Source organism: Rhizobium sp. 2YAF20 (assembly GCF_052114685.1).
Taxonomy (GTDB): Bacteria; Pseudomonadota; Alphaproteobacteria; order Rhizobiales; family Rhizobiaceae; genus Rhizobium.
Window position 1 is genome coordinate 224327 of sequence record NZ_JBFRFF010000004.1, and the last position, 56166, is coordinate 280492.

Consider the following 56166-nt stretch of genomic DNA (forward strand, 5'->3'; position numbering starts at 1 on the left):
TGATGCAGCGCCTTCCGACGATGCACCGGCGACGCCTGCTCCGGCACCGGCCGCGCCGAAGACGAACAATTGACGCTGTGTTTACATGCTTGACCCGCGGAGACGGAATAGCCATCTGAGCGGGACCAGACACAATAATCCGGCCAGGCATTTTGCCCGGCCGGATTATCGGCTATTTTGATATCCAGCCGCGACGCTGCCCGAACCGAACCCCAGTGAGAGCAAAGGCCTGCCGCCATGAACCAGTCCCAGTCTTTTTCCACCGAGGATGATATTGACGGCGATACGCTGCACGAAGAGTGCGGCGTGTTCGGCATCTTGGGCCATTCGGATGCGGCGACGCTCACCGCGCTCGGGTTGCATGCCCTGCAGCACCGTGGACAGGAGGCGGCGGGCATCGTCTCCTTCGATGGCCAGCGCTTCCACTCGGAACGGCGCATGGGCCTCGTCGGCGACCATTACACTGACCCCGCCACTCTTGCCCGGCTTCCCGGCGACCGCTCCATCGGCCATGTCCGTTATTCGACGACCGGTGAGACCATCCTTCGCAACGTGCAGCCTCTGTTTGCCGAACTCGAAGTCGGCGGCATCGCAATCGCCCATAACGGCAATTTCACCAACGGCCTGACGATGCGCCGCATGCTGATCGCCGATGGCGCCATCTGTCAGTCGACTTCGGATACGGAAGTCGTCCTTCATCTCATCGCGCGCTCCAAGCATCCCTCCTCCTCCGACCGCTTCATCGACGCGATCCGCCAGATGGAAGGCGGATACTCGATGCTGGCTATGACCCGCACCAAGCTGATTGCCGCGCGCGACCCGATCGGTATCCGGCCGCTGGTAATGGGCGAGCTCGACGGCAAGCCGATCTTCTGCTCGGAAACCTGCGCGCTTGACATCATCGGCGCGAAATTCGTGCGCGACGTGGAAAACGGCGAAGTCATCATCTGCGAAATCCAGCAGGATGGGTCGATCACCATCGACAGTCGCAAGGCGGATATGCCAAAGCCCGAGCGGCTCTGCCTTTTCGAATATGTCTATTTCGCGCGCCCGGATTCGGTCGTCGGCGGCCGCAACGTCTATGTCGCCCGCCGCAACATGGGCATTAACCTCGCCAAGGAAGCGCCAGTCGAGGCCGACCTCGTTGTGCCGGTTCCGGACGGCGGCACGCCGGCGGCGATCGGCTATGCCCAGGCAAGCGGAATCCCGTTCGAACTCGGCATCATACGCAACCATTACGTCGGCCGCACATTCATCGAGCCGACGCAGTCGATCCGCGCCTTCGGCGTCAAGCTGAAGCACTCGGCCAACCGCGCCATTCTCGAAGGCAAGCGCGTCGTGCTCGTCGACGATTCGATCGTGCGCGGCACGACCTCGGTCAAGATCGTGCAGATGATCCGCGAGGCGGGCGCCAGCGAAGTTCACATCCGCGTCGCCAGCCCGATGATCTACCATCCGGATTTCTACGGCATCGATACGCCTGATGCCGACAAGCTGCTTGCCAACCAGTATGAGAGCCTTCAAGCGATGTGCGACTTCATCGGGGCCGATTCGCTCGAATTCCTGTCGATCAACGGGCTTTATCGCGCCGTTGGCGGCGGCCCTCGCGATGATGCCAATCCGCAATTTACAGATCACTATTTCACCGGCGATTACCCGACACGGCTGCTCGACCGCGAAAGCACCAACAACGTCCGCAAGCTGTCGATGCTTGCCAGCAATGGCTGACCTTCGCCAGTTGATGCCGTTACCACTTCGCTGATATGAGGGCGTCTCTTCGCCCCCATTTTTCTTCAAGACACCCCACTTTTCTTCAAGACCACGGAATACCGCATCATGAGCGTCAACTTGAAAGACAGGATCGCGCTGGTTACCGGCGCATCGCGCGGGATCGGCTATTTCACTGCGTTGGAGCTTGCCAAGGCCGGCGCCCATGTCATTGCCTGCGCCCGGACGGTCGGCGGGCTCGAGGATCTCGACGACGCTATCAAGGCGGTCGGCGGCACTGCGACGCTCGTGCCCTTCGATCTTTCAGACATGGACGCGATCGATCGGCTTGGCGGCTCGATTTTCGAGCGCTGGGGCAAGCTCGACATCCTCGTCGCCAATGCCGGCGTGCTCGGCACCATCTCGCCGATTGGGCATGTCGAGGCCAAGGTGTTCGAAAAGGTGATGACCATCAACGTCACCGCCACCTGGCGACTGATCCGCTCGGTCGAACCGCTGCTGATGCGCTCCGACGCTGGCCGGGCGGTCATCCTATCGTCCGCTGCCGCTCACAAATGTCGGCCCTTCTGGGGCCCCTATTCCGCCTCGAAGGCCGCTGTGGAAGCGCTTGTCCGCACCTGGGCCGGCGAGACGCAACGCACGGCGCTGCGCGTCACCAGCGTCGATCCGGGTGCCACGCGTACCGCCATGCGGGCGCTTGCCATGCCGGGCGAGGACCCCGAAACGCTGCCACACCCGCGCGAGGTAGCCGAGGCGATCATGCCGCTAATGGGGCCGGAGTGGACGGAGACGGGGAAGTTGTTTGTCGTTCGCGAGAATGCGTTGAAGGATTATCGGTTGCCGGAATGAGGTTCTGGGGCTGATCATCGGCGGTGCCCGAGACGCCGCCTCTGTCGGCCGGGCCGACATCTCCCCCACAGTTGGGCAGAATAATATGCCGCGACCACCCGCATGCCCTCAAGATGGTGAGGTTTTCTTACTGGCAACGCCGGCGTGGCATCCTCTTAAATCTCTACACCCGTGGAGGCGATATCAGCGAAGCTGACAGAGGGGGCGGCTCAGCGAGAACCTCATTTGTCTGACCCATCCCCTACTTGACCAACCCCGACAACCGCGTCATAAAACGCGCCATGAAAACGGTTACCTGCATTATCTGCCGGAAGATTATTCGCTAGCGCTGCGCTGGCTTGGCCGTTTTCGTCTCCTTGAAAGAACCTAGAGCAGACAAACGTCCGGGCAGCCGGTGTCGTCATTTATGGGTTTTTGGGAGACTGGGAATGGGCACGACGCTCAAGCTATACAATACGCTGACGCGCGAGAAGAGCGAGTTCAAGCCGATCGATGCGAACAATGTTCGCATGTATGTCTGCGGCCCGACCGTCTACGACTTCGCCCATATCGGCAATGCCAGACCAGTCATCGTCTTCGACGTGCTCTTTCGGCTGCTGCGCCATGTCTATGGTGAGGCGCATGTCACCTATGTGCGCAATATCACCGACGTCGACGACAAGATCAACGCGCGGGCGCTGCGCGACTTTCCCGGCCTGGCGCTGAACGAAGCGATCCGGGCCGTCACCGAGAAGACCGAGAAACAATTCATTGCCGACGCGAAGGCGCTCGGTTGCCTGGAACCAAGCGAACAGCCGCGCGCGACGGACAATATTGCTGAGATGATCGAGATCATCGAGAGGCTGATCGCCAAGGGGCACGCCTATGTGGCCAGCGGCGAAGTGCTATTTGACACCAAATCCATGGCCGATTACGGGCAGCTGTCGAAGCGCAACCTCGATGAGCAGCAAGCCGGCGCCCGCGTCGCTGTCGACGCCCACAAGAAAAGCCCCAGCGATTTCGTCCTGTGGAAGCTCTCCGACGAGAACGAGCCCGGCTGGGAAAGCCCCTGGGGCCGCGGCCGTCCGGGCTGGCACATCGAATGCTCGGCTATGAGCCGGCGCTACCTTGGCGATGTCTTCGATATTCACGGCGGCGGGCTGGACCTCATCTTCCCGCACCACGAAAACGAGATTGCCCAATCGCGCTGCGCCCACGGCACCGACGTCATGGCCAATCTCTGGATGCACAACGGCTTCCTGCAGGTCGAAGGCCGCAAGATGTCGAAATCCGAAGGCAACTTCGTCACCATCGACGAGTTGCTGAACACGGAAAAATTCGGCGGCCGGACTTGGCCGGGCGAAGTGTTGCGGCTTGCGATGCTGATGACGCACTATCGCGAACCGATCGATTTCTCGATAAAGCGGCTGGAAGAGGCTGAGCGGCTGCTTGCAAAGTGGCCGGCGGCCGAGGCGGGCAAGGCTGCGGTCGACGAGGCGGTACTGGCAGCACTTGCCGACGACCTCAACACCGTCGGCGCAGTGCAGGCCGTACATGCGCTGGCGCAAGCTGCAAATGCGGATGCTTCCCTCCTGCCCCGCTTTGCAGCCAGCGCCGCACTTCTCGGCGTACTGCCGAAAAAGGCCGAAGTGGATGACGCTGTCGTGTTGGCAGTCGATGCGCTGGTGGCAATGCGGCTTGAAATGTTGAAGGCGAGGAACTTTGCCGAGGCGGATAAGATCAGGGATGATTTGTCGGCCAAGGGCGTGCAGTTGAAGGACGGGAAGGATGCGGTGACGGGGGAAAGGCTGACGACTTGGGAGGTTCGGCGATGAGTTGGGATACCCCCCTATGTCACTTCGTGACATCTCCCCCCTTGGGGGGGAGATCGGGGACCCGTGGCGATTGCAGTCGCAAAACCATGCATCGCGCTCGCCTCAACACTAGATTTTGTAGGATTGAACAGGCGAGCCGCATCCTCCAATCTCACCCCTTGGGGGAGAGATATCACCAAGTGACAGAGGGGGGTGACGTGCCGCATACTCCAATGTCGCCAAGAAATCGAGCCAATCCCCGCGGCATGCGAAGCACCCTGACGGATGCAGAACTGAAGCTCTGGAATGAATTGCGGTCGCACCGGTTGATGGGGCTTGGCTTTAGACGACAGATGCCAATTGCCGGCTACATCGTCGATTTTGCGTGCCCAACCCACCGGTTAATTGTTGAAGTCGACGGATCGCAGCACGGCAACGACCACCGTCTTGACTACGACAGGGCTCGCACGAACCGACTCGAGCAGGACGGGTGGATCGCGCTGCGCTTCTGGAACGATGACGTCCTAAGCGATATCGTCGCCGTCTGCGATCACATTCTCAGATTGATTGGAAAGAGCCACCCATGACCCTCTCCACCCACACCGGTGGCTGTCAATGTGGTGCGATCCGCTTTCGCGCCATTGGCGAACTAAAGGATGCCTCGATCTGTCACTGTCGCATGTGCCAGAAGGCGTTCGGGGCCTATTATGCGCCGCTGGTCTCCGTCCGTGACGCAGAATTCGAGTGGACGCGGGGCAGGCTGAAAAAGTTTCGGTCCTCGAATTTCGTCGAGCGTGGGTTTTGCGGCGATTGCGGTACGCCGCTGACGTTCGAGGCGCCCGATGGACTGGCGATTGCGGCTGGCGCTTTCGACGATCCTTCGCTGCTGCCTCCGATCGTCCAGTTCGGCACCGAGGCGAAGATCGGCTTTGTCGACACGCTGCACACGCTGCCCGGCGAGCGCACCGAAGACGATGTCGAAAACGCCCCCTATCTGCTGGAGATAGTCTCCTACCAGCATCCAGACCACGATACCGAGACTTGGCCACCAAAGGACCTATCGCAATGACCGAGGTTTTTCGCACACTTTATCCCGAAATCGAGCCCTATGCGTCAGGCCACCTCGACGTCGGCGACGGCCATACGATCTATTGGGAACGGGTCGGCACGCCTGGTGGCAAGCCCGCGGTCTTTCTGCATGGCGGACCCGGTGGCACCATTTCGCCAAACCATCGCCGGCTGTTTGATCCGGCACTCTACGACGTCATGCTGTTCGACCAGCGCGGTTGCGGCAAGTCGACGCCGAATGCGGAACTCGGAGCCAACACCACCTGGCATCTGGTCGCCGATATCGAAAGGCTGCGCGAGATGGCCGGAGCCAAGACCTGGCTGGTATTTGGCGGCTCCTGGGGCTCGACGTTGGCGCTTGCCTATTCGGAAAAGCACCCCGAGCGGGTCTCCGCGCTTATCGTGCGCGGCATCTACACGCTGACCAAAGCCGAGCTCGACTGGTACTATCAGTTCGGCGTCTCGGAAATGTTCCCGGACAAATGGGAGCGCTTCATCGCGCCGATCCCGACCGAAGAGCGCCACGAGATGATGCTTGCCTATAACAGGCGGCTGACGCACGAGGACAAGCCTATCCGCCTTGCCGCAGCCAAGGCGTGGTCGACATGGGAAGGCCAGACGATCACCCTGTTGCCGGAACCCTCCACCAGCGACCATTTCGAGGAAGACGAGTTTGCGCACGCATTTGCGCGGATCGAGAACCACTTCTTTGTCAATGCCGGCTGGCTGGAGGAAGGCCAGTTGATCAGGGATGCCTTCAAGCTCAAGGACATTCCCGGCGTCATCGTCCAGGGGCGTTACGACATGCCCTGCCCTGCCAAATATGCCTGGGCGCTGCACAAGGCCTGGCCGAAGGCGGACTTTCATCTCATCGAAGGCGCTGGCCATGCCTATTCGGAGCCCGGCATTCTCGATCAGTTGATCAGGGCGACGGACAGGTTTGCCGGGAAGACGGCTTAAGGACGAAAGCAGCAATGCCTTTGGCGCTCCCCCCTCTTTCACTGCGTGACATCTCCCCCACAAGGGGGGAGATGTTTCTTTCCCCTTGATGGCTTTCGCCAATTCGGGGCCAGTTTCGACGCCAGAGGGAAACGTCCTCCCAATCTCCCCCCATATAGGGGAGATGTCGACAAGGTCGACAAAGGGGGCGCGGCGCGGCATAGACGATATCACCGAACGGAATACACAATGACACGCGAAAAGATCTACCTCTTCGACACGACATTGCGCGACGGGCAGCAGACGCCCGGGATCGATTTTTCCGTCGAGGACAAAATTGCGATTGCGGCGATGCTGGATGAATTCGGCCTTGACTATGTGGAGGGCGGATATCCCGGCGCCAATCCCACCGATACGGCCTTTTTCAGCGAGAAGCGGACGCAGTCGTCAGTCTTCGTCGCCTTTGGCATGACCAAGCGGGCCGGCGTTTCGGCTTCAAACGATCCGGGGTTGGCAACGCTGCTGCAGGCCAAAAGCGACGCCATCTGTTTCGTGGCGAAAAGCTGGGATTACCATGTTCGCGTAGCACTCGGCTGTTCGAACGAGGAAAACCTCGAATGCATTGCCGAAAGCGTCAAGGCGGCGGTTGCCGCCGGTAAGGAAGCGCTGGTCGATTGCGAGCATTTCTTCGACGGCTACAAGGCAAACCCCGCCTATGCCATCGCCTGCGCCAAGACTGCCTATGAGGCTGGTGCGCGCTGGGTTGTGCTCTGCGATACCAATGGCGGCACGCAGCCGCCGGAGATCCGCGCCATCGTCGAAGCGGTGATTGCCGACGGCGTTCCCGGCACGGCTCTCGGTATCCATGCCCATAACGACACCGGGCAGGCCGTGGCGAACTCGCTGGCAGCGGTCGAGGCCGGCGTGCGGCAAATCCAGGGCACGCTCAACGGCATCGGCGAGCGTTGCGGCAATGCCAACCTGGTGACCCTCATCCCCACGCTTGCATTGAAGAACGCCTATAACGTCCGCTTCGAAACGGCGATCGATGCCGAGCGGCTGGAAGGGCTGACCGGGCTTTCGCATGCGTTCGACGAATTGTTGAACCGCTCGCCGGACCAGCAGGCGCCTTACGTCGGCGCCTCCGCCTTCGCAACCAAGGCCGGCATCCACGCATCGGCGCTGCTGAAGGACCCGCGAACCTATGAACATGTGCCGCCGGAAACGGTCGGTAATTTTCGCAAGGTGATGGTGTCCGACCAGGGCGGAAAGGCAAACTTTATCAACGTATTGAAGCGGCGCGGCATTGAGGTCGCCAAGGACGATCCGAAGCTCGACATGCTGATCTCGATCGTCAAGGAGCGCGAGGCGTCCGGCTATGCCTATGAGGGTGCGGATGCCAGCTTCGAGCTTCTCGCCCGCCGAACACTCGGCACCATCCCCGAATTTTTTTCCATCGACGGCTTCCGAGTCATGGTCGAGCGGCGGTTCGATTCGCACGGACGGGTGAAGATCGTATCGGAGGCGGTGGTGAAAATGATCATCGACGGCCACACGGTCATGTCGGTGGCGGAAGGCGACGGTCCGGTCAACGCGCTCGATCTGGCGCTGCGCAAGGACTTCGGCAAATACCAGGAAGAAATCGCCGATCTCGTACTAGCGGACTTCAAGGTGCGTATCCTCAATGGTGGAACGGAAGCGATCACGCGCGTGCTGGTCGAATCAAACGACAGCCACGGCGTGCGCTGGTGGACCGTCGGCGTCTCGGAAAACATTATCGATGCCTCCTTCCAGGCATTGATGGATTCGATCGTCTACAAGCTGATGAAGAACAGGCAGATGGCCGGCAAGATCGCGGCGGAGTAAGACCTGGTGCCGTTTGCGTTCAAGAAAACGAATTGAGCCTTCAAGGAAATGAATTGGCCCATCAGAATTCTATAATGTAAGCCCGTCGCAACAAATAAAATGACGGGACCTAGAACATGGCGGTCGACGCCTCCGCAACCGGCACTGTAAACAAGGATGGCGCACGTGGTTTTGTCTTCGCCCTGACGGCCTACCTGATGTGGGGGATACTGCCGTTCTACATGAAGGCGCTTGGACACATCCCGTCGATGGAGGTGATCGCCCATCGTATCATCTGGTCGGTTCCCGTCGCCGGCGTCGTCCTGTTGCTGCTTGGCCGCATGGGAGATGTGAAGGCGGCGCTCAAGGCGCCCAGGATCGTCGCCATGGCCTGCGTCACGGCAACGCTGGTCACCATCAACTGGGGCACCTATGTCTGGGCGATCGGCAACGGGCATTCGCTGGATGCAGCGCTCGGCTATTTCATCAATCCGCTTTTCAGCATCGCGCTCGGCTCGCTGCTCCTGAAGGAAAAGCTGATGCCTGTGCAGGTCGTGGCCATCGCGCTTGCCGCGATCGCCGTCGCAGTTCTTGCCTTCGATGCCGGTGGCCTGCCCTGGGTGGCGATTGCGCTGACCGTGTCCTGGGGCTTCTACGGTTTTCTGCGCAAGACGCTGCCGGTCGGGGCCAACCAAGGGTTCTTTGTCGAGGTGTTGCTGCTTTGCCTGCCCGCATTGCTCTATATCGTCTATCTCGAGACGGCTGGCCAAGGCCATCTCTACCGCAGCGGCCTCTATGATACGACGCTGTTGATCGGTTGCGGATTGGTGACAGCACTGCCGCTGATGATCTTTGCAAACGGCGTCAAGCTGCTCAGTCTCTCCACCATCGGCATTATGCAATATATCGTGCCGACGATGATCTTCATCATCGCGGTCTTCGTTTTCAAGGAACCTCTGGGAATGGCGCGAATGATCGCCTTCCCGCTGATCTGGGCGGGCCTCGTTCTTTACAGCTGGTCACTGTTGCGGCAGGCACGAGCCCGGTAGGCCTCGCAGGCAGGGTTAACAAAACCTTGTCAGAGCTTGGCGATGACCGCGTCTTCGCCGGCGCGGCTTCCTCGGATTTGCGCGGCCTCCCTCACGATCGCAGGGATAATATCGACTACCCTGTCGATGACCTGCGGTTGGACGCGGTGTGCGGTATGAACGAAACCCTCTGCCGTCATATGGCGGATCAGCTGCATCATCGGGTCCCAGAATCCGTTGATATTGGCAAAGATCATCGGTTTTTCGTGCTGCCCGAGCTGCGCCCAGGTCATAATCTCGACGATCTCCTCAAGCGTGCCGATACCGCCCGGCAACGCCACGAATGCGTCCGCGCGCTCATACATCATATGTTTGCGCGTGTGCATGTCAGGGGTTATGATCAACTCGTCCAATTGTGCGAGTGAATGACGGGTAGCCTCCATGTCGACCAGGAACTCCGGGATGATGCCGGTGACCTGACCGCCATTCGAAAGGACGCCGCTCGCCACAGCGCCCATGATGCCCTTGGTGCCGCCGCCGTAGACCAGCCGCAAGCCACTATCGGCGATTGCCTTGCCGAGCTCACGGCCTGCAGCAATGTAGGATGGGTCGCGTCCCGGGCGAGAGCCGCAATAAACACAGATGGATCGAATTGGCACAGAATCGTCAGTCATAAATGCAAACAACTATGCTGCAGATGCTCCGTCAAGAATTTTAAAGGAAAAATTGTGCTCGAGCAGGGGGAAATAGCTGAGGATGCTTGTAAAAGCAGCGGAAATCGTTAGCAATTTCAAGAGCAGCGACGACTACGCCGCCTGGAGACGAATGATGATGAAAAACCGCGCCGGCTTGCTGGCACTGTTGGTGCTTGTAGCTGCGACCCTGCTGATGGTGTTCTTTGTACTGCCGCGCATCGGCAATGACAAAAAGCCGATCGGCGACGCCATCAATCAAGCCAGCTCCGCGGTCAAAAACACCATTGCCGATGGCACCCAGAAAGTCCCTGACGTCACGCCGAAGACCGGAGAGGCCACGCAAAACAGTGCGTCAGCCAACACCGAAACGGCACGCAAGCTCGGCGGCCTGACAAGCACCGCCACGGCAACGCTCACTCAACTTAAGGCGCTCTTTGTCGAAGGCAAGGGCCCGACCGCCGATGTTTTCAGCGCGGCCAAGACAAAAGCGGTCGCAGCACTCCAGGCCGTCGTCGATTTCGCCATGCCGCAAGGCGCCGATCCTGCGACCACCGCCATGGTCGATACGGCGCATGACGGCGCCGGCAAGGCACTGACCATCATCCAGACGCTGCCGGAAAACATTGCCGACGCTACCGCAGCAATCGAGAAGGCCCAGGCCGCCCTGATGGGGCAACCCGGTGCTACAACCCCGACCGGCCCCGTGACGCCGGCCTTCGACGTCCTGCGCGTCGAGCCCGACGGCTCGACCGTCATTGCCGGTTCGGCGCAGCCGGGCGCAAAGCTCGAGATCATGGATGGCGACAAGGTCGTGACGACGACCGAGGTTGGCCCCAGCGGCGATTTTGCCGCCGTGCTCGACAATCCGCTGCCACCCGGCGATCACGAACTGGTCCTGAAGGCGACCGGCAAGGACGGTAAGTCGGTGGTGTCGGATGAAGTGGCGACAGTTTCCGTTCCTAAGGACGACTCGACGCAGCTTCTTGCCATGGTCTCCAAGCCCGGCAAGGCAAGCCGCATCATCACCGCGCCGACCGCAAAGCAGCCACGCGTGGCATCGGCAACCGGTGAGACCACCGCGCCTTCACCCAATGATGCCGCCGGTACGAGGACCGCAATGGCCACTTCGGCGACAAATCCGGCAACGGCTCCTGTGGCTTCGAGCGAAGAACATGCCGACATCGTGGTCAATGCCGTCGAAATCGAGAATGACCGCATCTTCGTGGCTGGTACGACGCGGCCAAGAGCCAAGGTTCGCGGCTATGCCGACGACCAGCTGATCGGCGAGATCGCCGCCGGGGCAGACGGGCATTTCGTCATCGAGGGAACGGTGCCCTTGTCGGTCGGGGACCACAAGATCCGCGTCGACGTGCTCGATGGATCCGGCAAGGCGATCATGCGGACTGCCGTCAACTTCAACCGCCCGGCCGGCAACCAGGTGACGGTGGCAGCGGCGCCGGCACCTGCGGCGGCGACAGGCGCGGCGGCGGTGATGGTGCCGCTCGACGAAGGTCAGCTCGGCAAGCTTCGCGACGACACGGCCAAGGCATTCACGCTGTTGAAGAGCCTCTTTGCCGGCGGCAAAATGCCAGGGGACGAGCAGCTCGCCGCTGCCCGCTCGGGCACGGAAATCGCGCTGAAGTCGCTCTCCGAATTCCGGCCGGCGATCGATGCCAGCGCAACCTTGAAACAGTCGGCTACCTCAGCATCGACCAGTGCTGCCAAGGCCCTTGTCTTCATTCAAGCGCTGCCGAAGGATGCGAAATCGGTCGCAGCCGCCATCGACCGCATCGAGCTGATGATCGCATCGATCATCAGGCCGGTCGCCAATGTGCCGGTCCAGGCCTCAGCGGATGCAGCATCGAGCGGTGGCGAGCCCAAGACCTTCCAGCAGGCGCCGCTTGCGGCCAATTCGAATGCGGTCATCATCCGTCATGGCGACACGCTTTGGCAGATCTCCCGCCGCACCTATGGCCTCGGCGTTCGCTACACGACGATCTATCTCGCCAATGAAGACAAGATCAACAATCCCGACCACATCCTGCCGGGCCAGGTTTTCGGCCTACCCAAGGATGCAGCACCGAACGCCGAGGAGCTGCACCGCAAACGCCCCTGGCAGCACACGCAGTAGGGCGATCGGGGTCGTCATCAATGTAACCTGGCTGTGCAGACGCGATCTCACTTTACCTCCCCCTCAAGGGGGTGCAGCGCAGCTGCGGGTGGGGGTGACTTTTGGATGTCACAAGAGATCACCCCACCCCGGCACTGCGTGCCGACCCTCCCAATCAACGGAGGGTGTCGGCATATGAAGAGCGACTGGAACAGGGGCTGAGATGTTGAGCCCTTTTCCTGAGGTGAAATTCGAAGAATTGCCTCAAAGGACGAGGGCGCTTGCGCCGATCTGTTTGGCCTTGCGCAGGCAGGCGGCCTCGGGACCACCCCTGGTAGTTCGAGACGGCCCGTTGGGTCTCCTTACCATGAGGGCTGGGGCATGCATCCGTCAATCAGTCTCCCACATGCAATTGCCTGCCTAGATGGGGAGAGTGTTCGATGCCACGCCGGTAGCCATCCCAACTATCTTCTTTGATCATTAAACTTTTCCCGACGCATGAAAATGGTATATGCGTGCCGACGTCGTCGTGCCGCCATCGGGCCCATTCGGGTCGCCGGACCGGCATTCAGCCGACCCCGCCATTTCAGATTTTCTGCTGGAGAAGAGCATGGCAGACCGCAAGAAGACCATATCGGCGGATTCCAGCAATCCGATGCAGACGATCATCAACCTCTGGCCCTATATGTGGCCCGCCGGTCGTTTCGATCTGAAAATGCGGGTGGTCTGGGCCTCGGTCTATCTGCTGATCTCAAAATTCGTCCTGCTTCTGGTTCCCTACTTCTTCAAGTGGTCCATCGACGCGCTGAACGGCAAGATGGACATGGCGGGCATCCTGCCGACATTCATGCTCGGGGCGATCGCGCTCGTCATTGCCACCAATGTCACGCGCCTCATCCAGCTCGGCTTCAACCAGCTCCGCGATGCGCTGTTTGCAAGCGTCGGACAGTATGCCGTGCGCCAGCTTGCCTTTCGCACCTTCGTGCATATGCATCAGCTGTCGCTGCGCTTTCACCTTGAGCGCAAGACCGGCGGCCTGTCGCGCATCATCGAGCGCGGCACCAAGGGCATCGAGACGATCGTTCGCTTTACCATCCTCAACACCATCCCGACCTTCGTCGAATTCCTGCTGACGGCGCTGATCTTCTGGCGCGGCTACGGCCTTTCCTATCTGGCGATTACCGCAGTCACGGTCTGGCTCTACATCTGGTTCACCGTCAGGGCGAGCGACTGGCGCATCTCGATCCGCCGGTCGATGAACGAGAGCGACACCGATGCCAATACCAAGGCAATCGACTCACTTCTGAATTTCGAGACGGTCAAGTATTTCGGCAACGAGGAAATGGAGGCCAAGCGCTTTGATAGCTCGATGGCGCGCTACGAGAAGGCCGCAACCGATGTCTGGACATCGCTTGGCTGGCTCAACTTCGGCCAGGGCGTCATCTTCGGTCTCGGAACCACCGTCATGCTGGTGTTTTCGGCCTATGCCGTGCTTGCGGGCAAGCAGACGGTCGGCGATTTCGTCTTCATCAATTCGATGCTGCTGCAACTTTCGGTGCCGCTCAATTTCATCGGGTTCGTCTATCGCGAAATCCGCCAGGGCCTGACCGACATCGAGGAGATGTTCGGGCTTCTGGAAGTAGAGCCCGAGGTGACCGATGCACCGGATGCACAGCCGCTGACGGTTCGCCAGGGCGCAATTTCCTTCAAGGACGTCCATTTCGCCTACGATCCAGCGCGGCCGATCCTGAAAGGCATTTCCTTTGAGGTGCCCGCCGGCAAGACGGTCGCCGTCGTAGGTCCGTCCGGCGCCGGCAAATCGACGCTGTCCCGCCTGCTCTATCGCTTCTACGACGTCCAGGACGGCGCCATCACCATCGACGGCCAGGATGTGCGATCGGTGACACAGAAGAGCCTGCGATCAGCAATCGGGATGGTGCCGCAGGACACCGTGCTCTTCAACGACACGATTGCCTACAACATTCGCTATGGCAGGCCGGACGCAAACGACGCGGCCGTCATGGCTGCTGCCGAGATCGCGCAGATCGGGCATTTCATCGACATGCTGCCCGAAGGTTTCGACACCAAGGTCGGAGAGCGTGGACTAAAACTTTCCGGCGGCGAGAAGCAGCGCGTCGCAATCGCCCGCACCGTCCTGAAGGCGCCTCCCGTGCTCATCCTCGACGAGGCGACTTCGGCGCTCGACACCACGACGGAGCGCGACATCCAGACAGCCCTCGACATCGTCTCGAAGAACCGCACAACGCTGGTCATCGCCCATCGGCTGTCGACTGTCATCGGCGCCGACGAGATCATTGTCTTGAAGAGCGGTGAGATCGCCGAGCGCGGCACCCATGCAGCGCTTCTTGAACGCAACGGCCTCTACGCATCGATGTGGAACCGCCAGCGCGAAGCAACGCAGGCGGAGGAGCATTTAAAGCAGGTTCGCGAGAGCGACGACCTGGGTGTTGTCACGCGTCTTGCGCCTGCCAGCTGACGCCGGGTGTCCCCTGATTTGCCAGGCAGTCGCACGTGGGAGGCGGGTTAGGCGGATGCACTGTCCATCCCTCATGGTGGGGAGGCCCGCAGGGCCGCCTCGAAGCACGAGGGATGGCCGCGAGGCCGATGTCTGCGCAAACCGCCGACATCGGCGCTAGCGCCCTCGTCCTTCGAGGCAATTTTTCGAATTGCACCTCAGGATGAGGGTTCAACGTCTCAGCCCCGTTTCCAGTCGCACCCATGTTCTATTGCCCTCGCTGATATCCAGGCCATCGAGCTTCCGTAATACTCCCGGTACTCTGCGGGCTGAGGCGGTCTCGGCATTGCTCCCGACGGGATTTGCCTGTAGTCAGCGTGGACGGCCAATAATGCGAGTATGCCATCCATGAGCTTGTTCAACACCATCCGCAACACGATCGTACCGGTGCACAAGGAGGGTTATCTCTTCGTCGCCGCATTCTTCGTCGCGTCGCTGGTGCTGGGATGGATATTCAAGCCGTTGTTCTGGATCGGCCTGATCCTGACGCTGTGGTGCGCCTATTTTTTCCGCGATCCGGAACGAATGACGCCGCAGGACGACGATCTGGTGATATCCCCAGCAGACGGCAAGGTATCGAGCGTTCAGATGGTGACGCCACCGGTTGAGCTCAACCTCGGCTTCGAGCCGATGCTGCGCATCTCGATCTTCATGAATGTCTTCAACTGCCACGTGAACCGTTCGCCGATGCGCGGCCGCATCACCGATATCGCCTATCGCAAGGGCAATTTCCTCAATGCCGAACTGGATAAAGCCAGCGAGGAGAACGAGCGCAACGGCCTGGTGGTCGACACGGTGCACGGCCAGATCGGCGTCGTGCAGATCGCCGGCTTCGTTGCCCGCCGCATCCTGTGCTTCGTGCAGCCGAACGAGCCTATCGAGGCAGGCGAACGCATCGGTCTCATTCGTTTCGGCTCGCGGCTGGACGTTTTCCTTCCCGCCGGCGCCGAGCCGCGGGTGACGCTTGGTCAGACAGCGGTTGCCGGTGAAACCGTCATTGCGGAATTCGGCTCCCGCAAAGGACCGACGACAAGCCGGCGCGGTTGACCAGAGCCTGGAGCGCGAGATGAAGACGCCTTTTCCCCCTTTCGAGCCCAACGGTCCGAACGACGAGGCGCGCGGCCCTCGCCTCCGTGAAATTCCGCTTCGGCTGATGGTGCCGAACCTCATCACGGTCCTTGCCATCTGCGCGGGCCTGACGGGCGTCCGGCTGGCATTCGAAGGCCGCTACGAGCTGGCCGTCGCGATGGTGTTGCTGGCTGCCTTTCTCGACGGGGTCGACGGCCGCGTAGCGCGGTTGATGAAGGCGACCTCCAAATTCGGCGCGCAGATGGATTCGCTTGCCGATATCGTTAATTTCGGCGTTGCCCCTGCCCTCGTCATCTATGTCTTCCTGCTCGATCAGGCGCGCTCGCTCGGATGGATCGCCGCGTTGATCTATACGATCGCCGCGGGACTTCGGCTTGCCCGCTTTAATGTGATGGCGGAGCGGGAGAACAAGGCTTCCTGGCAGTCCGAATATTTCGTCGGCGTGCCTGCACCCGCCGGCGCAATGCTGGTGTTGCTGCCGGTCTATATCGGCTTTCTCGGCGTCACTCCGGGACCGGCCTTTGCCTATTGGAGCTCAGGCTACACTGTCCTCATTGGCTTCCTTCTCGTCAGCCGCCTGCCGGTCTGGTCGGGCAAGACCGAGGGCAGCCGCATACGTCGCGACCTCGTGCTTCCCATCATGCTTGGCATCGTCGTCTATGTGGCGCTGCTAATGAGTTATACTTGGCAGGTCATGGTGGTGACGGTTGCAGCCTACCTGCTTTCGCTGCCACTTGGAGCCCGTTCCTGGCAACGGAAATACGGCACTTACACAATCAACGGGCCGGCCGACCCCGATGTCGATGACGCCAATGACGATATTGGCCGGCATATTTAAGAAAAAATAAATATATATATTAGATATCTCTTGATGACCGGCTTGACACCAGCCTCGCGAAATATGCTGGACGTTTACAAAAGCTGATTGGAAAGCGCCTTGGATTTGTCGTGATTTGCAACAAAAAAGCGAATCATAACAACGCACCCGGGAAGGAGAACACAATGACTTCAAACAAGGACAACACGGAGCAGCCGGCGCCGAAGACGGACCTCGCAGCGCTCTATCGCCCCCTCGGCCTCAAGGCCGTCACCGCCGCCTACCTCATGCTGAAAAGCAAGCCGCCGCTTACCAAGAAGATCGCCTAAAGGCCGCTCGTGAACCGGGCGAGCAGGCTGAGTGCCAGCAGGCTCATGACAATCCCGATAATGACATCCAGCACCCGCCACGCCGCGGGTCTGGCGAATACAGGCTGAAGCAGCCGCGCGCCGTATCCAAGCCCGAAAAACCATATGAATGACGCGAGCCCTGCCCCTGCTGCGTAGGCTAACCGCGCCGTCCCCTGATAGGCCGCCGACAGACTGCCGAGCAGCACGACCGTATCCAGATAGACATGTGGATTGAGAAAGGTGAAGGCAAGGCAGGTTGCCACCGCCGCCTTCAAGCTCACGCCGTTCTCGGTATCGGCCTTCAAGGCATGCGGCTGCATCGCACGGCGGAACGCCAGGAACGCGTAACTTCCGAGGAACGCCACTCCGCCGAGGGTTACCACCGTAATCAGCCTCGGCGATTGCGAGACGATCGTGCCGAGCCCGGCGACGCCCGCCGCGATCAGCACGGCATCCGACAGCGCGCAAATCAGGCACAGGATGAAGACATGGGATCGCAGCAGCCCTTGTCGCAGGATGAAAGCATTCTGCGCACCGATGGCGATGATCAGAGAGGCGCCGAGAAGGAAGCCGGAAACGGCGGCAGAGAAAAATGACATGGGAAATCCGAAAACTGGGAAGGGATTGGCGGTCAGAAAAAGCTCAACTGACCATCGTCGGGGTCCGGCTTCGCTGCAGGCTTTGGCGGACGCTCGACGGCCACGGGCTCCTGTAGATCGGCGCCCATGTTGGCAACCTTGTTGACGCGATCGGACACCGCAATCATTTCAAGGAAATCCTCTGCGGCCGGCGCGAGCAGATCAGTCACGTCACGCGGTTCCTGTGTCTTGCAATCGAGCCAGCGCGCAAAATCCTCCGGCTTGATGATCACGGGCATGCGCTCGTGGATCGCAGACATCGCCCGGTTTGCCTTGGTCGTCATGATTGCAGCAGTGTCGACCTCGGAACCATCGGCGGACGACCAGGTCTCCATCAGCCCGGCAAAGGCCAGGATGCCGCCGCCCCGCGGCCGCACCCAATAGGCCTGCGGTTTCTCGCTGGTTTCCTTGGCCGGCCGGTGCCATTCATAGAAACCGGAGGCCGGAACAAGGACGCGGCGGTGGCGCATGGCGGCCCGGAACGACGCCTTGCCGATGGCCGTTTCGGCGCGCGCGTTGATCAGCAGCGGAAACTCCTTCGGGTCCTTGACCCAGCCTGGCGTGAACCCCCAGCGTACCAGAAGGGCGCCACGATCGGGAAGATTGCTGCCCCTGTCCTGACCTTCTCCGGCGATGACCACGAGGATGGGTTGCGTCGGCGCAATATTATAGCGCGCGGGAAAATCTTCGAGCTCGAGCAGCCCAAGCAATTCCCGCACCTCTTCCGGGGTGGCCGTCAAGGCAATTCGTCCGCACATCCGGCTTGTCTGGCATCACGAAATGGCGCGGTCAAGGATCGGGTTCAAGGATAAGACATGGCGGCCAATCTGCAGCCATGCAATTATGAGCGGACGCAAAAGAATCTCGGTTCGGCACAATGACAATGCTCCCCCGTCTTGCCTCCTCGGCAATCCTTGAACGCGACGGCCAGTTTCTCCTGGTGCTGCGGCGCAACCCACCATCGGCTGACATGTATGCCTTTCCGGGAGGGCGAGCCGAGGAAGGTGAGACGCCGGAGGAAACCGCGATCCGGGAATTCGCCGAGGAGACCGGCATCAGCGCGCGCAATGCGCAGCTGTTTGCTACCTATGACCTGCCGACCCACGCCAAGGACGGGACGGTTCACAGTCACTTCTTCCTATCGGTCTTCACTGTTGAAGCAGACGAGGATACGGTCGCGGTGGCAGCCGACGACGCGGCCGATATCGGCTGGTATACAGCTGGGGAAATCCGCGAACTTCCGGTTCCCCCGAGCGTAATTGACTGCATCGAGCGTCTTAGCAAAGGCGAATAAACAGGTGAAAACATTGAGCAGGCCTTGATACCGTCATGCTCTGGGTATCAAATAATCACATGATTCTTCGCCGTTCCGTTGTCGTTCTGGTGCTTGCCTGCGCGTTTCCCGGGCTATCGGCCCTCGGCCAGCCTGCGGCGAACACGACGGCGCCAGCTACTGAGGCGACGGAGCGGCCGGCGCCATATGACGACGATCTGACGCGGCTTTCGGTGATCCTTGGCTCGGTGCAATATCTGCGCAGTCTATGCAATACGACCAAGGAAGACGACTGGCGCCTCGGTATGCAACAGTTGCTCGACGCGGAGACGAAGAGCGAACCAAAACGGCGCGAAAGACTGACTGCCGCCTTCAACCGTGGCTATAGATCGTTCGCTTCCGTCTACACCGATTGCACATCTCAGGCGATCGTGGCAGAAGAGCGCTACCGTAACGAAGGTGCAACACTCGCTACAGAAATAACCGCACGCTTTGGAAATTGACTATTTATTAACCTCTTTCGACGGCGAGCCGTGTCGTTTTAGGAAAAGGCTGTTAAAGTTGTTAACCGAGCGGTAAGGACATGGACGTTTCGAGGAAAGAAGCAATGCAAACAAGCCTCAACGACATTGACGACATGATCGTCCACGAAAAGATGCAAGCCGCCCTGGAATACCAGAACGAAGCCTGGGCGGACGGCATGGCTGACGGGATAGAACCCGAGATCATCGCAGACGCCGCCATTGCGCATGCGATTCGGGAAACCATCCGCATCATTGGAGAACACGGCGCCGAAGCCTTGCTCGAATCACTGCGCGATCGCATGCTGGCAGGCGAATTCTCTCCGAACCGCGCCCTGCAGTAATAGCAACAGCAAGAGACCTTTGATGCGCACCGCCTTGGGCAATGACCGGCGACCTTCCGTTGCCTCGCTCCTTACCGCAACAATGCTCGCCGGCGCTGTTTTCCTGCCCTTGCCTGCTTCTGCATTTTCGCAGTTGAACGGCCCGGTCTTGCAAAAGCCCGCACCCGCTGCCAGGGAGAAGCCGGTGCAGCAGGCGCTCGAAGCACCATCCAAGACCATTCCCATGCCCGACCCGCTGGTAAACGACAAAGCCGGCCAGGGGTCATCGAGCGGTAGCGGGGCCGACAGTTCTGCAGCCAACGCAAAATCCGTCGAGGTCATCTACGATATCAATAAGGCCCCGGAGCCGGTACGCAAGCTGCGCGAAATGATCGTCGAAGCGGCGGCATCCGGCGATCTGGAGCGCCTTCGTCCGTTGATGAATGTCGGCGGCGGGCTCAAGCAGACGCAGGTTACGGCGGATGATCCCGGCGAAGACCCGATCAAATCGCTGCACGATCTTTCTGGCGATGCCGATGGCATCGAGGTTCTTTCCATCCTCCTCGACATCATGTCGACGGGTTTTGCCCATGTCGGCGCAGGAACCCCCGACGAGATGTATGTCTGGCCCTATTTTGCCGAGAAGGACATCAAGACGCTGACGGCGCCCGAGAAGGTCGATCTGATGCGAATCGTCACTGCGGGCGACTATTCTGACATGCTGGAATTTGGCGGTTACAATTTCTACCGCGTCGGCATCACGCCTGACGGAAAATGGAAATTCTTCTCCGCCGGTGAGTGATAGCAACCTTTGCGTCGCCGGCCTCAAGCGTTGAACCTTGCGGTTCGCCGCTCCAGAGCTTACCTCTATGGGACAGGCCAACGTGACGGGATTCCCATGCCAGCCGTATATCTGAAAGACCGTTCCCTGATCAGAGTAGCCGGCGCCGATGCCGAGCCTTTCCTTCAGAATTTGATTACCACGGACCTTGCTGCCCTTGCTGAAAACGAGGCGCGTCCCGGCGCACTGCTGACGCCGCAGGGCAAGATATTGCTCGACTTCATGGTCTGGCGGGACGGCGCCGATCTGGTTCTCGAAACCGACAGCGACCAGCGCGATAGCCTGTTGAAGCGTCTGATGATGTACCGGCTGCGTGCTGCCATCGACCTCAAGGCGGAAGACGTCGAAGGGGTTACCGTGTCCTGGAATGTCGCTCGGATCGGCGACCGGAAGGATGCAGGTTTCGCCAAGGCCGGGGTAGACCTGTCTCGCAGTCCGGGAAACCATGGCGGCGACGATCCTGCGCTTTACGATGAGCTGCGGATCGCCAACGGCATTGCAATATCGGGCAAGGATTTCGCCCTGCTGGATGCATTCCCGCACGATGTGCTGATGGACTTCAATGGCGGCCTGTCCTTCCGCAAGGGCTGCTATGTCGGCCAGGAGGTGGTTTCGCGGATGCAGCACCGCGGCACGGCGCGTCGCCGGGTCGTGACCGTTTCCGGCGACGGCGCCCTGCCGGCAACGGGCACCGAGATCACCTCAGGCGGTAAGCCGCTTGGCACGCTTGGCACGGTGTCGGGCAAACGTGGCCTCGCCATTGTCCGCACCGACCGGGCCGGCGAAGCCATGGCTAGCGCGACGCCGATCCTTGCCGGCGAGATCGAAATATCTCTGTCGCTGCCCGCATGGTCGGGCCTCTCTTTCCCAACCGGCGTCGACGAGGCGTCCGCGTGACATCGACGAGCGCACCGCGGGCTTGGCAGCGGATGCTTTCCGGTCGCCGACTGGATTTGCTCGACCCCTCGCCCCTCGACGTGGAAATCGCCGATATCGCCCACGGCCTTGCGCGCGTCGCCCGCTGGAACGGCCAGACGTCGGGCGATCACGCCTTCTCCGTCGCCCAGCATTGTCTCGTCGTCGAGGATATCTTTGGGCGTATCGCGTCGGCGACGACGGACGAATTGCTGGTTGCCTTGCTGCATGACGCGCCGGAATATGTCATTGGCGATATGATCTCGCCGTTCAAATCGGTGGTCGGCGGCGGCTACAAGACGGTCGAAAAGCGTCTGGAAGGCGCCATACACATCCGTTTCGGGCTGCCTGCCCATCCGCAGCGCGCGCTCAAAGACCGGATTAAGAAGGCCGACACGATCGCCGCCTATTTCGAGGCAACCTCGCTTGCCGGCTTCAAGCCGACCGAGGCACAGAAATTCTTCGGGCAGCCGCGTGGTATCGTCAAGGATACGCTGCTGCTCAAGCCCCTGCCGGCGATCGAGGCTCAACGCCTTTTCCTCGAGCGTTTCGAGATCATTGAACGGGATCGGCGAGCGCAAAACAGGACCGAAAAGCCGTGAGCGCGATCGTGGTCGCTCCCCTCGCCCGTATTGCCGAAATGGCGGTGCGGCATCGATCTCGCGAGATGATCAGCCTGATTGCCAAGGAGCAGGCGTTTCACCGGCCCGCCGTGATCTCGGCCGAGCGGCATTTGCTGCTTGGGATGAACGACATCACCTTTGCCGGCACCGGCGGACTGGTTGCGCCGCAGGAGGCGCATGTCCAGGCCATTATCGATTTTGCCATAACATGGGATCGCAGTGCGCCGCTGTTGATCCACTGCTGGATGGGCGTCTCGCGCTCCCCCGCCGCGGCGTTGATTGCAGCCCTCGCCGTCTATCCGGAAGAGGACGACGTGCTGCTCGTCCGCCGCCTGCGATCCGCCTCCCCACACGCCACGCCGAATGCGCGGCTGATCCAGATCGGCGACCAGATGCTAGGGCGAGATGGTCGACTGATGGAGGCCATCCGTGCTATTGGCCGTGGCGCCGATGCCGACGGCAATGCGCCATTCGTGCTGACACTTGACGAGCCTGTCTCGTAGGTGCGCGGACATTTCCGGATTTCGAATGGCAATTCATTCGTTGACGCGCCCGGCATATGCTCCATCTAGGGCATCACGAGCAAGAGGGACACTCGGATATATTCATGGAACAGCAAGCAACAAGCGTCATCGTCGCCACGCAGACGGCACTTAGCCAGGCAAGCGCATTGGCGGTGCAATATTCCTTCTCCATCCTCGGTGCGGTCATATTGATGATACTCGGATGGACGCTGGCGGGGCTTGTCAGCCGCTGGGCCTATGAAGGCATTTCCCGCGTCAAGGGCATCGACGAGACGCTGGCCCGGTTCTTCACCAACGTCCTGCGCTATGCGCTGCTGATCCTGGTATTCGTCACCGTGCTTGGCCAGTTCGGCGTGCAGACGGCGTCGATCATCGCCACTCTCGGCGCTGCCGGCCTCGCCGTCGGTCTCGCACTTCAGGGCACTTTGCAGAACATCGCGGCCGGGATCATGCTGCTTGTCCTGCGCCCCTTCCGCGTCGGCGAATATATCGAGACGGGAAGCATCACCGGGATGGTGACCGAGATCGGCCTTTTCGCGACCGAGATGAAAACCGGCGACGGTCTATACCGGCTGGCTCCGAATTCAACTTTGTGGAACACGCCGATCACGAACTACAGCCGCGAACCGCTTCGCAAGTTCGATGTGACGTTCGGAGTTGCCGCGACGCAAGACCTGGAGCTGGTCTTGAACACGCTTCTTGACGTTGCCAAGTTCGAGCCGCGTGTCGAAAAGCAACCCGAGCCGCAGGTCTTCGTCAACAGCCTTGGCGGCACGATCACCATCACGCTGCAATATTGGGCGAAGACTGCGCAATGGGCGACGACCAGCCGCGACATGCTTCGGCGAACGAAGAAAACCTTCGACGAAAAGGGCATCACGATCGTCTGATCGACCAAATGAAAACGGCTCGCCTGTGGGCGAGCCGCGTCAACACATTTTCAAGACCGGATGCCGCTCAGGCGACATTGTCCAATTCATACTGGCCATAAGTTCCACGATATGCGTCGATCGTCTGCTGATCGGCGATGGTCGTAGCTGCACTTGAACTCATCCCTGCCTGCATCAGCGAAAGCTTGGTGTAATCTGTTTGCGCCGAACTCGGCAGCTGCATGAGCTTGGCAGCAAGGCTGCTCAGCGGACCACCGACGGTGCTGTCATTAGCGGGATCGGCGTCGAGAAGTCCTGGGGATTGCCCCGCAGCGCGTTCGTCGCTGCTGAGCATGCCGTCACCGTTCTGGTCGAGACGCGAAAGCGTCCCTCGGTACGGATACGAACTAGTTGCTATGGAAGAAACATGGGACATACAAACCTCCTATCGGAAGAGGGTCGCCTCATGCGACCTCGTTTGTACGCAATACATTCGGGTTGATCTACACGCGCTGATAGCTCGATTTGTGAGTCGCGTCAAAGAGTTTGTTAATGGCTGTTAACCTTAGTTGAAAATGTATGAATACATCTGCGTCCGCGCTGCTTGGCCGAGAGGCCGGATGCGGCCGCACTGGGGCTTGATTTCGGAGCGTTTCCTGCCACTCGCGATTGTGCCGAATCTCCAGACGGGATACGAAGCACAGGATGATCTGGCGCGAGGATAGCAGGTGAATATGGATACTGCAGCGGGCGCGTTTGCTCCATTTGAAGCGCTGGCCAGGCAGCTTTTGCCCCATGCCACCGAGGGCGACGACGGCTCGCATGACGTGGCCCATATCCTGCGCGTCTTCAAGAACGCCATGGGCATCCAGGCTCACGAAGGCGGCGACGCCCAGGTGCTGGCGGCATCGGTGTTGTTGCATGATTGCGTCTCGGTCGAGAAGAATTCACCGATGCGCACCCAGGCCTCGGCGCTGGCTGCGGCCAAGGCCTACGAAATCCTGAAGAACCTGGACTGGGCGGAGGGCGACATCGCCGCCGTCGCCCACGCCATCATCACGCACAGTTTCTCGGCCAACATCGCGCCGGAAACGCTGGAGGCGAAGATACTGCAGGATGCCGACCGTCTCGATGCCATCGGCATGGTCGGCGCGGCGCGTTGCTTCTACGTCGCCGGACGCCTGGGCTCGGGACTTTACGATCCGCTCGATCCGCTGGCTGTCGACCGCCCGCTCGACGACAAGCGTTTCGCCATTGACCATTTCGAGACGAAGCTGTTCAACCTGACGGACGGATTCCAGACGGTCACGGGACGCGCGCTCGCAAGCGAACGTCATCTGCGGCTGAAGTCGTTCCTGGACATGTTCATCGACGAAATCTGAGGGGTGCCATGCGCATCAGCGACCTTTTCATCTATCCGCTCAAAAGCGCGCGCGGGATCGCCATACCATCGGCCGCTGTCGATGCCTTTGGCCTTATCGGCGATCGCCGCATGATGATCACCGATCCAGCCGGGCATGGGATCACACAACGGGAACTCCAGGAACTGGCGCAGATCGATGTCGAGCCGGGACCGACCTCCACCCGCCTCAAGATGCAGGGAAAAGCCGATATCCTGGTGCCGACACCGCAGCCAGAGCGGCGCATGGAGGTGGATATATGGAGATCGGTCATCAGCGCCGCAGTTGCCGAGGATGGGGCAAACCGGCAGCTTTCGGAGTGGCTTGGGCGTGAGGTCAAGCTGGTCTTTTTCGACGGGCTGGCCAGGCGCGTCGCGAACCCGGAATGGGCAAGCGGCGACACGCCGGTGACTTTCTCCGACGGTTACCAGATCCTGGTAACGACCTCGGGTTCGCTAAAGGCGCTGAATGCCGACCTTGCCAAACACGGCGAGGGATCGGTCGGGATGGAGCGCTTTCGACCCAATATCGTCATCGACTGTGACGAGGAATGGCCGGAAGATCGCTGGGCTGCGATCGAGATCGCCGGCATCAGGCTCGATTTCGTCAAGCCCTGCGCCCGCTGCATCATGACGACGCAGGACCAGACGACAGGGTCGCGCCACGTGCCAAACCCTATGCCGGCGATGGGCCGGATTCGCATGTCCGCCGACCGCCGCGTGCCCGGCCCGCTATTCGGATGGAATGCAGTGCCGCGCGGCGCGGGCACGGTTGCCATTGGCGATGAGGTCACAGTTGCCAAAGCACGGCCGGAAGGCTGGGCGTTCAAGGCACGACGGGCGTAATACAACAGCGCCGGGTCAGGCTGATTTGGGCTCTGGCACCGGGCGATCCGACAATGCCGTCGCATTCAAAGCCTTCAGAGCCGCCTGCACAAATCCGTCGCGCGTCGATCCGGCGTCGAGGCCGCGCGGCTCGTAGACATGGCGGTGCAGGAAGAAGCCGGTAAGTCGGAAGGCGGCGGCAAGGCTATCGCAATCGGCAGCCGTGGCATTGTTCGCAGCAAGGAAAGCCGGCAGCGCCAGCATCTTGTCGGCCCATGGCTCGCCGGCGCTTCGCGAGACGGCGCGGCCGGATTTCGGCGAGACATAGGCGAGATCGTCGCGCGCGCCGGTCGCGGCGCATTCGACAAGGTCGAGGCCGAAGCCCAGATCATTGAGCACCGCAAGCTCGAAGCGAACGAAGAGCTCTCCGGCATCGGCGGGGTCATGGAGATTTTCGAGGATGACGTCGAGCGCGTCGTAGAGATGCGGATGGGGATCGCGCTCGGGCAAGAGCCGCAGCAGCGCACCCATTGCCTGGACGCCATAGACCGCGGTTGCCGTTTCCATCAGCCGCGCCGCTCTCAAGCGGACCGGCTCGATGCGGAATTCGCCGAGATGCTCGTCAAGCCGCGCCCGCCACGTCGCCTCGATTTGATTGCCCGCCTGCAGGACCGGCTGCATGGTCCGCGACCGGCCGCCGCGCACGAGACCCAGATGCCGGCCGCGATCACGCGTCATCACCTCGACAATGACGCTTGTCTCGCCGTGACGCTTCACACCCAGAATGATGGCCTGATCCTGCCACTGCATAAGCGGCTTGTCCTATGCGCTTTTTCGAGTCGACTTTAAAAGAAATCGAACGTCCTGTCATGGCCGGATCGGTGAAGGATCAGATCGCTTGGGGAAACAGCTTTTCAAGAAAATGGCGCATGGCCTTTTCGTCGAAAGGCTTCACCAGGAGGGGCATGCCCTGCATATCGGCGGGAAAATCCAGCGTGTCCGAATAGCCGCTAACAAAACCGAAGGGAATACCGCGGTCGATCAGCGATCGTGCGAAGCCGAAACTCATCGCTTCCCCCAGATTAACGTCGAGCAGCGCGAAATCATACATGCTCACACTGACGGCCTCGATCGCCTGCTCCAGGTTGGACGTGATTTCAATCGTCTCCACGCCGATCTCGCGGAGAACCTCCTCAGCCTCCATGGCGATAATGAGGCTGTCTTCGAGAATAAGAGCCCGTCGCGCGATCATGGCGTCGCCGTTCCCACATGGCGGCGCTTGCAAGAGCCGCCTGGTCGAAATTCCCACATCTATACCTCCGGCACCCCGCATGGCCCGTCCTGTCTGGAACACACTCGTAAATCCGTTTTGCCCGCCGCTTTCCCGCAAACAGTTAATGAAATCCAAAACTGGTCGAAAAATGACGCTTTCGACAATCTATGCTGTCTGTAGCCCCAGCGCATTTAAAAAAGACATGTAAGTAAATGCAACTTTAGATGAATGGCCTTTTGCCCTCGCCTAGCCCCTCCCACTCCGCCAGACCGGCCAGCGCCTGGCCGTCCAGCACATCGCAACCACGCTCCTGCCACCGGATAAAACCTCGTGACGCGAGCTTTTTCAACGTCTTGTTGGTGTGAACGATGGAGAGACCCAGCGTATCGGCAATATGCTGCTGGGTGATCGGCAAGAAACTACGCCCGTTGAAGAGCTTTAACGCAGAAGCACGCTGGTACAAATAGGCAAGCAGATAGGCCGCTCTTTCGAGAGCCGATCGACGACCTATGCTCAATAGATGCTCGTCGAGAATACGTTCCTCGCGCGCTGCGATCCAGGTCAGATCGAAGGCAAGAGAGGCATGCTTGTTGTAGAGCGTCATCAGCTTGTTGCGCTCGAAAACGCAAAGGGTGATCGGCGAAAGCGCCTCGACCGAGTGTTGCATCTCGCCCATGACGGTGCCTTGGAGGCCGATCAGATCGCCGGGTAAGACATAGTTCAATATTTGCCGGCGCCCATCCTCGAGCATCTTGTAGCGGAAACCCCAACCGGTCAGGACCGTGAAAAGATGTGCGCTGTGAGAACCTTCAACAAGGATGGTCGAACCTGCGTCGATAGCAAGTTCGCCGGTCTTGAAGACCTCGACGAACTCGAGCTCGTCCGCAGCGAATTCACGGAAATGCGGCAGTCCGCGTAACGGGCATTTCTTGCAAGGGGTTTTTGCTTCGTGAGTTGCTCTTGTGGTTGCCATTCGTGATCTTGCGGCTCGAGGCGGGGAACAGCGACTTGTCCCTGGCCACCGTCACTGCATCAACGCATGACCTTAGGCTCTGTTCCATAGACTTTTGATTTTTATGGACAAACGCCCGACAGCGGCGCTGTGTCAGCCCTTCGGAAAGTCGAGACCCATCTCACGGAAGCGCGCCGGGTCATCGCCCCAGTTCTCGCGAACCTTGACGAACAGGAACAGATGCACCGGCTGATCGAGGATTTCGGAAAGCTCCTTGCGCGACGCCGTCGAGATTGCCTTGATCGTCTCGCCGCCCTTACCGAGAGCGATCTTCTTCTGGCTATCGCGCTCGACATAGATCACCTGCTCTATGCGAACCGAGCCGTCCTTGCGCTCTTCCCATTTTTCCGTTTCGACATGCGAGGAATAGGGGAGCTCCTGATGTAGGCGCAGAAACAGCTTTTCACGGGTGATCTCGGCAGCAAGCTGGCGGATCGGCAGGTCGGAGATCTGGTCTTCCGGATAATACCAGGGCCCTTCCGGCAGGGTCTTTGCCAGATAATCCATGACGTCGTCGCAGCCCGAACCGTTTTCCGCCGAGATCATGAAGGTCTTGGCGAAGTTGATCTTTTCGTTGGCGACGCGCGCGAGTTCAAAAAGGTCCTCGCGCTTTACCTGGTCGATCTTGTTGAGCACGAGGATCTTCGGCTGGAAGACTTCCTTTAGACCCTCGAGGATGGCATCGCCATCGCCCCTGAGGCCACGCTCGCTGTCGATCAGAAGCATGATCAGATCGGCATCCTTGGCACCGCCCCAGGCAGACGTCACCATGGCGCGGTCAAGTCTTCTGCGCGGCTTGAAGATGCCCGGCGTGTCCATGAAGACGATCTGCGCATTGTCGTGGATTGCAATGCCGCGCACCACGGCGCGCGTCGTCTGCACCTTGTGGCTGACGATCGACACCTTGGCGCCGACGAAGCGGTTGACAAGCGTAGACTTGCCGGCATTCGTTGGCCCTATCAGCGCAACAAAGCCCGAATGGGTCGGACGAGTATCGATTTCGGGGGCGCCGTCGCCGGCAGCCATGTCTTCAGTTTCGGTCATATTTTCCGTCATTTCCCGGCAGAAGGTGTCTGCCAAATGCCTTCGCGCTCCAGGATCTTCGTGGCAGCCACCTGTTCGGCCGCACGTTTGGAGCGTTCTGTTCCAGTTTCAGGCGCAGTTCCGGCAACTTCCACCGTCACCGTAAAGCGGGGATCGTGATCCGGTCCGCTGCGGTCTTCAACCCTATAGATGGGTGTAACACCAAACTTGGCGTGTGCCCATTCCTGCAATTCCGTCTTGGCGTCCCGCCTTGCCCCGTCAGGGCGAATGGCACGGCCTTCCCAGTAGCGCAGAATGAACTTGCGGGCAACTTCGAGCCCGCCATCGAGATAAAGTGCTGCAATCAGGCTTTCGACGACATCGGCGCGAACGTTCAGCATTCGCTTTCCGGTCAGTTTCTTCACATCGGCGCCAGTGCGGATGAAGAGGTGCAACTGCATCTCGTCGGCGACAAGCGCGCAGGTCTCGGCGCTGACCAGCTGGTTCAGGCGAACAGATAGCTCGCCTTCCGCCGCATTTCCGAACGTGCGAAACAGCAATTCTGCAATGCACAGACCAAGAACACGATCACCAAGAAATTCGAGGCGCTCGTAGTTGCCGCCCTTCTGGCTTCTGGCGCTGGCATGTGTCAGCGCCCAATCCAGGCGCTCTTTCTCTTCGAATTCGTAGCCGATGGCTGCTTGAAGCTTGGCACGATCCGCCGATGAGAGCGTCTGCGCTTTGCTCATTCGACAACCTTGAAAATGCGGTCCCAACGCATGTTCGTCGGCCATTTCCAGATCTCGCGGAACGAGGTGTCGTTACCGAGCGAGAAGAAGATGACGCTGGCGCGGCCGACAAGGTTCTCGGCGGGCACATATCCGACGTCGAAGCGGCTATCCAGCGAGTTGTCGCGGTTGTCGCCCATCATGAAATAATGGCCTTCGGGCACGATGAATTCGCGCGTGTTGTCACCGCGCGAAACCGGAGACTGGTCAAGCGTATCGTAGGTCTTGCCGTTATCCAGCACTTCCTTATAGACCGGAACATCGTCGCCCGGATCGAGCTTGTAATCCGAGGTGAACGAACCGTCCGGCTGACGCGGAACCGCCTTGCCATTGATGTAGAGTATGCCTTCCTTCACCTGGATGTGGTCGCCAGGAAGACCGACGAGACGCTTGATGTAGTCAACATCGGGATTGGGCGGGAAGCGGAAGACGACGACATCGCCACGCTTGGGCTCACTTGCGAAAATACGGCCGCTGAAGATGTCGGGTGAAAAGGGCATCGAATATTTCGAATAGCCGTAGGCGAATTTGTTGACGAAGATATAGTCGCCGACGAGGAGTGTCGGCATCATCGAGCCTGACGGGATGGTGAACGGCTGAAACAACACCGTACGGATGATCATCGCGAGCAACAGCGCCTGAATGATAACCTTGATATTTTCCCAAAGGGCGCTCTGCTGTTTTTCTGCTTTCTCGGACACGCAGTCTTATTCCTTTTTCGCACCCCACCGGCGCAGTGTGTTTTAAGGGACTCTCTATCCGCTTCATATCACGGCGGCAATGAGGCGAACATTAAAAGCAGGTAACCCCCGCCATTTCAGGCTTGATGCGGAAGCGCCTCGATAATCACGAAGGCTTGAGCAAGCGGGAAATCGTCGGTTATCGTCAAATGGATGGCAGCATGATGGCCTTCCGGCAACATTGAAGCCAGTCTTTTTGCCGCTCCGCCCGTCAGTTGCATGGTGGGTTTGCCGCTCGGGAGATTGACGACGCCCATGTCGCGCCAGAATACGCCCTGGGCAAGACCGGTGCCGAGCGCCTTGGAACAGGCTTCCTTGGCAGCGAAACGCTTGGCATAGGATGCCGCCTTGTTGCGCCTGCCCTCGGACTTGGCCCGCTCGATATCGGTAAAGCAGCGGTGGGTGAAGCGCTCTGCGAACCGCTCGATCGATTTCTCGACGCGCCGGATATCGATCAGGTCGCTACCGATGCCGATAATCATGAAACTCCCCCGCCGAATTCCGCATATGACCCATCGCGATCAGACACTCGGCACGTTTTCAGCGGCAAGCGTCAGGCGCTCCCGCGCGCGGTCCAGCAGCTTGGCTCTGCGACGAGCCTGAAAACCGCGAACGCCATAATAGGTGATGCCATAGACGATCAAGCCGGAGATGATGGCAGGCGGCACGGCGCCGATCAGCATCGGCTTCAAGATAGGATCCCAGAGTTGGCTGAGGTCCAACTTCTTGAACAAGGCCGGCAGATCGATGCCGTTGCTGTGCTCATGGCCGTCCATGCCAAGGACAAGACGGCCAATCTCCCAGGTGATCGCCCAGATGAACGGATAGGTCAGTGGATTACCGGCGGCAAGGCAGCCAAGCGCCGCGGCGACTAGATTGCCGCCGACGACATAGGCAAGCACGAATGCCATTATTATATGGACACCGATGAACGGCGTCCAGGACACCAGGATGCCGGCCGTAAAGCCCGCGGCGATCGCATGGGGGGAAGCGGTCAGACGCACGATGCGCTTCTGAAAATAGCGCAGCGGTCGCAATGGACCCTTGCGCGGCCAGAGGGCCTCCCGCAATTTCTCACTCAGTGTTGGTGGTTTTCGGCGGCGAAACAACATGCCGCATATCTAGTGCAAGGGGTGCCGCCATGACAAGGGCACCGACGCATATGATATTAGAATAGCAAACTTGCGAGGCCATTCTCTTCAGGGGCGCCGCAAATCTCGCGCCCCCTCTCCTATTTACAGTATCGTCTTGTAATTAAAGCTGGCGGAACAGGCCGCGATCAACCTGGCGCTGGCGATATTCAAGATCAAAACGGTCATTCGAGCCGTTCAGGTATGCCATTTCGCGCTCTTCAATGCTGCGGGGACGCAGCGAATTAGCGAACTTCTTGATAGGTCCAAACATCGTCTTACCTCATCTTGGTTTCATCTTTTCGATGACCACAACATAGGCGTTGCAAGGGTCGATTACCACCGCTTTAAAACGAGTGCAGTCCTGCGCACGGCGCATAGCTATGTCATAGGACGGTCAAAAATGATTATAAAACGGTCACAAATTATGCAGTCGGTCAAAACTGCGGCGCAGGATTTAATTATTCGTAAAGCCGCTTCACCGTTGCGATGCAATCGAGCTCCTTCAGTTGCACCAGCATCTGGTTAAGCTGCCTCAGATCCCACACCTCGACATCGAGCGCCATTTCCGTAAAATCCGCCGCGACGCGCACCGTGTTGAGGATGCGGATGTTCACGTCGATATCGGCAACCGTCTGCGAAACCTTGGCAAGCGTTCCCGGCTCATTCAAGGCATTGATCAGGATGCGGGCCATGAAACGCGACTTGTTGGCCTCGTCGAGATCCCAGCGGACGTCGATCCAGCGTTCCGGCTGATCATCGAAGCGCTGCAGCACGGGCGACTGTATCGGATATATGGTCATGCCCTTGCCTTTTTCCATGATGCCGACGATGCGATCGCCGGGAACGGCGCCGGTCGGGGCAAAATGAACCTCGACGTCTGCCGCCAGGCCGCGAATGGGAAGGGCCTCCAGGCCATCGCCTCCGACGCTGGCGAGATCGGCCGTGTTCTTACCGGGGATCTTGAAGATCATGCCGGAAGCGCTACGAACATTAAACCAGCCTTCGTCGCCGGCAGGCTTCACAGTGACGCGTTCATCCTGATGATCGGGGTAGACAGCGCGCAAGACATCGAGCGAGGACATCTCACCGCGGCCGACTGCCGCAATCGCATCCTCGACGTCCTTCTGGCCGAGACGATGCAGCGCGGGCTTCAACGATTCCCTCGAAAAGATCTTGCCGGCGCGCTCGAAGGTGCGCTCCAGAATGCGGTGGCCGAGGCCGGCATATTGCTTGCGGATCGCCATGCGGGTGGCCCGGCGAATTGCGGCGCGCGCCTTGCCGGTGACGACGATCTCTTCCCAGGCAGCCGGCGGAACCTGCACGCCGGAGCGGATAATCTCGACTTCGTCGCCGTTGGCGAGGCGCGTGACGAGCGGCATGATGCGGCCGTTGATCTTGGCGCCGACTGTCGTGTCGCCGATATTGGTGTGCACCGCATAGGCAAAGTCGATCGGGGTGGCGCCACGTGGCAGGGCGATCAGCTTTCCCTTCGGCGTGAAGCAGAAAACCTGGTCCTGGAACAGCTCAAGCTTGGTGTGTTCGAGGAATTCTTCCGGGCTATCGCCTTCGGCAAGCGCCTCGATCGTGTGGCGCAGCCAGGAATAGGCGTTGCTCTCGCGCGAAAGCAGCGCGCCCTCGATATTGGTCGGATCCTTGTAGAGCGCGTGAGCGGCGATGCCATATTCGGCGATCTCGTGCATGCGCATGGTGCGGATCTGCAATTCGATACGCTGGCTCGACGGTCCGACAATGGTGGTGTGCAATGAACGGTAGTCGTTTTGCTTCGGTGTCGAGATATAGTCCTTGAACCGGCCGGGAACGACGCGCCAGCGCGTATGGACGATCCCCAGCGCCCGGTAACAGGCGGGAATGTCCTCGACGAGGATGCGGAAACCGTAAACGTCGGAAAGCTGCTCGAAGGACAGGGATTTCGACTGCATCTTGCGAAAGACCGAATAGGGCTTCTTCTGCCGGCCCTTGGCCACCGCATTCGACAGGCCGTTGGCGACCAGAAGGTCGCGCAGCTCGGTTTCGATCTTCTTTACCAGGCCTTCGTTGCGCCGCGACAGCTCTTCCAGGCGCTTGGTGACCGTATCATGCGCTTCGGGATTGATGTGGCGGAAGGAAAGCTCCTCCAGCTCTTCGCGCATATCCTGCATGCCCATGCGGCCGGCGAGCGGCGCATAGATATCCATGGTCTCCTCTGAGATGCGGGCCCGCTTCTCCTGCGACATATGCTCGAGAGTGCGCATATTATGCAGACGATCGGCGAGCTTCACCAGGAGGACGCGCACGTCATCGGAGATGGCAAGCAGGAGCTTACGCAGGTTTTCCGCCTGCTTGGCCTTCTTGGTAACCAGATCGAGTTTCTTGATTTTTGTCAGGCCCTCGACGAGCCGGCCGATATCCTCGCCGAACAGCTCATCAATCTCGGCGCGCGTCGCGGTCGTATCCTCGATCGTGTCGTGCAGCAGCGCAACGGCGATCGTCGATTCGTCGAGATGCATGTCGGTAAGGATTGCAGCGACTTCGAGGGGATGGGAAATATAGGGGTCGCCGCTGGCGCGCTTCTGCTGTCCATGCTTCTGCATCGCATAGACATAGGCTTTGTTCAGGAGGGCTTCATTGGCGTCGGGCTTGTATTTCTGAACGCGCTCAACGAGCTCGTATTGCCGCATCATCCAAAGCTACTCCGATAAAACAAAAGCGCGCCAATCGGGTGACTGGCGCACACATGGTTCATCATCATATCGCTCTGCGACAGAGCATCAAGCGCAGGATCAGTAATCGTCGCTTTTTTCTGGCGGAACAAGACCTTCGATGCCCGCAAGAAGCTCTTCTTCCGACATCTGGTCGAAGGTGACGGCTTCCGGCTGGTCGTCTTCCTGCTCGTTGTCGGACGATGCGGAGGAGCCGGCGCTCGCAAGGCTTGCCGGATCAGGCTCCGGCTCGTCAACTTCGACGTGCTTCTGCAGCGAGTGGATGAGGTCTTCCTTGAGGTCGTCGGGAGACAGGGTCTCGTCGGCAATTTCGCGAAGCGCTACAACCGGATTCTTGTCGTTGTCGCGATCGATCGTGATTGCAGCGCCCTGCGAAACAAGCCGAGCACGATGGCTCGCGAGGAGCACGAGCTCGAACCTGTTTTCTACCTTATCGATGCAATCTTCTACTGTGACACGGGCCATTGCCTGTCCTTTACGGGTCGTGATGTCGTCGACATGTCGTGGAGTTAGGATGCCCGATACAATCAAACGAAGGCAAATTCAAGTTTTTCCTGACGGTACCGTACCAATCCTTGTTTTGCGCTCCAGATTTCGTTAGACAAATTGCTAATTCTACCTATGGTTGCTTGGAATATTTTAAAGGGTGCCCTAAATCTTCTGTATATGAATAATTCATAAAATAAATGAATTGTTCGCCCAAGTTGATGCAAGAGATTGTTTTGATTGCAGTTTGGCGAAATTATTACGTTTAGATAACAATGGATAAACAGACGATGTTTGACCCGCGCGAAAAAATTGCACTGTTCATCGACGGCGCCAATCTGTACGCCGCTTCCAAGAGCCTCGGCTTTGACATCGATTACCGCAAGCTTCTGAAAGCCTTCCAGAAGCGGGGCTACTTGCTGCGCGCCTATTATTACACGGCGCTCATCGAGGATCAGGAATATTCGTCCATCCGCCCGCTGATCGACTGGCTTGATTACAACGGCTACAAGGTCGTGACCAAGCCGGCAAAGGAATTCACGGATTCTATGGGACGCCGCAAGATCAAAGGCAATATGGACATCGAGCTTGCCATCGATGCCATGGAGCAGTCCGAAACGGTGGATCATCTGGTGATCTTTTCCGGTGACGGCGATTTTACGACGCTTGTCGAGGCTCTGCAGCGGCGCGGCCGAAAGGTTTCCGTGATTTCCACCATGGCAACCCAGCCGCCGATGATCGCCGACGATCTGCGTCGTCAGGCCGACCACTTCATCGACCTTATTACACTGAAGGCGGAGATTGGCCGAGATCCTTCGGAGCGTCCACAACGACAGATTGAACCGGCCGCATCGGGCGACGTCGAGGACTGAGGTTTCGGCGTTCGCCGGGTTTGTTCAAAGTCCCCTGGACAAGGTGTTCAGCCCATCGCTTCGAAGCTGGTTGGCGCGGCACCGTTCGATAGGACACGGCGACCCATTTCCTCGAATTGTGCCTGGCCCTCGATGACGGTCAGGAAATGGTTACCGGCCAAGGCGCCCATCTTGCTTGCAAATGACGAGCTGCCATAGGCGAACAGCAATTCCGTTTCGCAATTGCCGCCGGGATAAAGCAGGGCATCGCCACGCGACGGGTGGCTGGTTTGATTTTCAAAACCTACGCCGAACTCGAAATCGCCAAGCGGCACCCATACCGCCGCGCCGCTCCAGCGCGAATGGATGGCCTTGTTGCGAAACGGCAGCCTTGAAGATGTTGCAGGTGAGCGGGGCCTTTTCCAACTCAAGCCGCGCAACGAAATTGAGATCGCCGATCGATATCCTCTGCCGTTCTACTAGCCGTGATCCTTGAGAACCCGGCTCTTCTGCCGGTTCCAATCGCGCTCCTTCTCCGACTGGCGCTTGTCGTGGAGCTTCTTGCCCTTGGCAAGCGCCAGCTCCAGCTTGGCCCTGCCCTGGTCATTGAAATAGATCTTCAGCGGGATGAGCGTCATGCCCTCGCGGTTGATGCCCACGCGCAAACGGCCGATCTCGCGGGCGGACAGCAGCAGCTTGCGCCGGCGGCGCGGCTCGTGATTGAAGCGATTGGCTTGCAAATATTCTGGCAGGTAGGAGTTGATCAGCCAGATCTCGCCGCCTTCATCCGATGCGTAGGATTCGGCGATATTGGCCTTGCCTTCGCGCAACGCCTTGACCTCGGTGCCCATCAACATGAGCCCGGCTTCATAGGTGTCCATGATCTCGTAATTGTAGCGGGCCTTGCGGTTCTCCGCGACAATCTTCTTCACGACGCGTTGGCTGCCTTTGGGTGCCATGTCTTCTTGTCCGTCCTTCAAATTCAGCCGCGTCTTCTGCGACACGAAATCGCAAAGCTGCTGATCGTCCAGAGCATTAGATAGGGGAGTGTGACGGCCTTGTGAAGGCGGCTGGCGTGGAGAGGCGCAATTAGGTCGCCTCGCCCCGCCGATCCGTCAGTTTAAAAGACCGGCATGGCGCATGGCGCTGTCGATGGCGGCTTCCGTGCCCGGCTCAAGCGTCGGCAACAATGGCGAGCGCACGTTCCGGCTCATGCGGCCAAGCCTGGCCAAGCCGTATTTCGCGCCACACAACCCCGGCTCGATGAAGATCGCCCTGTGCAGCGGCATCAGGCGATCCTGATAATCCAAAGCCTTGGCATAATCGCCGGCGAGCGTCGCCGCCTGCAGCTCGGCGCAGAGGCGCGGCGCCACATTCGCCGTGACCGAAATGCAGCCGACGCCGCCATGGGCGTTAAAGCCGAGGGCAGTTGCGTCCTCGCCGGACAACTGCCTGAAATCGTTGCCGCACGTGATGCGCTGCTCGGAAACACGCTCGATCTTGCCCGTCGCATCCTTGACGCCGACAATATTGCCATAGGCCTTGGCAAGCGCGCCCATCGTTTCGGGCGTCATATCGACGACCGAACGGCCGGGAATGTTATAGATGTAGATCGGCAGCTTCACCGCCTCGGCGATCGCCGCGAAATGGGCGTAGAGGCCCTTCTGCGTCGGCTTGTTGTAATAGGGGGTGACGACGAGAACGGCGTCCGCTCCGACCTTTTCGGCATGCGAAGCCAGCTCGATCGCTTCCCTGGTGTTATTGGAGCCGGCGCCGGCCATGACGGGAACCCGCTTGCGCGCCACCTCAATGCAGAGTTCGACGACCCGTTTGTGCTCCTCATGCGAAAGTGTCGGCGATTCACCCGTGGTGCCAACGGGAACGAGCCCGCTGCTGCCTTCCGTGATCTGCCATTCGACGTGGGAAGCGAAAGATTGCTCGTCAACCTTGCCCGCATCGGTGAAGGGCGTGACGAGAGCGGGAATGGATCCCCTGAACATGCAAGACTCCTCGAGGCCTGGCATTCACGCTTCAGCCGCATTCCATGGTTATGAATCCGGGCACCATAAAGCGGCCTCTTGACTGCGACAAGCACGCTTTGCATGGTTCTGGGCAAAATCCGATATCATAATTGATCGAAATTTCGTGACTGCGCTAAGGTTTCGTTAAGGAGCCTCTCGGCAAATGGAGGGGGTTAGCAGTTTCCGCGTGAGCACCCGAATGAAAAAAGCTGGTTTGTTCCTTTCTGTCGTCGGCCTGAGCGCTGCGTGGGGCAGCCTTGCGGCGGAATTTCCCGCCACGGGTAACCCGGCTGCGGCCCGCAGATCAGTGACAGACGTCGCGATGACCATACCAGATCCACTGGTGACGGGGTCGATCCCGCGAAGCTCCTCGATTGCACCTATCAGCGGCGACCTCAAGGCCGGCCTCGACGCACTGTCCGACAAGAAACCGCAACAGGCGCTTGGCATTCGCAACGGTATGACCTCCGGTTCACTCGACCGGCACATCCTCACCTGGGCGATCGTCACATCAGGCCTGCCAGGCGTGCCGTCCGCCGAGATTGCCGCAGCGCCGCGCGAACTGGCCGGCTGGCCGGGCCTTGGCGGGCTTCGTTCCAATTCGGAACGGGCACTCTTTAACGAAAACCCGCCGGCCGACGAGGTCATTGCGGCGTTCGGCAGCACGCAGCCGGAAACGGCACAGGGCGCCGTCGTCCTTGCCCGCGCGCTCGTCTCGCGCGGCCAGCCGGCACAGGCGGCAAAGCTCATTCGCAAAGTCTGGCGAACAGAAGGCCTCGACAAGCCGTTCGAGGACAAGGTTCTCGCGGAATTCTCCGGATTGCTTGGCCCCGCCGACCACAAGGCGCGGATGGATTATCTGCTCTATCGCGACCGGACGGCCCAGGCCAAGCGCTTCGCCGACCTTGGCAAGGCTCAGTCGCTTTATACCGCTTGGGCAGCGGTCAGCAACAAGTCGGCCAATGCGGGCGCGCTGCTGAGTTCCATCGACGCCAAGTGGAAGAGCGACCCGGCCTATCTTTTCATGCGGATCGAATATTTGCGCCGCCAGGACAAGTATGACGAGGCGGCAGCTCTGTTCGCGCAGATGCCGCGCGACCGTGCAGCCCTTGTCGATCCGGGCCAGTGGTGGAACGAGCAACGTATCGTCAGCCGTGGCCTCGCCGACGAGGGCAACTTCAAAGCCGCTTACCGTCTTGCCGCGAGCAACGTCGCCGTCAGTCCACAGGATGTGGGAGAAGCAGAATTTCACGCCGGTTGGTATGCGCTTCGCGGCCTGAAGGACGGCGCGACCGCTGAGGATCACTTCCGCAAGATCCTGCAGATATCGAGCGGGCCCATCTCCGTATCGCGCGCATGGTATTGGCTTGGGCGTGCTGCCGAGGCGGGTGGCCCCGGCAAGGCTGCCGACTTTTATGCCAAGGCCGGGGCACTACCGAGCACCTTCTACGGCCAACTGGCCAATGAACGGGTCGGCCGGCGGACGCTCAACGTCACCTATCCGTCGCCGACCGCGGAAGACAGGCAGCGCTTTCAATCACGCGAGGCGGTCATGGCGATCTCCAGGCTTGAGGCGGCCGAAAACGGCTGGCGCGCCGACAGCCTTTATCGCGCGCTCGCCCAGCAGCTTCAAAGCCCCGGCGAAATTGCAATTCTGGCGGCACGGGCCGAGAAATCGGGCAATCATCAGCTTTCGCTGCAAGTGGGCAAGATCGCCTATGGGCGCGGCATCGACGTAGCGGCGCTCGCCTTCCCGATCGGTGTCATTCCGGACAATGCCAATATCGCCGGATCGGGCAAGGCACTGGCCTATGCGATCGCCCGCCAGGAAAGCGCGTTCAACCCGCAGGCCGTTTCGGCCGCCAACGCCCGCGGCCTTCTCCAGCTTTTGCCGAAAACCGCAAAGGCCGTCGCCATCCGCCACGGCATCGCCTATTCCAAGGACCGCCTGACGGACGACGCCGGCTACAATGCGACGCTCGGGGCTCACTATCTCGGCGAGCAAATCGATACCTTCGGCGGCTCCTACATCCTGACCTTCGTTGCCTACAATGCCGGGCCGAACAAGGTGCCGGAGTGGATCGATCGCTATGGCGATCCGCGCGGCAAGTCGATTGACGAAGTCGTCGACTGGATTGAGCGCATCCCCTTCCCCGAAACGCGGAATTATGTCCAGCGCGTCATGGAAAACTACCAAGTCTACAAGGCACGACTCGGTCAGAAAACCGACATCGAACAGGACCTGATCCACGGCCGGGGCTGACCACTACTCCTAACGGGTTAGATTGTCGAAACTGCCAAAAGGCGTTACATCCTCGCCGGGGTAACAACGACCGAGGGCAGCGTCGATGGCCACCGACTACGAGAGCGGTTTTCTTGCAAGGATTTTCGAGGCATCGGACGGGCTGAAGCTCTATGCTCGCGACTACGGCCACGACAATCCACTGACTGCAGATCGACCGACTGTGTTCTGCCTGCCCGGCCTGACGCGTAATTCGCGTGACTTCCATCAACTGGCTCTCATCCTTGCAGGCGACACCATTGCTCCTCGCCGCGTCATTACACTCGATGCGCGCGGGCGTGGGCTCTCCGGCTGGGACGAAGACAAAAGCCGCTATAGTCTCAGCGTCGAGGCAGCAGACGTCTTGTCGGCCTGCGCGATCTTCGACGTGCCGCAGGCGGTGTTCATCGGAACCTCGCGCGGCGGGTTGATCCTCCACCGGCTCGCGGTGGAACGGCCGGACATTTTAAAGTCGGTTATTCTCAACGATATCGGCCCCGCTCTTGAAGTAGAGGGTCTGGCCGAGATCCGCGACTATCTCAACCGCGACCGAAAGCCTGCCGACTGGGATGACGCGGTTGCAATCCTGAGAGAAAACCACGGCCACAGCTTCCCGCTACTCAGCGATGAGGATTGGGCGGACATGTGTCACGCGATCTATGCCGACATCGGCGGAAAGATAACTGCGGATTTCGACCCCGCAATTGCAGGGCAAATGACAGCGCTCGATCTCACAGTGCCCCTGCCGACACTCTGGGAGCAGTTCGACGCGTTTGGAGACATTCCGCTGATGACGATCCGCGGAGAACATTCGAAGCTCCTTTCGGTGGCGACGCTTGCTGGGATGGAAAAGCGGCATCCCGATATGGTCACCAAGACCGCAATCGGCCAAGGCCACGCCCCAATCCTCCACCTCGACGATCTCCCGTTGGCGATCCAAGGTTTTCTGTCGGCGATCTGATTGCGATGTAAAGAAATGGCAACTTCCGACGTCACAACGATGCCCTTGACAGGCGTGTACTTGACGTTGGCGGTAGCTGCGAAGATCTTCGAGTCCGTGTAGGCGAGCTGCAGATTGGCATTCAGCTTGGCATCGAACGGAACGGTGAAGCCGCCCCATGCAGCCCAATCGCCCCAGCCGCAAAGATCGCCACGGCCAACCGGGCAAACGGAACGGCTCAAGTTCGTGCCAGCGCACTGGTTCGGATTCGAACCGTCGGTGTTCCAACTGTCCATCAAGAAGGCCTTGAAGACGCCGAAATCGGCGTTGTTACGAGCCTTGATGGCGCCTTCTTCGACGATCGAATCATAGCCACCAACGAGCTTGACCGACCAACTACCTGTGCGTAGCGGCGATCAAGGTGAGACCTCTCATCCAGGTCGCCGCGCCACAAACTATCGGCCTTGTAGCCGAGGCCGAGAGCGCCGTTAGGCTTATATTGATTGGCCCTTGCGGTGACCCACGATGTATTGCTTTTGCCGATGGCGTTTACTGTTGAGTTACTATCTTCCAACGACACGACGGCCGTGAAGCTGTTGCCGGCGTCGTAGTTGTAGATGAGCTGGTTGAGTTCCTAAGAACCGTCATAGATGACGTCGTCGTTCATCACACCGCCGGCATAGCGAGCGAACTGATTTTACTGCTAGTCTGCCTTACCAACGGTGGAGCCGCCACGCTGATATTTGCCCAAAGAAGCTTGGTCTTGTTGCCGGTGGAGCCGTTGCCGCCTTCCTGCCAATTCCAGCAGATGACAGTTTTGGTCTTAAGGGCGCCATATTCCGTGTCAGTTGCCGTATCCAGGTTCAAACTCGGTGCGCGAGTGCCACGGGACATCCTGCATGGGCAGGAAGGCGGCCCGCCGCAGCGACCGAAGGGCCCTGTCATCGTTGTGCATCGGAACCAAGTGCGTTGCGCGCGGATATCAGGACCCATCAAAAACGAAAAAGCCCGGCTCGAAAGCCGGGCTCACCTCATTGGCCGAAGCCAAATCAGGTTTTATTAGAAGCTGCGTTCGAAACGAAGGATACCGGCAACAGTGTCGTCGCTCGGCAGGTCGTAGTGAACGTAGGTGATTTCCGGCTCTACGAGCAGGTTCTTAACAGGGTTGAACTTCAGGTTGGTCGTAGCTTCGAAGATCTTGCTGTCAGAGTAAGCGAGCTGCAGGTTCCACTTGAGCTTGTCGTTGAACGGTACGCCAACGCCACCCCAAACTGCCCAGTCGCCCCAGCCGCACTGCGAACCATGAACAACGCCGTCAGACGTCGTGCAAGCAGACTGATCTTGGTTCGAACCAGCGTACTGGTTGAGCTTGTCGCCGTCCGTGTTCCAGCCGCCCATCAAGAAGGCAGTGAAGCCGCCGAAGTCGGCGTCGATACGAGCCTTGATAGCGCCTTCTTCGACGATCGAGTCGTAACCGCCGACGACCTTGAAGGACCAACCGCCAGCCTTGTAGCCGAGACCGGCAACAACGTTAGGAGCGTAGTGATCGCCCTTGGAAGTTTCCCAAGCGCCGTTATACGCAGATTTGTCGGCCGAAGAGTTGGTATCTTCGATCGAGATCACGCCGGTGAAGCCGGTGCCGCTATCGTAGTTGTAGGTCAACTGGTTGAGTTCGTACGGGCCGTCATAGATCACGTCATCGTTGATGACGTCGCCGGCGTAACCAACGAACTGGTTGTACTGCGAGTCCGTCTTACCAACGGTGAAACCACCGAGGCTGATGTAGGACCACAGCAGGTTGGTGTTCGTGCTGTTGCCTTCGCTCCAATCCCAACGAACGATCGTCTCGGTCTTCAGGGCACCGTATTCGGTGTCCGTTGCCGTGTCGACGTTCAATTCAGCGCGGGTGTGCCACAGAGTGCCAACGCGGCTGTCGCGGTTGTAAGCGTCATACCATTCACCTTCGGTACGAACCTTACCACCGATCTTCAGGCAGGTTTCCGTGCCGGGGATGTAGAAGTAGCCGGCGCCGTATGCATCGCAGATACGTACGTATTCAAGTGGTTCCGGTTCAGCAGCAACAATAGCGTCAGCCGCGTGAGCACCGGATACTGCTGCGAGGGCAGCAGCGGAGCCGAGAAGTAGGCTCTTGATGTTCATATTGACCTCCAGTTCAAAGTTTCAATCGGGTCTGAGATTTTTTACCCTAAGGCATTCCCTGCCCCAGACCCATGTTTCAAGAAGTGGACGACACGCCCTCGCTTCCGAAGTTGAAAATACAAGACGCGGGCCGTCACGCAATCGACATCCGCTCGAACTGGCTAATTATGGAGGCTCTTATATAAGCGTTGTTGCTTAAAGGTCACAAAGCCGAGACGGCCAGCCTTATTTCTTTATACTTTATTAAGAAAAGCTTTATTCTGTGGGGGTTTAGGCCCCTCCTGGAAGGGCGGCCGCCTGTGGAAAACCACGGATTTCCCGGGCTGATTCCGGGCAAAATCGCCGAATAGGGCGTGACGGGAAGGAATGACCCTCGATGTATTGGGGTGGGGGCTGGCAGGCAAAACGCACGACGGTGGTGCCGTTTTCGCGATTCGTAAGGCAGCGATTCCCCAGTTCGTTGATTCGTCGTCGAAATTCTTTTCCCGGTCGTCGGCGATCGCTGGTGCGGGAAGACAACCTGGGCGAAAGCTGATCGCCGGATCCCGATTGGTCAATTACCCCAATAGGCGTAGCCGGCGGACGGATCAGGAAAGTCGGAATGAATTGCCGGCGCAAAGTAATACCGTGTGGCCGAATCCGTCGACGGGAATGCGCCTTTCAAACCGATTTGATCGGAGGGCGTCCGTGGACTTGCGCAGTCAACCCGGCGGCTTGCGCAGCGGGGGTACAGACGCGTAGGGGTTGGCAGCATCGTAGGCGCCATTCGGCTCTCCAGAGCCTGGCGACAATACATTCTTAATCAGCACTCCCTTTTGGCCGAAAAGATAGCCAATGCCGGCACAGAGATGCGCTATCGACTCATAGTCGAAATTCTTGAACTGGTCCTGCGCCAAGAATGACGCGTCATCCCATGCCTTGCCGCTCAGCGAATAATAGCCGGAGCTTTTCAGGTAGGACGATGCAGCTTTTTGGTTGACGAGCGAGCCCTCGCAATAGTGGCTCAACGCCAAGGAGAGCATCACGTTGCGGAGCACGTCGGCGGAAGGATTGCCAAGAGAGCCGGAATATTTCTTCAGATCATAGTTGGTGGCTGGATCGTTGGTCATCGACTTCCGCCACACTGCAGGAAATTTCTCATCTGCGTGAGCGGCGGCTGGCACGGTCAGAGCAAACGCGACAGCGAACAATCCGCCGACACCGAGAGAAGAGACGCAACGAAAACGCGTGAAGATATTGCAGTTCATATTCGTGCTTTCGCTAAATTTGTTAAGGTAAATGTCCCGTTTAAGTAGATTGAGTCGGGAGACATTCTCAACTGGTTTCTGCTTTGCGCACACGGATGCGGGTCAGCCCGAAGATCAGATAAGGTGTCGGAAACGTTCCGTATCTAAGCGGTGTTTTGGGACAGGGTCTTTCAAAACACAAAGTGGGAAATTAGCGGAAAACCGAAGGGCCGGTGTCTGATACCACACTCAAAGTGGCCACATAGGCCGAGCGAATGGCGGAGAGGAAGGGATTCGAACCCTCGATACGCTTTTGACGTATACTCCCTTAGCAGGGGAGCGCCTTCGGCCACTCGGCCACCTCTCCGAGGCCGTGACTATTTCGCCAAACCCATAAAGGCAAGGTTTTTTTTCCAAGTGACGGATAAAAACTGTGCAGCTCGTCAGTAGCCGCCTATCGAGGGCGTGTCGCCGGCGTCGGCGTCCGGCTTATATTTTAGACGGAGCTGCCGCAGCGCCGCCGAAAACTCGGACACATCGGCGCCGACCGCGACGAAGGTGGCACCGAGGTCGAGGTAGTGGCGGTTCAGGCTCTCATGCGATGTCAGGATGCCGGCCGGCTTGCCCGACTTGAGGATCGTCGCAATCCCCTTCTCGATTGCCGCCTGGACTTCGGGCGCTTCGATATGGCCCGGGAAGCCCATGTCAGCCGCCAGATCCGAAGGGCCGATGAAGACACCGTCGATGCCGTCGACCCTGGCGATGCGTTCAAGATCGGCCATGGCAGCGCGGGTCTCGGCCTGCACCAGCACACAGATGTCCTTGCTTGCATTGGCGACATAGTCGGGGATCGTGCTGAAACGGGACGCGCGCGCAATGCCCGAGCCCATGCCGCGGACGCCATGCGGCGGATAGCGCACCGCCCGCACCAGCATCTCGGCCTGTTCAACGCTGTCGACCATGGGGATCAGCAACGTGCGCGCGCCGATGTCGAGCGCCTGCTTGATCATCCACGTCTCGCCAACCGGCAAACGCACGACGGGCTCTGAAGGCGAGCCCTGCAGCGCCTGCAGCTGGGCGAGAATGCTGCGCAGGTCGTTCGGCCCATGCTCGCCATCGATCACCAGCCAGTCGAAGCCGGCATGACCGGCGATTTCGGCGGCATAGGCATCTGCCATCGCCACCCATAGGCCAATTTGTGGGCGACGTTCGCTAAGGGCCGTCTTGAAGGCGTTGGGGGCTAAGGCCATGTGATCTATCCGAGCAGTTGTTTGAGGTCGGCGTCAGGGTCGGCGATGATGGCGCGATCGGGCTCGATGCCCGCTTCGAGCAGCTTCTTGCCGGTGACATAGGCGCGGGCATCGTTAATGGCATCGACGGCGATGAACTTGCCCGCCTTGAAATACCAGACCGAGACAGAGCCTTCGCGCACGCCGTGACGCAGCACGGTGTGATCATAACCGATATTGAAGCCGGCGATCTGCAGTTTGACGTCGTATTGATCCGACCAGAACCATGGCTTGGGATCATAGGGCTCGCGGCTGCCGGCAAGGATCGCAGCGACTGCTTCTGCTTGGTCGACGGCATTCTGTACCGATTCGAGACGGATGCGCCCACCCTTCCACGGCAGTTCGGCGCAATCGCCCATGGCATAAATGGCGGGGTCCGACGTCTGTGCGAACTCATCGACGACAATGCCGTTGCCGACATCGAGCCCCGCTTCCTTCGCCAGCCGGTCATGCGGCACCACGCCGATGCCGACAATGACAAAATCGATGTCGAGGGTGGTGCCGTCCGACAGCTGCGCGGCAACGACATGCCCGTTCTTGCCGATGAGGCGCTTCAGCCCGGTCTTTTCGCGGATCACGACGTCACGGTCCTGGTGGATGACGCGCATGATATCGGCCGTTTCCTTGGCGGCGACGCGCTGGAGGATGCGTTCGGCCATTTCGATGACGGTGACCTCGAGCCCGCGATGGCGGGAAACGGCCGCTGCCTCGAGACCGATATAACCGCCGCCTATAATAAGGACGCGACGGCCCGCCCGCATCTCACTTGCGAGACGGTCCGCGTCGTTCTTGTCGCGGGCGACATAGACACCTTCGAGATCGCCGCCGACTGCAGGGGGCAACCGCCGCGGGGTGGCGCCTGTTGCCAGCGCCAGCGTCGCGTATTGCAGCGCCGTGCCGTCCTGCATGACAACCTGCTTGCTGTCGCGCTTTATCTGCTCGACCCAGGTTGCCAGGCGTATCTCGACATTATTGTCGGCGTACCAATGCTCGGGTCGGAACAGCAGCCGGTCGAAAGTCATCTCGCCAAGCAGATATTTCTTGGTAAGCGGTGGACGCTGATAGGGAAGAACCTCTTCGGCACCGATGATGGTGATCGGGCGTTCGTCCTTCAGCGTCCTCAACTTTGCAGCAAGGGCGAAACCGGCCTGTCCCGCACCGACGATGACCAATCTACCCGTCACGATAATCGCTCCAATTGCCGACCGGACGTCTCCCCCCATCGGCGAGCGCCCTGTGATGTCGACGGCAGGGGTATCCCCTCGCCTCGGAGGCGTCAACCACGCCTGCCGCACAGCCGTCGATATCAAGCCCAACTAGAGCGGCGACGGTCGTCTTCCAGTTGGTCAGTCGGCGATTTCGATCCAGCGCCGCTCATGGAAAGACTGCGCCATGGCGTGGACGGATTTTTCTATTCTCAGGCCATCGCTAAAGGCGACCGTCGAGGACGGCTCGCCCGAGATCGCACGAATCAGCTCCCGGCATTCGATGATCTTCAGGTCGTTGAAGCCGAGGCCGTGGCCGGGTGCGGGAATGAAGCGGTCGTAGGGGTGATGGGCTGGTGCCGCCAGGATCTTGGCATAACCCTGTTCGGAGCCTCGCCCTTCGGCCCGGTACAGCTCGAATTCGTTCATGCGCTCCTGGTCATAGGAAATGGAGCCCTTCGAGCCGAAAATCTGCAGGGCGATGCGCCCCTTTCGTCCCCAGGCGGCGCGATTGGCCATCAGCACGGCCGAGATCCCGCCGCCAAGCCGCATCAGCACATTTGCCGCATCGTGATTCTCGACCGCCCGGCGGCCGCCGTCTTTCAGCGGGCGGTCGGCATAGGGCTTGACCATGTCGGTAATGACAGCCTCGACATGGCCGAACAGGAACCAGATCATGGAGAGCGGATGCACTGCGAAATCGTCGAGCGCTCCATAACCGGAAGCGCTTTCGCTCTTCCAATAGAAGAGAGCCTCGGCATCCGCCATGAAGTCCTCGTCCATCTCTACCCGAACGTGATTGACGGCTCCGATCGCACCCTCGCCGATCAGCGTCTTGATGTGCCGCATGACGGGATTCTGGATATAGTTGTAGCCGAGGATGGCAACCTTTCCGGAAGTCTTGGCGGCGATCAGCATGCGTTCGGCCTCGGCATAGGCCGGTGCCATCGGCTTTTCGCACCAGACGTGCTTGCCGGCCTCGAGTGCCGTAATCGCCATTTCCGCGTGAAACTGGTTCGGCGTCGTCACGGAGACGACATCCACGTCGGGGTCGGCGATCAGCTGTCGCCAGTCGGACGTTGCCTTTTCGAAGCCGAATTCCGAGGCGCGGCTTTGCGCCAGTTCGGCGTTGGCCTCGGCAAGATGAACCAGCTTCGGCCGCTCGACATCGCCAAAAACCGTCTTGACCGCATTCCATGCGAGCGCATGGCATTTGCCCATATAGCCGGTTCCAATCAGCCCTATTCCCAACGCCTTCATGTCAGCCTCCTCCGGCCCGGTTCGGACCCTTTGGCACAGTTTTTGGAATATTTGGACCGTTTTGACAAGGCGACCTTCAGACGTCGAAGAGCCTCACACCGTTACATTTCGCGATTGTCGTAGAAAATACAGCTGCTTAAAAATATTGATGCCGTGAAAATCGAAATCCGCTATGGTCGGAAGATAGAATGTTTGTTTCATTAACGGATGGAAACACGCGAGGGGCCTGACATGACCGACGATATCAAGGCTCAGCGGAAAGTCCCGCGGGATTTCGAAAGCCTTCGCAGCACGATCATAGAGCGCAAGAAGGCGATGCCGAAGCGTCTGGCCCAGGTCGCTGCGTTTGCGCTGAACAGCCCCGACGAGATTGCCTTCGGCACCACGGCAAGCATTGCGGCCGCTTCCGATGTGCAGCCCTCGACACTGGTGCGCCTGGCGCATCATTTGGGCTATGAAGGTTTCTCGGATCTCCAGAGCATTTTCCGCGAACGCTTGCGGGACCGGACGCTGAGCTACGAGGAACGGCTGATTTCGCTGGAAGAAACCAGCGGCGAGGACGAGGACGCCAATATACTTTCGGGCTTCATTTCAGCCGCAAGCCAATCAGTGAACCGGTTGGCCGCGACCATCCAAACCGACACCTTTGCCCGCTCGGTTGATATCCTCGCGGCTGCCGAGACGATCTATCTCATAGCAAAGCGGCGGTCATATCCCCTCACCGCCCATATGACCTACGCTTTCTCGAAATTGAACATCCGCCACCAGATCGTCGCCTCGCCAAACGGCGTCGATCAGGAACTCGTGCAATTTGCCACGCCAAGGGACGCTGCGATTGCCGCAAGCTTCTCGCCCTATGCCGCGGAAAGCTTGGTCCAGAGCCAGGCTCTGGCCGACCGCGGCATTCCAGTCATCGCCATTACCGATTCGGCCTTTTCGCCCTTGGCCGCCTGTGCGACACATTGGTTCGAAGTGGCAGAATCCGATTTCGCCGGTTTCAGGTCGCTCTCCGCCTCGATGGCGCTGATTATGGCTTTCCCCGTAGCCATCGCCGAACGGAGGCGCAAGGCCGCGCCCGTAAAAGCTGTTAAAGCCAAAATGGAATAAACATTCCGAATTGACAAAATACTGGAACCAATGTTTCATTATGGCTATATAGCGCTGGCACCGGGAGCTGCTCGCTGCGATTTCGACGGGAGGACATCATGGTAGATCGGAACAACGGCGGCAAGCCGGAACAGACGCTTGACGTGATTGCCATTGGTCGCTCGTCGGTGGACCTCTATGGCCAGCAAATAGGCTCGCGGCTGGAGGATATCGCTTCCTTTGCCAAATCGGTCGGCGGCTGCCCCGCCAACATCGCGATCGGCACGGCGCGGCTGGGTTTAAAGTCCGGCCTCATCACGCGGGTCGGCAATGAGCAGATGGGCCGCTTCATTCGAGAGCAGTCGGCACGCGAAGGCGTTGCCGTCGACGGGATCGTTACCGACAAGGAGCGGTTGACGGCGCTCGTACTGCTTGCCGTCGAGGCCGAAGGCGTATCGCCGATGATCTTCTATCGCTCGGACTGCGCCGATATGGCGCTCTGCGAAGACGATATCGACGAGGGATTTGTCCGTTCTTCCGGCGCGGTGCTGGTATCGGGCACGCATCTTTCCAAAGCGAACACCGAGGCCGCCCAGCGCAAGGCGATCAGGATCGCCAAGATGAACGGCCGCAAGGTGGTCTTCGACATCGATTACCGCCCGAACCTCTGGGGCCTTGCCGGCCACGCCGAAGGCTTCGAGCGCTACGTGAAGTCCGATCGCGTCACCGAGAAGATGAAGCAGACGCTTCCCGACTGTGATCTGATCGTCGGGACCGAGGAAGAGATCCTGATCGCGTCCGGAGCCGACGATGTGCTCGGCGCGCTGAAGACAATTCGCAGCCTCAGCACTGCCACCATCGTGCTCAAGCGCGGCGCCATGGGGTGCATCGTCTATGACGGTCCGATCGCAGACGACCTCGAAGCCGGCATCATTGGAGAAGGATTTCCGATCGAGGTCTATAATGTGCTAGGCGCCGGCGATGCCTTCATGTCCGGCTTCCTGCGTGGCTGGCTGAAGGGCGAGGCGTTGAAGACCTGCGCCACCTGGGCCAATGCCTGCGGTGCTTTCGCGGTCTCGCGCCTGCTGTGCTCGCCGGAATATCCGACCTGGGCTGAGCTCGAGTTTTTCCTTCAGAACGGCAGCAAGCATCGGGCACTGCGCAAAGACGAGACGATCAACCATATTCACTGGGCAACAACCCGGCGCGGCGAGATTCCCTTGCTGATGGCTCTGGCGATCGACCATCGCTCGCAGCTGACCAGTGTCGCGGACGAACTCGGCGTTCCCTATGAACGTATCAACGCCTTCAAGCGGCTGGCAGTCTCAGCCGCCGCCCGCGTTGCCGATGGCCGGCAAGGCTACGGCATGCTGATCGACGAGCGCTTCGGGCGCGACGCCTTCTTCGACGCAGCGACGAAGAACTTCTCCTGGATCGGCAGGCCTGTCGAACTGCCGGGCTCCAAGCCGCTGCGCTTCGAGTTCAGCCAGGACATCGGTTCGCAACTTGTCGAATGGCCGGCAAATCATTGCATCAAGTGCCTTTGCTTCTATCATCCCGACGATCCGGCAGAACTGAAGACAGAGCAGCAGGAAAAACTCGTCACCCTGTTTGAAGCCGCGCGCAAGGTCGGACGCGAGCTTCTAGTCGAGATCATCGCCGGCAAGAACGGGCCTCTGACCGATACGACCATCTCGACGGCGATGGATGAACTTTACGCGCTCGGCATCAAGCCGGACTGGTGGAAACTGGAGCCGCAGGCTTCGACTGCCGCCTGGCGCCGAATTGAAGCGGTGATCGCCAAAAATGATCCACTTTGCCGTGGTATCGTGCTGCTTGGACTGGAAGCACCGGCCGAAGAACTATTGAAGGGTTTCGAGGCGACGCTCGCCGCACCCTCCGTTAAAGGCTTTGCCGTCGGCCGGACGATCTTTGCCGATGCGGCGCGCGCCTGGATGGCCGGAGACATGGACGACGAGGCAGCGATTGCCGACATGGCCGACCGCTTCCGGCACCTGACCGAGGCATGGCTCCAGACACGCGGCCTTTGAGCGAACAAGAAATTGGGAGGCGCCCCGATGGGCAAGACGATCAGATTGACCATGGCGCAGGCGGTTGCGCATTTCCTCACGAAGCAGATGACCGTGATCGACGGCAAAACCGTGCCGATCTTCGGCGGTGTCTGGGCAATTTTCGGCCACGGCAATGTCGCAGGCATGGGAGAGGCGCTCTACCAGGTGCGCGAAACGCTCCCGACCTTCCGCGCCCACAACGAACAGGGCATGGCGCACGCCGCGATCGCCTATGCCAAGACGAGTTTTCGCCAGCGCTTCATGGCCTGCACGACCTCGATCGGTCCCGGCGCGCTGAACATGGTGACGGCGGCCGGCGTCGCGCATGTCAACCGCATTCCCGTTCTCTTCCTGCCGGGCGACGTCTTTGCCAACCGTGCGCCGGACCCGGTGCTGCAGCAGATCGAGGATTTCGGCGACGGCACAGTGTCGGCCAATGACGCCTTTCGTTCGGTATCGCGCTACTTCGACCGCATCACGCGGCCCGAACAGATTATCACCGCCCTGAAGCGGGCCATGCAGGTCCTGACCGATCCGCTCGATTGCGGTCCCGTGACGCTGGCGCTTTGCCAGGACGTGCAGGCCGAAGCATTCGACTATCCCGAAAACTTCTTCGACGAGCACGTCTGGACCCATCGGCGGCCACAACCGGACGCCGATGAATTGGCCCATGCGATCGCCCTCATCCGCAAGTCGCAGCGGCCGGTCATCATCGCCGGCGGCGGCGTGCTTTACTCGCAGGCGACGAAGGAGCTGACGTCCTTTGCCGAGACCCATGGCATCCCCGTCGTGGTTACGCAGGCGGGGAAATCAGCCATCAACGAAACGCACCCCCTGGCGCTCGGCTCAGTCGGCGTTACGGGCACGTCGGCCGCCAACGCGATTGCCGAGGATACCGATCTCGTGATTGCCGTAGGCACGCGCTGCCAGGACTTCACCACCGGCTCGTGGGCGCTCTTCAAGAACGAGAAGCTCGAAATGATCGGGCTCAATATCGCCGCCTATGACGCGGCCAAGCACGATAGTCATCCGCTGGTGACCGATGCGCGCGAAGGGCTCAAGGCACTGTCTTCGGGACTCTTGGGCTGGCGGGCGCCGACGGTGCTCACTGAGCGGGCGACGCGCGAAAAGAAAGTCTGGATGGAAGCCGCTGCAAAGGCGATGGCGAACACCAATGCCGCCCTGCCCTCCGACGCCCAGGTGATCGGCGCGGTCGCTCGCACGATCGGCGGAGAAAACACCATCGTGCTCTGTGCTGCAGGCGGGCTGCCTGGCGAGCTGCACAAACTCTGGCCGGCGACCGCTCCCGGCAGCTACCACATGGAATATGGTTTCTCGTGCATGGGTTACGAGCTTGCAGGCGGACTTGGAGCCAAGATGGCGCGGCCGGACAAGGACGTCGTCGTCATGGTCGGCGACGGATCCTACATGATGCTGAATTCCGAGATCGCGACCTCCGTCATGCTCGGCCTGAAGCTCAACGTCATCCTCCTCGACAACCGTGGCTACGGATGCATCAACCGGCTGCAAATGGGCACCGGTGGTGCCAACTTCAACAATCTGCTCAAGGACTCCCTGCACGAAGTGATGCCGGAAATCGATTTCCGCGCGCATGCCGAAAGCATGGGGGCAATCGCGGTCAAGGTCGCGTCCATCGCCGAACTGGAGCAGGCAATCGAGGCATCGAGAAAGAACGACCGGACCTCGGTCTTCGTCATCGACACCGACCCGCTGATCACTACCGACGAAGGTGGCCATTGGTGGGATGTCGCCGTTCCCGAGGTCAGCCCGCGCAAACAGGTCAACGAGGCGCATAAGGCTTATATCGCGGCCCGCGCCGCCCAAAGAATCGTCTGATCGATCGCTATCGTCTTTTCGGAAAGAGCGGTCCCCGCTCTTCTTGCAATGCCTTTAAGGAGAATATTGATGAAGGCCAAACTCGGCATGTCGCCCATCGCGTGGTGGAACGATGATCTTCCTGAGCTGAGCGACGATGTATCCCTCGAGGAGTGCCTGCGGCAGTCACGCAGCGCCGGCTTTACCGGTATGGAAAAAGGCCGCCGCTTCCCGGAAGATCCCGAAGTCATGCTGCCCATTCTGCGCACCGCCGATGTGACGCTCTGCGGTGGCTGGTTCTCGGGCACGCTGGTCAACGAGGACATCGCCGCCAACAAGGACCGCATTGCGCCGATGATCGAACTGTTCAAGGCCGTCGATGCGCCCTGCATCGTCTATGGCGAGGTCGGCCGTTCCATCCAGGGCGACCGCTCCAAGCCGCTCGTGACCAAGCCGCGCCTCTCCGACGACGAAATGAAGGCCTATGCGCGCCGCGTCACCGCGTTCGGCGAATGGTGCGCTGAGCAGGGAATGCCGCTTTCCTATCACCATCACATGGCCGCCGTGGTCGAGACCGAGCCGGAACTCGACGCCTTCATGAACAATTCAGGAGTGGGCATTCCGCTGCTGCTCGATGCAGGACACCTGGCCTTTGCGGGCGGCGACGTGCTGCGCGCAATCGACAATCACCACGCCCGCATCAACCACGTGCACGTCAAAGACATTCGCAAGTCCGTGGTGGATGGCCTTGACCGTAGCCGGCAATCCTTTCTCGATGCGGTGGCGCTTGGCGCCTTCACGGTACCCGGCGACGGCTCGCTCGATTTCACCGCCATCGTCCAGCGGCTCGCCGATCACAGTTATGAAGGCTGGTTCGTCGTCGAGGCCGAGCAGGATCCACGCAAGGCGCCGCCGCAGAAAATGGCCGAGATCGGTTATGCCGAACTGATGCGGATCATGACGGCTGCGGGTTATACCGTGGAGACAGAAGGTTTCCCTAAGGGGTGAGAATCGAGCAAGCGCCTTCGTCCTTCGAGGCTTCGGCCGGGCGACCCGCGCACCCAGGCTGAGAGTTCGGCGCTGATCTGCTTGGTCCAGGACCAAGGTTCCTCCGGCCTCATGGTGAGGTGCCGCGCTGCCGGAGCGAAGGCGAAGGCGGCGCCTGAAGATCTGGGCTGAACGGGCCCTTTCCCCCTCAAGGGGAGGGTGAATTCAACAAGGAGACAACCGATGCCGAACCTTAAGGTCAAACCGACTGATACCAACGGCCGCGTCACGCATGTCACCCCCGAAAGCGCGGGGTGGACCTATGTCGGCTTCGACCTTCATCGGCTGAAGCCCGGGCAATCTGCCTCGGGCGAGACCGGCGAGCGCGAAGTTTGCCTTGTGTGGGTCAGCGGCAAGGGAAAAGCCAAGGCGGGCACCAGGGATTTCGGTTCACTTGGCGAGCGCATGAACCCGTTCGACGGTGCGCCGCACGCCCTTTATATACCCGCTGGCTCCGGCTGGACCGTTACCGCGGAGACCGATCTGGAGCTTGGCGTTTGCTCGGCGCCCGGCGGCGGAAATCATGAAGCCCGCGCCATTCCGCCCGGCACGCATCCGCCTGTGACCCGCGGCAAGGGCACGAATGTCCGCCACGTCAACAACATCATGCCGGAAGACGACGGCGCGGCGCATTCGCTGCTGGTGGTCGAGGTAATCACGCCAGGTGGTCACACCTCGTCCTATCCGCCGCACAAGCACGACCAGGACGACCTGCCGAACGAGAGCTTTCTCGAAGAGACCTATTATCACCGTCTCAATCCACCGCAGGGTTTCGCCTTCCAGCGCGTTTATACCGACGACCGGTCGCTAGACGAGGCGATGGCAATCGAGGACGGCGACGTGACGCTGGTGCCGAGGGGCTATCATCCCTGCGCCGCCTGCCACGGCTACGACCTCTATTACCTCAACGTCATGGCCGGCCCCAAGCGCGTGTGGAAATTCCACAATGCCCCCGAACACGAGTGGCTTCTGAGGGCCTGATCGCCGGCGATTGCCAAGGCTAGATGGCAAGCACGAGATGCGGCAGCCCGTTCGACGTCTTTCGAGGCGAGACGCCCTTGGCGTTGACATGCGCCCGGATACGCTGCCGGAACGCCGAAAAGCTGTCGAAGGTGACCACGTCGACCGGCTTGTCGAACTGGACGACGATGTTGTAGAGCTCGCCGCCGGGCAGCATCGTCAATGACAGCACCCTGCCCTCAAACGCCTGATCGAGGTACCGGCCACTAACTTTGTTGCCGACAGCAAAGCTCGGCGCGTCCTTGGGACGTTCGCGAGGCGCACGCGCAGTCAGCGTGTTCCAGTCACGGGCGCCGTGCTGTTGGGCTACGAGCTCGAGAGCGGCACCATGGGCGACAGGCGTTCCGCGATCGGCCATCGCCTGGCGTAGACGCTTGGCCTGCAGTTTCAATTCGTCGATCGTCGGAGGGGACGTCGTCATGACAAAGCCTTTCAGAAGGCATGCTCTCGGACCAGAAACAGGGTGCTCGCGTTGCCTTCAGTCAGCATGCACTGATTGGGCTTCATAAACGACATAAGGACTTCACCAAGAGCTTGGGGCTCGCGAGCGGCAGGTGCCTCGACCGGCCCGTGATATGCGCGATGTGCCAACCATTGTCAAGAACGGCTGATTCTGGCCGGCTCAGACCTCCGAGGTGTCCAATTAAGAGCCGTCTTGCAGCATTTTTGCGCAATTCTTTTGCTTTTAAGCAGTGCTGTTCAACTTTCATCAAGGGTCAAATATTATCCTGTGACCATAACAAAACAGCGGAGGGTATCATGCCCCTTCAGATGCACCTCGATATGCCTCATCCCGAACCGGACCGCGCGCTCGAAGAGTTTGTCGTCGACCGTCCCGGCAGCATCATTTTCGTCGGCCATCATCTCAGCACCGGCACGCAGATCCGCTGCCTGATCAGAACGATCTCGCTTGGCGGCGCGGTTCTCGAAATTGGTGAAGGCGTTGAAATGCCAAACCATTTCTTCCTGGAAATTCTTGGCATCCATGACGAGATCGGTTGCACGCTCGTCAAGCGCGCGGGAAATACCGTCACCATCAGCTTTAACATGCTGATCGATCCGGAATTTCTTCATCACGTCATCCGGCTGAATTTTGAAG

General features: G+C 59.7%; 56 protein-coding genes, 1 tRNA gene and 3 pseudogenes (2 of these 60 only partly in view). 33 read left to right on the forward strand and 27 right to left on the reverse strand.

Translation table 11 applies throughout. The features are described 5' to 3' along the window. From AB4Z52_RS08700 to rarD, 9 genes are all read left to right on the forward strand, one after another. Positions 1-73: the 3' portion of a CvpA family protein gene (locus AB4Z52_RS08700; protein WP_442217512.1), read on the forward strand. The gene continues 563 nt to the left of window position 1, outside the view; 73 of the gene's 636 nt are visible here — the last part of the coding sequence; its start codon lies beyond the left edge, outside the window; it ends in the stop codon at positions 71-73. Positions 74-237: 164 nt separating this feature from the next. Next, on the forward strand, positions 238-1728 hold the full coding sequence (gene purF, locus AB4Z52_RS08705; RefSeq protein WP_442217513.1) for an amidophosphoribosyltransferase: 1491 nt from the start codon (positions 238-240) through the stop codon (positions 1726-1728). Between the two features lie 108 nt (positions 1729-1836). Further along, entirely contained in the window at positions 1837-2577 is a 741-nt protein-coding gene (locus AB4Z52_RS08710; protein ID WP_442217514.1) for an SDR family NAD(P)-dependent oxidoreductase, read from the forward strand. A 428-nt stretch (positions 2578-3005) separates the two neighbouring features. Further along, entirely contained in the window at positions 3006-4391 is a 1386-nt protein-coding gene (gene cysS / locus AB4Z52_RS08715; protein WP_442217515.1) for a cysteine--tRNA ligase, read from the forward strand. Between the two features lie 197 nt (positions 4392-4588). After that, complete coding sequence (locus tag AB4Z52_RS08720; RefSeq protein WP_442217516.1) at positions 4589-4957, forward strand: endonuclease domain-containing protein; 369 nt, start codon at positions 4589-4591, stop codon at positions 4955-4957. After that, complete coding sequence (locus AB4Z52_RS08725; RefSeq protein ID WP_442217517.1) at positions 4954-5439, forward strand: GFA family protein; 486 nt, start codon at positions 4954-4956, stop codon at positions 5437-5439. Before AB4Z52_RS08720 ends, AB4Z52_RS08725 begins: the two co-directional genes overlap by 4 nt. Next, positions 5436-6398, forward strand: coding sequence for a prolyl aminopeptidase (gene pip, locus AB4Z52_RS08730; protein WP_442217518.1), 963 nt, complete (start codon positions 5436-5438; stop codon positions 6396-6398). Before AB4Z52_RS08725 ends, pip begins: the two co-directional genes overlap by 4 nt. Positions 6399-6626: 228 nt before the next feature. Next, positions 6627-8243 carry a citramalate synthase gene (gene cimA / locus AB4Z52_RS08735; RefSeq protein WP_442217519.1) on the forward strand — a complete coding sequence of 539 codons (1617 nt, stop codon included), beginning with the start codon at positions 6627-6629 and terminating at the stop codon, positions 8241-8243. 116 nt (positions 8244-8359) lie between these two features. Beyond that, complete coding sequence (gene rarD, locus AB4Z52_RS08740) at positions 8360-9271, forward strand: EamA family transporter RarD (protein ID WP_442217520.1); 912 nt, start codon at positions 8360-8362, stop codon at positions 9269-9271. A gap of 29 nt (positions 9272-9300) precedes the next feature. On the opposite strand, the gene AB4Z52_RS08745 is transcribed toward rarD, so the two are convergent. Then, positions 9301-9924: a TIGR00730 family Rossman fold protein gene (locus AB4Z52_RS08745; protein ID WP_442217521.1), complete on the reverse strand. Its 624-nt coding sequence runs from the start codon at positions 9922-9924 to the stop codon at positions 9301-9303. A gap of 154 nt (positions 9925-10078) precedes the next feature. Here AB4Z52_RS08745 and AB4Z52_RS08750 point away from each other — a divergent pair, with 154 nt between their 5' ends. The 5 genes from AB4Z52_RS08750 (at position 10079) to AB4Z52_RS08770 (ending at position 16826) form a co-directional block, all read left to right on the forward strand. Next, positions 10079-12076: a LysM peptidoglycan-binding domain-containing protein gene (locus AB4Z52_RS08750; protein ID WP_442217591.1), complete on the forward strand. Its 1998-nt coding sequence runs from the start codon at positions 10079-10081 to the stop codon at positions 12074-12076. Between the two features lie 589 nt (positions 12077-12665). Further along, positions 12666-14552 carry an ABCB family ABC transporter ATP-binding protein/permease gene (locus AB4Z52_RS08755; RefSeq protein WP_442217522.1) on the forward strand — a complete coding sequence of 629 codons (1887 nt, stop codon included), beginning with the start codon at positions 12666-12668 and terminating at the stop codon, positions 14550-14552. 378 nt (positions 14553-14930) lie between these two features. Then, positions 14931-15638 (forward strand): phosphatidylserine decarboxylase, encoded by a 708-nt coding sequence (locus AB4Z52_RS08760; protein ID WP_442217523.1) that lies wholly within the window; start codon positions 14931-14933, stop codon positions 15636-15638. A gap of 19 nt (positions 15639-15657) precedes the next feature. Continuing rightward, positions 15658-16518, forward strand: a complete 861-nt coding sequence (pssA, locus tag AB4Z52_RS08765; RefSeq protein WP_442217524.1) for a CDP-diacylglycerol--serine O-phosphatidyltransferase — start codon at positions 15658-15660, stop codon at positions 16516-16518. A gap of 164 nt (positions 16519-16682) precedes the next feature. Further along, positions 16683-16826 carry a hypothetical protein gene (locus AB4Z52_RS08770; RefSeq protein ID WP_442217525.1) on the forward strand — a complete coding sequence of 48 codons (144 nt, stop codon included), beginning with the start codon at positions 16683-16685 and terminating at the stop codon, positions 16824-16826. Here AB4Z52_RS08770 and AB4Z52_RS08775 read toward each other — a convergent pair. Both AB4Z52_RS08775 and AB4Z52_RS08780 read right to left on the reverse strand, forming a co-directional pair. Beyond that, positions 16823-17446, reverse strand: coding sequence for a LysE/ArgO family amino acid transporter (locus AB4Z52_RS08775; RefSeq protein ID WP_442217526.1), 624 nt, complete (start codon positions 17444-17446; stop codon positions 16823-16825). The two genes, AB4Z52_RS08770 and AB4Z52_RS08775, sit on opposite strands and share 4 nt — an antisense overlap. Positions 17447-17478: 32 nt before the next feature. Next, positions 17479-18243, reverse strand: a complete 765-nt coding sequence (locus AB4Z52_RS08780) for an SOS response-associated peptidase (RefSeq protein ID WP_442217527.1) — start codon at positions 18241-18243, stop codon at positions 17479-17481. A 119-nt stretch (positions 18244-18362) separates the two neighbouring features. Between AB4Z52_RS08780 and AB4Z52_RS08785 the strand changes: the two genes are divergently transcribed. From AB4Z52_RS08785 to AB4Z52_RS08820, 8 genes are all read left to right on the forward strand, one after another. Continuing rightward, complete coding sequence (locus tag AB4Z52_RS08785; RefSeq protein ID WP_442217528.1) at positions 18363-18779, forward strand: NUDIX hydrolase; 417 nt, start codon at positions 18363-18365, stop codon at positions 18777-18779. A gap of 35 nt (positions 18780-18814) precedes the next feature. Further along, positions 18815-19261: a TIGR02301 family protein gene (locus AB4Z52_RS08790; RefSeq protein ID WP_442217529.1), complete on the forward strand. Its 447-nt coding sequence runs from the start codon at positions 18815-18817 to the stop codon at positions 19259-19261. Positions 19262-19365: 104 nt separating this feature from the next. Continuing rightward, positions 19366-19623, forward strand: coding sequence for a hypothetical protein (locus AB4Z52_RS08795; RefSeq protein WP_111158629.1), 258 nt, complete (start codon positions 19366-19368; stop codon positions 19621-19623). Positions 19624-19645: 22 nt separating this feature from the next. Further along, on the forward strand, positions 19646-20404 hold the full coding sequence (locus AB4Z52_RS08800; RefSeq protein ID WP_442217530.1) for a hypothetical protein: 759 nt from the start codon (positions 19646-19648) through the stop codon (positions 20402-20404). A gap of 96 nt (positions 20405-20500) precedes the next feature. Then, positions 20501-21340, forward strand: coding sequence for a CAF17-like 4Fe-4S cluster assembly/insertion protein YgfZ (gene ygfZ, locus AB4Z52_RS08805; protein ID WP_442217531.1), 840 nt, complete (start codon positions 20501-20503; stop codon positions 21338-21340). Next, the gene (locus tag AB4Z52_RS08810) at positions 21337-21960 is read left to right on the forward strand and encodes a hydrolase (RefSeq protein ID WP_442217532.1); all 624 of its coding nucleotides are present in this window, start codon (positions 21337-21339) and stop codon (positions 21958-21960) included. Before ygfZ ends, AB4Z52_RS08810 begins: the two co-directional genes overlap by 4 nt. Then, positions 21957-22484: a tyrosine phosphatase family protein gene (locus AB4Z52_RS08815; RefSeq protein WP_442217533.1), complete on the forward strand. Its 528-nt coding sequence runs from the start codon at positions 21957-21959 to the stop codon at positions 22482-22484. Before AB4Z52_RS08810 ends, AB4Z52_RS08815 begins: the two co-directional genes overlap by 4 nt. Before the next feature lie 104 nt (positions 22485-22588). Further along, a complete protein-coding gene (locus AB4Z52_RS08820; RefSeq protein ID WP_442217534.1) occupies positions 22589-23395 on the forward strand; it encodes a mechanosensitive ion channel family protein in 807 nt (268 codons plus the stop codon). A 67-nt stretch (positions 23396-23462) separates the two neighbouring features. On the opposite strand, the gene AB4Z52_RS08825 is transcribed toward AB4Z52_RS08820, so the two are convergent. Continuing rightward, positions 23463-23810: a hypothetical protein gene (locus AB4Z52_RS08825; RefSeq protein ID WP_442217535.1), complete on the reverse strand. Its 348-nt coding sequence runs from the start codon at positions 23808-23810 to the stop codon at positions 23463-23465. A gap of 298 nt (positions 23811-24108) precedes the next feature. On the opposite strand from AB4Z52_RS08825, the gene AB4Z52_RS08830 reads away from it, so the two are divergent. Both AB4Z52_RS08830 and AB4Z52_RS08835 read left to right on the forward strand, forming a co-directional pair. After that, positions 24109-24756 carry an HD domain-containing protein gene (locus AB4Z52_RS08830; protein ID WP_442217592.1) on the forward strand — a complete coding sequence of 216 codons (648 nt, stop codon included), beginning with the start codon at positions 24109-24111 and terminating at the stop codon, positions 24754-24756. 8 nt (positions 24757-24764) lie between these two features. Then, the gene (locus AB4Z52_RS08835) at positions 24765-25619 is read left to right on the forward strand and encodes an MOSC domain-containing protein (RefSeq protein ID WP_442217536.1); all 855 of its coding nucleotides are present in this window, start codon (positions 24765-24767) and stop codon (positions 25617-25619) included. Positions 25620-25634: 15 nt separating this feature from the next. Here AB4Z52_RS08835 and recO read toward each other — a convergent pair whose 3' ends face one another. The 11 genes and pseudogenes from recO to rpoZ all read right to left on the reverse strand — a co-directional run bounded on the left by recO (position 25635) and on the right by rpoZ (position 34752). Beyond that, on the reverse strand, positions 25635-26408 hold the full coding sequence (gene recO, locus AB4Z52_RS08840) for a DNA repair protein RecO (RefSeq protein WP_442217537.1): 774 nt from the start codon (positions 26406-26408) through the stop codon (positions 25635-25637). 79 nt (positions 26409-26487) lie between these two features. Next, positions 26488-26954 (reverse strand): annotated as a pseudogene (locus AB4Z52_RS08845) (hypothetical protein). A gap of 137 nt (positions 26955-27091) precedes the next feature. After that, positions 27092-27844: a Crp/Fnr family transcriptional regulator gene (locus tag AB4Z52_RS08850; RefSeq protein ID WP_442217538.1), complete on the reverse strand. Its 753-nt coding sequence runs from the start codon at positions 27842-27844 to the stop codon at positions 27092-27094. A 132-nt stretch (positions 27845-27976) separates the two neighbouring features. Next, positions 27977-28927 carry a GTPase Era gene (era, locus tag AB4Z52_RS08855; protein WP_442217539.1) on the reverse strand — a complete coding sequence of 317 codons (951 nt, stop codon included), beginning with the start codon at positions 28925-28927 and terminating at the stop codon, positions 27977-27979. A gap of 8 nt (positions 28928-28935) precedes the next feature. Further along, positions 28936-29655 (reverse strand): ribonuclease III, encoded by a 720-nt coding sequence (gene rnc / locus AB4Z52_RS08860; protein ID WP_442217540.1) that lies wholly within the window; start codon positions 29653-29655, stop codon positions 28936-28938. Further along, positions 29652-30395, reverse strand: coding sequence for a signal peptidase I (lepB, locus tag AB4Z52_RS08865; protein ID WP_442217541.1), 744 nt, complete (start codon positions 30393-30395; stop codon positions 29652-29654). Before lepB ends, rnc begins: the two co-directional genes overlap by 4 nt. Positions 30396-30511: 116 nt before the next feature. Continuing rightward, positions 30512-30916 carry a holo-ACP synthase gene (acpS, locus tag AB4Z52_RS08870; RefSeq protein ID WP_442217542.1) on the reverse strand — a complete coding sequence of 135 codons (405 nt, stop codon included), beginning with the start codon at positions 30914-30916 and terminating at the stop codon, positions 30512-30514. A 39-nt stretch (positions 30917-30955) separates the two neighbouring features. Beyond that, positions 30956-31546: a DUF2062 domain-containing protein gene (locus AB4Z52_RS08875; protein ID WP_442217543.1), complete on the reverse strand. Its 591-nt coding sequence runs from the start codon at positions 31544-31546 to the stop codon at positions 30956-30958. A gap of 142 nt (positions 31547-31688) precedes the next feature. After that, positions 31689-31838 (reverse strand): DUF3563 domain-containing protein, encoded by a 150-nt coding sequence (locus AB4Z52_RS08880; protein ID WP_442217544.1) that lies wholly within the window; start codon positions 31836-31838, stop codon positions 31689-31691. A 187-nt stretch (positions 31839-32025) separates the two neighbouring features. Continuing rightward, the gene (locus tag AB4Z52_RS08885; protein ID WP_442217545.1) at positions 32026-34248 is read right to left on the reverse strand and encodes a RelA/SpoT family protein; all 2223 of its coding nucleotides are present in this window, start codon (positions 34246-34248) and stop codon (positions 32026-32028) included. Between the two features lie 99 nt (positions 34249-34347). Continuing rightward, complete coding sequence (gene rpoZ, locus AB4Z52_RS08890) at positions 34348-34752, reverse strand: DNA-directed RNA polymerase subunit omega (protein WP_442217546.1); 405 nt, start codon at positions 34750-34752, stop codon at positions 34348-34350. A 311-nt stretch (positions 34753-35063) separates the two neighbouring features. Between rpoZ and AB4Z52_RS08895 the strand changes: the two genes are divergently transcribed. Next, positions 35064-35645 carry a LabA-like NYN domain-containing protein gene (locus AB4Z52_RS08895; protein WP_442217547.1) on the forward strand — a complete coding sequence of 194 codons (582 nt, stop codon included), beginning with the start codon at positions 35064-35066 and terminating at the stop codon, positions 35643-35645. Between the two features lie 47 nt (positions 35646-35692). Here the strand turns inward: AB4Z52_RS08895 and AB4Z52_RS08900 are convergent. From AB4Z52_RS08900 to dapA, 3 genes and pseudogenes are all read right to left on the reverse strand, one after another. Then, positions 35693-36089 (reverse strand): annotated as a pseudogene (locus AB4Z52_RS08900) (DUF3830 family protein). Between the two features lie 14 nt (positions 36090-36103). Further along, the gene (gene smpB, locus AB4Z52_RS08905; protein WP_442217548.1) at positions 36104-36583 is read right to left on the reverse strand and encodes an SsrA-binding protein SmpB; all 480 of its coding nucleotides are present in this window, start codon (positions 36581-36583) and stop codon (positions 36104-36106) included. 156 nt (positions 36584-36739) lie between these two features. After that, on the reverse strand, positions 36740-37624 hold the full coding sequence (gene dapA / locus AB4Z52_RS08910) for a 4-hydroxy-tetrahydrodipicolinate synthase (RefSeq protein WP_442217549.1): 885 nt from the start codon (positions 37622-37624) through the stop codon (positions 36740-36742). A gap of 220 nt (positions 37625-37844) precedes the next feature. On the opposite strand from dapA, the gene AB4Z52_RS08915 reads away from it, so the two are divergent. Further along, complete coding sequence (locus tag AB4Z52_RS08915; protein WP_442217550.1) at positions 37845-39908, forward strand: lytic transglycosylase domain-containing protein; 2064 nt, start codon at positions 37845-37847, stop codon at positions 39906-39908. 85 nt (positions 39909-39993) lie between these two features. Next, on the forward strand, positions 39994-40887 hold the full coding sequence (locus AB4Z52_RS08920) for an alpha/beta fold hydrolase (protein ID WP_442217551.1): 894 nt from the start codon (positions 39994-39996) through the stop codon (positions 40885-40887). 71 nt (positions 40888-40958) lie between these two features. On the opposite strand, the pseudogene AB4Z52_RS08925 reads toward AB4Z52_RS08920, so the two are convergent. The 8 genes and pseudogenes from AB4Z52_RS08925 to AB4Z52_RS08960 form a co-directional block, all read right to left on the reverse strand. Next, positions 40959-41228 (reverse strand): annotated as a pseudogene (locus AB4Z52_RS08925) (porin); the annotation flags it as partial. Continuing rightward, positions 41162-41446 carry a hypothetical protein gene (locus AB4Z52_RS08930; protein ID WP_442217552.1) on the reverse strand — a complete coding sequence of 95 codons (285 nt, stop codon included), beginning with the start codon at positions 41444-41446 and terminating at the stop codon, positions 41162-41164. The gene AB4Z52_RS08930 and the pseudogene AB4Z52_RS08925, both read right to left, overlap by 67 nt. A gap of 479 nt (positions 41447-41925) precedes the next feature. Continuing rightward, positions 41926-43026, reverse strand: a complete 1101-nt coding sequence (locus tag AB4Z52_RS08935; RefSeq protein ID WP_442217553.1) for a porin — start codon at positions 43024-43026, stop codon at positions 41926-41928. 701 nt (positions 43027-43727) lie between these two features. Beyond that, positions 43728-44135 (reverse strand): hypothetical protein, encoded by a 408-nt coding sequence (locus AB4Z52_RS08940; protein WP_442217554.1) that lies wholly within the window; start codon positions 44133-44135, stop codon positions 43728-43730. 393 nt (positions 44136-44528) lie between these two features. Further along, positions 44529-44619 (reverse strand) — tRNA-Ser (locus AB4Z52_RS08945). A 76-nt stretch (positions 44620-44695) separates the two neighbouring features. Beyond that, positions 44696-45502 carry an aldolase/citrate lyase family protein gene (locus AB4Z52_RS08950; RefSeq protein WP_442217555.1) on the reverse strand — a complete coding sequence of 269 codons (807 nt, stop codon included), beginning with the start codon at positions 45500-45502 and terminating at the stop codon, positions 44696-44698. Positions 45503-45507: 5 nt separating this feature from the next. Then, positions 45508-46725 carry an NAD(P)/FAD-dependent oxidoreductase gene (locus AB4Z52_RS08955; RefSeq protein ID WP_442217556.1) on the reverse strand — a complete coding sequence of 406 codons (1218 nt, stop codon included), beginning with the start codon at positions 46723-46725 and terminating at the stop codon, positions 45508-45510. Positions 46726-46887: 162 nt separating this feature from the next. Beyond that, positions 46888-48006, reverse strand: coding sequence for a Gfo/Idh/MocA family protein (locus AB4Z52_RS08960; RefSeq protein WP_442217557.1), 1119 nt, complete (start codon positions 48004-48006; stop codon positions 46888-46890). A 231-nt stretch (positions 48007-48237) separates the two neighbouring features. On the opposite strand from AB4Z52_RS08960, the gene AB4Z52_RS08965 reads away from it, so the two are divergent. From AB4Z52_RS08965 to iolB, 5 genes are all read left to right on the forward strand, one after another. Then, positions 48238-49113: a MurR/RpiR family transcriptional regulator gene (locus AB4Z52_RS08965; protein WP_442217558.1), complete on the forward strand. Its 876-nt coding sequence runs from the start codon at positions 48238-48240 to the stop codon at positions 49111-49113. Positions 49114-49211: 98 nt separating this feature from the next. Then, a complete protein-coding gene (locus AB4Z52_RS08970) occupies positions 49212-51143 on the forward strand; it encodes a bifunctional 5-dehydro-2-deoxygluconokinase/5-dehydro-2-deoxyphosphogluconate aldolase (protein WP_442217559.1) in 1932 nt (643 codons plus the stop codon). A gap of 27 nt (positions 51144-51170) precedes the next feature. Then, positions 51171-53021, forward strand: coding sequence for a 3D-(3,5/4)-trihydroxycyclohexane-1,2-dione acylhydrolase (decyclizing) (gene iolD, locus AB4Z52_RS08975; RefSeq protein ID WP_442217560.1), 1851 nt, complete (start codon positions 51171-51173; stop codon positions 53019-53021). Positions 53022-53090: 69 nt separating this feature from the next. Next, on the forward strand, positions 53091-54008 hold the full coding sequence (gene iolE / locus AB4Z52_RS08980) for a myo-inosose-2 dehydratase (protein ID WP_442217561.1): 918 nt from the start codon (positions 53091-53093) through the stop codon (positions 54006-54008). 222 nt (positions 54009-54230) lie between these two features. After that, positions 54231-55028, forward strand: coding sequence for a 5-deoxy-glucuronate isomerase (iolB, locus tag AB4Z52_RS08985; RefSeq protein WP_442217562.1), 798 nt, complete (start codon positions 54231-54233; stop codon positions 55026-55028). Positions 55029-55047: 19 nt separating this feature from the next. Here iolB and AB4Z52_RS08990 read toward each other — a convergent pair whose 3' ends face one another. Then, positions 55048-55488, reverse strand: coding sequence for a glyoxalase superfamily protein (locus tag AB4Z52_RS08990; RefSeq protein WP_442217563.1), 441 nt, complete (start codon positions 55486-55488; stop codon positions 55048-55050). Positions 55489-55838: 350 nt separating this feature from the next. Between AB4Z52_RS08990 and AB4Z52_RS08995 the strand changes: the two genes are divergently transcribed. Further along, a protein-coding gene (locus AB4Z52_RS08995; protein ID WP_442217593.1) for a hypothetical protein crosses the window boundary here: on the forward strand, positions 55839-56166 show its 5' portion. 11 nt of this gene lie beyond the right edge of the window; only the first 328 of its 339 coding nucleotides appear in the window; the start codon lies at positions 55839-55841; its stop codon lies off the right edge, out of view.

Excerpts from the sequence above, each read along its gene's own strand:
- purF (WP_442217513.1), top strand. The coding sequence starts at position 238 with ATGAACCAGTCCCAGTCTTTTTCCACCGAGGATGATATTGACGGCGAT.
- AB4Z52_RS08710 (WP_442217514.1), top strand. The coding sequence starts at position 1,837 with ATGAGCGTCAACTTGAAAGACAGGATCGCGCTGGTTACCGGCGCATCG.
- cysS (WP_442217515.1), top strand. The coding sequence starts at position 3,006 with ATGGGCACGACGCTCAAGCTATACAATACGCTGACGCGCGAGAAGAGC.
- AB4Z52_RS08725 (WP_442217517.1), top strand. The coding sequence starts at position 4,954 with ATGACCCTCTCCACCCACACCGGTGGCTGTCAATGTGGTGCGATCCGC.
- pip (WP_442217518.1), top strand. The coding sequence starts at position 5,436 with ATGACCGAGGTTTTTCGCACACTTTATCCCGAAATCGAGCCCTATGCG.
- cimA (WP_442217519.1), top strand. The coding sequence starts at position 6,627 with ATGACACGCGAAAAGATCTACCTCTTCGACACGACATTGCGCGACGGG.
- rarD (WP_442217520.1), top strand. The coding sequence starts at position 8,360 with ATGGCGGTCGACGCCTCCGCAACCGGCACTGTAAACAAGGATGGCGCA.
- AB4Z52_RS08745 (WP_442217521.1), bottom strand. The coding sequence starts at position 9,924 with ATGACTGACGATTCTGTGCCAATTCGATCCATCTGTGTTTATTGCGGC.
- AB4Z52_RS08750 (WP_442217591.1), top strand. The coding sequence starts at position 10,079 with ATGATGAAAAACCGCGCCGGCTTGCTGGCACTGTTGGTGCTTGTAGCT.
- AB4Z52_RS08755 (WP_442217522.1), top strand. The coding sequence starts at position 12,666 with ATGGCAGACCGCAAGAAGACCATATCGGCGGATTCCAGCAATCCGATG.
- AB4Z52_RS08760 (WP_442217523.1), top strand. The coding sequence starts at position 14,931 with ATGCCATCCATGAGCTTGTTCAACACCATCCGCAACACGATCGTACCG.
- pssA (WP_442217524.1), top strand. The coding sequence starts at position 15,658 with ATGAAGACGCCTTTTCCCCCTTTCGAGCCCAACGGTCCGAACGACGAG.
- AB4Z52_RS08770 (WP_442217525.1), top strand. The coding sequence starts at position 16,683 with ATGACTTCAAACAAGGACAACACGGAGCAGCCGGCGCCGAAGACGGAC.
- AB4Z52_RS08775 (WP_442217526.1), bottom strand. The coding sequence starts at position 17,446 with ATGTCATTTTTCTCTGCCGCCGTTTCCGGCTTCCTTCTCGGCGCCTCT.
- AB4Z52_RS08780 (WP_442217527.1), bottom strand. The coding sequence starts at position 18,243 with ATGTGCGGACGAATTGCCTTGACGGCCACCCCGGAAGAGGTGCGGGAA.
- AB4Z52_RS08785 (WP_442217528.1), top strand. The coding sequence starts at position 18,363 with ATGACAATGCTCCCCCGTCTTGCCTCCTCGGCAATCCTTGAACGCGAC.
- AB4Z52_RS08790 (WP_442217529.1), top strand. The coding sequence starts at position 18,815 with ATGCTCTGGGTATCAAATAATCACATGATTCTTCGCCGTTCCGTTGTC.
- AB4Z52_RS08795 (WP_111158629.1), top strand. The coding sequence starts at position 19,366 with ATGCAAACAAGCCTCAACGACATTGACGACATGATCGTCCACGAAAAG.
- AB4Z52_RS08800 (WP_442217530.1), top strand. The coding sequence starts at position 19,646 with ATGCGCACCGCCTTGGGCAATGACCGGCGACCTTCCGTTGCCTCGCTC.
- ygfZ (WP_442217531.1), top strand. The coding sequence starts at position 20,501 with ATGCCAGCCGTATATCTGAAAGACCGTTCCCTGATCAGAGTAGCCGGC.
- AB4Z52_RS08820 (WP_442217534.1), top strand. The coding sequence starts at position 22,589 with ATGGAACAGCAAGCAACAAGCGTCATCGTCGCCACGCAGACGGCACTT.
- AB4Z52_RS08825 (WP_442217535.1), bottom strand. The coding sequence starts at position 23,810 with ATGTCCCATGTTTCTTCCATAGCAACTAGTTCGTATCCGTACCGAGGG.
- AB4Z52_RS08830 (WP_442217592.1), top strand. The coding sequence starts at position 24,109 with ATGGATACTGCAGCGGGCGCGTTTGCTCCATTTGAAGCGCTGGCCAGG.
- AB4Z52_RS08835 (WP_442217536.1), top strand. The coding sequence starts at position 24,765 with ATGCGCATCAGCGACCTTTTCATCTATCCGCTCAAAAGCGCGCGCGGG.
- recO (WP_442217537.1), bottom strand. The coding sequence starts at position 26,408 with ATGCAGTGGCAGGATCAGGCCATCATTCTGGGTGTGAAGCGTCACGGC.
- AB4Z52_RS08850 (WP_442217538.1), bottom strand. The coding sequence starts at position 27,844 with ATGGCAACCACAAGAGCAACTCACGAAGCAAAAACCCCTTGCAAGAAA.
- era (WP_442217539.1), bottom strand. The coding sequence starts at position 28,927 with ATGACCGAAACTGAAGACATGGCTGCCGGCGACGGCGCCCCCGAAATC.
- rnc (WP_442217540.1), bottom strand. The coding sequence starts at position 29,655 with ATGAGCAAAGCGCAGACGCTCTCATCGGCGGATCGTGCCAAGCTTCAA.
- acpS (WP_442217542.1), bottom strand. The coding sequence starts at position 30,916 with ATGATTATCGGCATCGGTAGCGACCTGATCGATATCCGGCGCGTCGAG.
- AB4Z52_RS08875 (WP_442217543.1), bottom strand. The coding sequence starts at position 31,546 with ATGTTGTTTCGCCGCCGAAAACCACCAACACTGAGTGAGAAATTGCGG.
- AB4Z52_RS08880 (WP_442217544.1), bottom strand. The coding sequence starts at position 31,838 with ATGTTTGGACCTATCAAGAAGTTCGCTAATTCGCTGCGTCCCCGCAGC.
- AB4Z52_RS08885 (WP_442217545.1), bottom strand. The coding sequence starts at position 34,248 with ATGATGCGGCAATACGAGCTCGTTGAGCGCGTTCAGAAATACAAGCCC.
- rpoZ (WP_442217546.1), bottom strand. The coding sequence starts at position 34,752 with ATGGCCCGTGTCACAGTAGAAGATTGCATCGATAAGGTAGAAAACAGG.
- AB4Z52_RS08895 (WP_442217547.1), top strand. The coding sequence starts at position 35,064 with ATGTTTGACCCGCGCGAAAAAATTGCACTGTTCATCGACGGCGCCAAT.
- smpB (WP_442217548.1), bottom strand. The coding sequence starts at position 36,583 with ATGGCACCCAAAGGCAGCCAACGCGTCGTGAAGAAGATTGTCGCGGAG.
- dapA (WP_442217549.1), bottom strand. The coding sequence starts at position 37,624 with ATGTTCAGGGGATCCATTCCCGCTCTCGTCACGCCCTTCACCGATGCG.
- AB4Z52_RS08915 (WP_442217550.1), top strand. The coding sequence starts at position 37,845 with ATGAAAAAAGCTGGTTTGTTCCTTTCTGTCGTCGGCCTGAGCGCTGCG.
- AB4Z52_RS08920 (WP_442217551.1), top strand. The coding sequence starts at position 39,994 with ATGGCCACCGACTACGAGAGCGGTTTTCTTGCAAGGATTTTCGAGGCA.
- AB4Z52_RS08935 (WP_442217553.1), bottom strand. The coding sequence starts at position 43,026 with ATGAACATCAAGAGCCTACTTCTCGGCTCCGCTGCTGCCCTCGCAGCA.
- AB4Z52_RS08940 (WP_442217554.1), bottom strand. The coding sequence starts at position 44,135 with ATGACCAACGATCCAGCCACCAACTATGATCTGAAGAAATATTCCGGC.
- AB4Z52_RS08950 (WP_442217555.1), bottom strand. The coding sequence starts at position 45,502 with ATGGCCTTAGCCCCCAACGCCTTCAAGACGGCCCTTAGCGAACGTCGC.
- AB4Z52_RS08960 (WP_442217557.1), bottom strand. The coding sequence starts at position 48,006 with ATGAAGGCGTTGGGAATAGGGCTGATTGGAACCGGCTATATGGGCAAA.
- AB4Z52_RS08965 (WP_442217558.1), top strand. The coding sequence starts at position 48,238 with ATGACCGACGATATCAAGGCTCAGCGGAAAGTCCCGCGGGATTTCGAA.
- AB4Z52_RS08970 (WP_442217559.1), top strand. The coding sequence starts at position 49,212 with ATGGTAGATCGGAACAACGGCGGCAAGCCGGAACAGACGCTTGACGTG.
- iolD (WP_442217560.1), top strand. The coding sequence starts at position 51,171 with ATGGGCAAGACGATCAGATTGACCATGGCGCAGGCGGTTGCGCATTTC.
- iolE (WP_442217561.1), top strand. The coding sequence starts at position 53,091 with ATGAAGGCCAAACTCGGCATGTCGCCCATCGCGTGGTGGAACGATGAT.
- iolB (WP_442217562.1), top strand. The coding sequence starts at position 54,231 with ATGCCGAACCTTAAGGTCAAACCGACTGATACCAACGGCCGCGTCACG.
- AB4Z52_RS08990 (WP_442217563.1), bottom strand. The coding sequence starts at position 55,488 with ATGACGACGTCCCCTCCGACGATCGACGAATTGAAACTGCAGGCCAAG.